This window comes from Shewanella sp. GJ50-10 (assembly GCF_055808815.1).
This window is the reverse complement of sequence record NZ_JBVVSS010000001.1, coordinates 1-57,671: the sequence shown is the minus strand read 5'-3', so window position 1 is coordinate 57,671 and position 57,671 is coordinate 1. Positions and strand designations below refer to the sequence as shown.

Here is a 57,671-nt window from a genome sequence, read left to right as displayed (position 1 = left end):
CGACTTCTCGACGTCATGCTGCACTCAAAAAACCTGTATGACGTTATTGTTGGATGATTAATCCAAACTATGGTGTTTCGTACCAAGCGATTTATTGGAGTAAATATAATGCGCCAGCACTTGGCCAATGCCCTAAAAATGATGCTGTTATTTTTAGGTGTCATGACCTCATTTTCAATTTATGCCCACGGAGTGGATGAAACCACTCAACAGTTTTTAACCCAAAACCAAGGCATATCGATACTGCCTTTTATGTATATCGGTGCCAAACACATGGTCACGGGATACGACCATTTACTGTTTCTTGTTGGGGTGATTTTTTTCCTGTTCAGAACCAAAGACGTTCTGCTTTATGTCAGCTTATTTACCCTAGGGCACAGTGTTACTTTGCTGTGGGGAGTATTTAACGACATTAATATCAATGCGTACTTAATCGATGCCATTATTGGTTTTTCTATTATTTATAAAGGCTTTGATAACTTAGGCGGCTTTAAGCGGATATTTGGATTTCAGCCTAATACTAAGCTTGCCGTTCTGGTTTTTGGCTTGTTTCATGGCTTTGGATTAGCCACAAAGATTCAAGAATTCAATCTTCCTCAAGATGGGCTAATGGCCAATATCATCGCCTTTAATATCGGTGTTGAGATCGGTCAGTTTATGGCGCTTGCAGTTGTACTAATCGCCTTTAGCTTTTGGCGCCGAAGTCCGAGTTTTATGCAGTTTTCAGTCGCAACTAACACTCTATTAATGAGTGGCGGCGTGATGTTAGTAGGATTTCAATTAACAGGCTACTTCATTAGCTAACCATTAATATTCGCAAACAGCCCATTAATGAAGTGCTGTTAGTAAGCCAAATAAAAGTAAATGAATACAGGATCTTACCATGTCACAATATCAAACTAATGACGCACCTGTGCAGTCAACAAGCACACTTATCAAAGCCAGTGTTATAGCAACCTTAGTTGGCGCCGTCGTGCTAGTTATCGCCATATTACCTGCCGAATACAATATCGATCCTACCGGATTAGGTAGCGCAATGGGGCTAACTAAAATAGCTCAAGCAGCCAACAATAAAGACGGTAATGCATCCGCGATGACTCAAAGTAGAAGCATTGAAAAATTAGTGATTATTGATGCGCCAACCGTAAACGAGATTAAACAAGCTCGCATCGAAGCTGGCACTCGTGCTGATGTCATCGACATTATCATTCCAGCGAATAGAGGCTTGGAATATAAACTGTTATTAAATCAACATGGTCACTTTGAATATGAGTGGAAAACCGATGGCACCGCATTATTTTTTGACTTCCATGGTGAGCCACAAGGTGACACCACAGGCTATTACGAAAGCTATGCGATTACGACGTCGAACCAAATGAATGGCTCATTAGTCACCCCATTTGCGGGGAACCATGGTTGGTACTGGAAAAATAACACCAGCAGCCCAGTAACCGTGACCTTAACCACTAAAGGCACCTATAAAATTAAGGGTTAATTTGAAAACATTTCACCTATAAATAAGGTCGATTTAGTGACAATAAAAAGCCCTGCTTATTACTAAGCAGGGCTTTATTTATCGCTTCAGTTAAATGTTTCTAAGAACCATTTAACGTCAGTTGATAATTTTCTTTAAGCTAAATATTATTTAGCAGCACAGTTGAATTCACCGCTGTAATCGAAGTTAAAGTTGAAGATAGTGAAACCTTCAGTACCCTCTTTAGTACCTAATTCATCGTCAGTAGATAAACCAGTAATTTCCTCAGATGCACAACGTGAAGCTTCATCTAATGTCGCTGATGCGAACCAAACGCTATTAGTATTTGGTGCTTCAAGTTGGAACACTTTAGCATTTGGGAAAGCAAGTTCAGTGCCTTCTTGTTCAGCTAAGCGATCTTCTAAGTAGTACTGCACTAGCTCACGGTTATTGAATGCAAATTCTTCTTTAACCATTTCAGCTTTATCAACACCAGGCATACGAGAGTTAGATGCGCGGTAGTTGTTAGTAATTACATAGATTTCTGCATCGTCAGCAATCACTTCGCCGTTGTAAGTCAGGCTAGTTAACTGCTCATTTTGAGTTTCTTCGTACTCGAAACCGTTAATGTTGATGTACTTAGAGTCATTTTCAACGTTAACTGTGTACTTCAGTAAACCTTCACCAGCTTCACTGAAACCGCCAAAGAAAGCGTCAAAGTTGTAACCAGGGAATGATTCAACTAGGAATCTTTCACCTTCAGCTAGAGGCAGGCTGTTATAGGCATTTGAATTAACCCATTCAATCCAGTTTTTCATATCTTGACCAGTCATTTTTAAAACGGCTGGGGTGTTGTTATCAAAAACATAGATATCAGCAACAGATGCGTTTGTTAACTCACCTTCTTGAATGTTGGTGTAGTCTTGAGCACCGTTACGGCCTGATTTAAATGGAGCAGATACAGATAAGAAGATGGCATTTTCAGATGCATCGGCAAATTCACCTTCAGCTTTCCACTTGTTTAACTGGTGAAGCTGGGCTTCGTTAACCACTTGAATAGATAAGTCAGGTACAACTTGAGGGAAGAAGCTGTTCATGTTGACGTCGATATCTGCTATCGAATCAGCCATATATGCAACTGTGCCTTCATGCTCAACAACCACTAAATCTTCAACGATAGCATCAGACTCATTAGGTATTAATGAACGAAGTTCAGATGCTGAGTGAGAGTGGTCAACCACCCAAGTTTCACCACCATCTTCAGAGTTAAGCTTCAGATCAATAACACCTAACTTAGAGCCCCAAACACCAGGCATAGTCGCAGGGATATTGTTGATTAAACCCAGTTCCGGATTAACACCTGGGATATCGCCGTATTCGTCATTTTGATTCGGAAACTCGCGATGATCATGTCCGAACATGATGGCATCAACACCGTCAACATAGGCCAGATGTAACGTCGCATTTTCAGCAAACTCATCATTGTTATCATTTAGACCAGAGTGAGGGATTGCAACAATCACGTCTGCGCCTTCTGCTTTCATGATCGGAACATAATGCTCAGCAGTTTTCTTGATGTCAGAAACAACAACGTTACACAGTAAGTGTGCAGCATCCCAGCCCATGATGTCTGGTGGAGTGAAACCAATCACACCCACTTTAACATTATGAGACTTGCCATCATCAGCGATGAACTCACGATCTAAGATGACATATGGGTTATATCTATGTTCAGCAGTTTCATAGAAATCTTCAGTGATGCGAACTTCACATTCGTCAACGGCATCACTGACTTTTTCAAGTGAACTGTCAGCTTTCCAAACGTTAGCACTAACATAAGGGAAGTCTGAACCTTCTAGAGCTTCATCTAAATACTCAAGACCATAGTTAAACTCATGGTTACCCAAGTTAGCCGCATCATACTCTAAGTGGTTCATTGCTTTGTAAACTGGATGAGCTTCACCCTTAAGATGTTCAGTACCTAGTGCGGCCATGTAGTCACCCATTGGACTGCCTTGAACCAAATCACCATTATCGAACAACATGCTGTTAGCCACTTCTTTGCGCGTTTCTGCAATCACTAAAGAAGTACGTGCTAAGCCCCATTCAGGTAAATTAACTTCGTTATGTTCTGCGCTTTCAAAGTAGTTGTATGGCATTACGTTGCTGTGAATATCTGTCGTTTCCATTAAACGAAGATCGATACTAATAGTATCTTTTTTATCGTCAGATGAATTACTACAACCAACTAGTGCTGCTGCAACGCTTGAAACAAGAAGAAGCTTCTTAGCATTAAATTTCATGTTTACTCCAAAGGATTATTTGATTTCTTTCACTCAAATCATTACCGCCTATTTAAGAAATAACTAATTTCCAAATAAAGCAGTAACTATTAACTAATATTTTTGACACTCTTAAAGACGGCGATAAATTAAATAAAATTAATAAACAAGTAAAGAGAACAATAAACCTAAAAAAGGAAGAAATTAACAATGAAATATCCAACAAATGGCGGGATAACTTTTAACGAAGAAATAAAACTAAAATATAAAACTACATAAAAAGCACAAATTACAATCAATAAGTTCAACTAAGAAAGTTACAAAAATATTAAACCAAGTAATAATTATTTATTTAAATTGGCATAAAGATGTTTTGAAAGTTAAAAATAACTAAGTTAGCCATGAGTTCTTATGTATTCATAAACGGATAAATATCGACCAAAAGACAGCTCAATGTCCTCCTGTATGAACATGATTAAGAAGCGCCAAGCAAAATACATAAAAAACATATAGATAACGAGAAACGTAGGTTTGTAAAATTACAATGAATTTAGTTTGTAGTAATTTTATTTTTCTCAAAATAAGAAAAAAACATCATTTGTAGATATTGTAGGCAATAAAGATTAGTGAGAAAGATATAAATGATCGCTAACTTTCAGTTCTGAATGATTCATTAACACTCGAAAAATTAAATTAGACCTAATGTAACAATAGAAAAATTAGAATCTAGATTAATTATTTTTTATAAAATACGTAATTTTAATGTTTACACAAAGCAAATACCACACATACCCAACCAACAAAACACCTTTAAATAACATTTAATTATAAAAATTAAAATGTTAAGTGTCATTTTTATTACAAGCTTAATAGGCAACTATGAACATTAAAAATCAATCGCTATTATATTATTTTTATTTCATGCTTATCTTTACAATAAATAAAATAAAAACTGACAATCCATCATAAAGAACAGTGATGTAGTGAGATTTAGAAAAGAGTAAATATAAATTGAATTACACAAAAAATAAAACCACTATCAAATGAATTAATAGTGGTTTGAATATTGAGTTAACGTCAGGTTTAATGCGTTGACTAGACCTGTAATCTAACCTTACTTTTGCGTTTTGCGGTACTGGTCGAAATTAGCAATATAGTCGTCCATATTGCCTTCTAGCATCTTGGTATACTCATCAACATAATACTTCATCATTTCTGCTTTCTTTAGCTGCATTTGTTCTGCAGTTTTAAAACCTGTAGAACCAAACCAAGCGTTATAACGTGTTAATGCATACATGAATGAAGCACTGATTTCGCCAGTTTTAATTTCAGGGTCTTGATTATGATCATTGGCCACTTGAATAATCGCATTAGCGCGATCGAAAAAAGCTTTGTTTGGCATTGGATTTGATTCTGACATGCTTAGGTCCCTAATAATGAGATAGTAATAAGACAATAATGAGCCGACATATTTCCGGCGAGCCATATCTTTAGTGAGATTAACCTACGTGCTTTTACGCCTTCAAACCGTAATATTGTTCACACTCTGTAGTTGTGACTGTTGATAACTGTGACCCGCATCATTTTGCTAGCAATCAATCCTAGTTTTACTCAGTTTCCAGCCCTGAATTTCAACTGTCTACTTCAAGCTCGATTGGTGATCATATCAGGCAATTCAGGATTAACTGAGCTTTCATACACCAGCGACTAAAATTAATAACTAAAGTGAGTCGCCTAGACTATCCGCTCTTTTAGAAGGTTTTGCCTAATGTTAAATAGACTGTTTTATGATGCTGGTCGTTATAGCCTATTCCGAGCACTGCTGGTCCGAATTCAGTTTCGGTGCCAACAAAAATACTCGACGCATATATCAAATCGTCTAAGTCGCGTTCACTTTTAAATTGCCAAACATTACCCGCTTCAGCCGATGCACCTAAGTATATCGGTATCGCTCTACCGCCGATCCCATGCCAGTCAATGCGATATTGGTAAACCAATGAACCATAGGCAAGCTGTGAGCCCACTAGTGCATCTTTATGGAAGCCTGATAAATTGAGAAAACCACCAAGCTTTTGGGTATGTATAAGGCTAACTTGATTACTATCGGTTCCGCTAAGATTGACCTTACCGATGACAGTATGTCGATTAAAACTTTGAGCATGTTTTAGGACAAAGTCATAATTGAACAACTCAGTATCATCTAACACCTCGCCGAATAAAGGGATGATGACAGGATCTAACTGATCTTTGTTAAAGGCACCTTTCAAGTAAAGTAAGGTACCTTCACTGGGGAAACTATAGCTATCTAAAGAATCATAACTTATCAGCGCAAAGCTTGAGTAAGTGTCATAGTCGATATCCAATTTAAGCGCCGAAGCTCCCTCAATACTGCCGGTTTCAGCCGAAAATCCGAGTTCAAAAATCATGTTGTTAGCCACATTAAACCCAAGCGCCATACTCAGGTTATGGGCAGTATTATCGGTGCTTAAACTGCGTTCGTTATCCCAGTAATAGAGTTGCTCTTCTTGGGTAAGCTGGTAGCGGGTTTTCCAATAATATGTATCTAAGTCATCTAATGGTAAACGGTATTCTGCAGCCAACAGTTTTTCACGACCTGAAGTGAGCTCCAAACGTAACTGGCCATCAGTGCCTGCGACGTTATTCATCGAATACATCAAATCAAGTTTGAGATCCGACACTTCAGCAAAGTCTTCTTCCCACGAAAAGCCAATATCAAAGAAATTAGGTCCCCAGCTTTTTCGCTGTGTTTTTAGTATCAACTCTTTGTCATCAGTAGCATGATCTATCGTTTCTACTTCTACTCGCTCAAACTCATTTAGCGCATACACTCGGTCCACTGCCGCTACAAGATCTGCAGTATCAGGATTATCACCAGCTGAAATAGCTAAAGCTGACTCGATTTGTTTGCTGTTAACTTTACTGTTATTCACTAATGTTACTTGGTTAATCGGTTGCTGCTGAAAATCAAGTAATGCATGCTTATAGGCTAAACGGTGTAACTGATACTCTTGATAATATTCAGGGCTTGATTGAAGTGACAATAATTGCTGTTTTAAAGAGGTAGCTGCTTGCTCGCCTTTAATAAATCCAAGGGGCATAGTGCTGAAATCCGTAGTGTCTAACTCTCTTATGTCAGGGCGAATAAGAATATCTTGGGGTTGAAGGTTGTCGATTTGCTCTACTGCATTCGCACGAGTCATAATTGTCGATAACTGACCGAGTATGGCAAAGCTGTTCTTTAGCTGCTCCTTTGGCGCAAGTTCAGCGCCGATATCAATAGCAATCACTACATCAGCGCCCATTTCTCTGACCGTATCTGCAGGCATGTTACTTACCATTCCTCCATCGGCAAGGTACTTACCGTCGATTTCAACGGGCTGCAAAATGCCAGGCACAGAAGCCGATGCATGCATTGCAGCGAGTAAATTACCCGACTCAAGCACCACCGCATTACCTGTACTGACATCTGTCGCAATTGCTTTAAATGGAATAGCTAACTCATCAAACGACTTCTGCTGCGGCACTACCCCTGCAGAGCGAATATACAGATTACCCATTGTTTGCCCACGCAGTACACCTTGAGGCATGAGGATTTCCCCATCTAACGAGCCAAAATCGAAGGGTAAATTAAAGCGGTCAAAATCTTGTTTATCATGATAATTTAACGCCTTACGAGGTACGTTGTCGTCAAAGCCACTGGTCCAATCTAGGGCTAACATAATGTGTTCAATGTCATCGGCGCTATAACCCAATGCGTATAACCCGCCAACATATGCACCAATGCTGGTTCCAGCTATGTAATCTATTGCTATGTTATTGGCTTCTAAATAACGCAGAACACCAACATGTGCAGCGCCTTTAGCACCCCCGCCGCTGAGCGCCAACCCGACTTTTAAGCGAGGTGTAGCGGTTGAAACCAATAAAGGGCTATCAACTTGAGTTATAGAGTGATTCGTAACCACTTCAAGCTCTTGGCCAAATAGTTGTGGTAAATAACAACTAAATACCAAAACCATAGATTTTGAAAAAAGGGCTAAAGCTTTTTGCCACCAAGAAATCTGTTTCAATTGAACAACACCTTAAAAATTTGAAGGCGCTATTTTACGAGAGAACATGATGAGGAAATAAGGAGTGATTACGAGTTTTATTGTCTCGATATTGAATACAATAGAGACAATCTAGTGCTACCCAGAGCTCAAACATGAACTACTATATTAAGTAGCTGTTCGTGGTTTTAGTGGATTGGTGATCAATTCAAAAATCTGTGACATGAGTAAAAAGCGCAATCACCTGCAAAATAGTTTTAATACAAATCACAATTCAGACAAACAAAATTAACAAGCGTACCGTTTAAGCGCGAATTCAATTTTTAATTTCAGGCTATTGATTACACTCTAACTTACTGCAATTTCAATACTTCACTTTGAAACCCACCAGCGTACAAATGAAGAAAAAAGCCAATACTTACAAAATTATAGAGTAAAGCTTTAATTTATATTTAGCGGTCAATAGCATTTATATTTATCTATTTAAGTAATTCATCATCACTAAGCTATTTTTTATTTTAATAGTGAGATCTAGAACACTAGAACTGAGCGCACACATGTACTCATAATGCTTCATTAGCAATATTGACCATTGGAGTTTGTAATGCCTCAGATAGCCTGTTCACAATGCAGCCAAAAAATCGATTCTAACCACATTACCTGCCCTCAATGTCAGGCAGTTCAGGGATTAGAAGCGCTTTCAGGCATTGACCCAAACATTCGTATTAAGAATCAAAAATTCGCAATATGGTTTGGCTTTTTATTCGGTGGCTTAGGTTTGCATAAATTCTATTTAGGCCAACACCTAAAAGGCAGCCTTTACTTAGTATTCAGTTGGACTTTAGTACCGATGGTCATGGGCTGGGTTGATTCAATTCGCACCATGAAGATGAGCTCATTTAATTTTGAACAGCGATATAGCAAACGAGCTATTTAGCTCATTCTTTTAAGCTGTTAATTAACACTCGTGTGCAACAACTGTCATCAACGCCTTATTAAAAACTAATGAGGCGTTTTTTAATCTTCACTCTGCTAAAGCGTCCTTCTTTACCCGTATGTTTTTTGCTACCTAGATCGCTAAACCGTTCAAACATATCCCTTTGTAAAACTTCATAGTGCTATAGTGACTTTAGCTTTAAAGCAAAGAGTTTCAATTAACCATTCCAAGGATTGCTTATGTTAAATGAGAATCACGCACTTATTTTCGACTTTCCAGAGTTTAAAAAAGACATTGTTTACTTAAACCACAAAGACAAAGAGTTTGAAGCCTTATCAAAGCAGTATCATTTATTGGACTATGAAATACGTGAGTTAGAAGTTGAAGGAAGCCCAACTGATGACGAACATATGCACCAACTAAAAGTACAGCGCGCAAATTTAAAGGATGTGTTGTTTCAAAAATTAAAACAACATCACGACCAAGAAGCGAGTTAACCACTTTCAGTTACATCTATTGAGGGGATAATTTCCCCTCATTGTTAAGCCTTTTAATCAACTACCTATTCATTCTAGCTGTTCACTCTATCGCTAATCTATTGAAGTGAGGATAGCTCTTCCACTATAACTAGCTTCAATTGCCCTTAAATACAAAATATTGTTACCATGATGTTAGTGACTAATAATGATAATAAATGAGTCGTTTTACTGCTCTTATAAAGAGACCCTTAGCATGCATGAGAAATATTCAACCGATCTAACATTGCCAGAAGTGCCATTTAACTCCCCTACACTTCCCTATGAAAAACCTGAAGAGAACGTCAACTATTGGGTCGCTGATAACTTTTTTACAGATAAACAAGCGACTGATATTGCTAACCGATGCTACACCAAGACCAAGTGGAAGCTAGGCAAACCTTATACTGATGAACTTTGGCCAGGGATGCGATCTAAAAATGCACTAAAGAAAAAAGAATTAGAGTTAGTGGAACAATGGATAAAACAAAAAATTGGTAAGGAAAAAATTTGGGTTGCCGACTCAAAGGAAGTGGTGGTTGACACAAATACTGCCATTTTAGTTGGAGAAAAGGAAGGTGATGCCCGACCTCATGTAGATAACAGAAAACTATGCCGTTTCGGTGCGGTATTGTACCTCAACAAGCAGCCTGCCCCCCATTCTGGCACTTCTTTTTACCGCTTAAAATATGCTAATGGCGCTGCAGGAGGTAACACTGTAAATAAACCATATTTAAATTTGGTAGATGCATTGAATACTCAAAGTTTACCGCCAAGCGCTTGGTATGAAGACGTTAGTATCGAAAATAGATTTAATCGATTAATACTTTTTAAGGGAAATATAGCCCATAGTGCCAGTGGATATTTTGGAAAAGATAAACGAGAAAAACGCTTAGCAATAACATTTTTCTATATGACTGATGATTAACAGTCTTCCTTAAATTTAGAAGATTAAACTCCTATATTATCCAATCTATAATTTAGGGGTTTAGTGCTTTCTATAAACTAAAAAATTAAAAAGTTTTTAGTTTATCAGCCCACATTATTTATTAACTTCTGCTCGATAAGGAATTCCTCGCTGCGCACCTTGGCGAGTAACTGCAATCGCCGATGCTTTATTGGCGAAAATCACAGCCTCTCGAATAGATAATCCCTCATCTAACGCAACCATTAAACCACCATTAAATGTGTCTCCTGCCGCGACTGTATCTACTACGGTAACAGCAAATGCAGGGATTAGCTCACTCACTATTTCTGTGGCTGTTTGCACACTCAAGTATGCACCTTGGCTACCCAAAGTAATCACAACAGTATTAATCCCAAATGAATGTAATTGCTCAGCGGCTTTTGCCGCCGATGCAGTATCAATTACCTTAATGCCTGTTAAGGCTAGAGCTTCTGTTTCATTCGGCGTGATGATATCCACAAGTGATAATAAAGCTTTAGGTAAATTTGCAGCAGGTGCGGGGTTTAAAATGGTGGTGCAGTCATGCTCCTTAGCCAATTTTAAGGCTATTAAAACAGTATCAAGCGGCGTTTCAAGTTGAATCAACATGTAATTTGCTTGAGCAAACTTGTCTTGCTGCTCTGTTATATGTTCAGGCAATAAGTAGGCATTAGCTCCCGCGACGACACCGATACTGTTTTCTCCTGAGCTACTGACAAAAATCATCGCTGTACCAGTGCTTTGCTTGGCAATGCTATAGCAACCTGATAGCCCAAGTTCATCTTTTTGCCAAGCTTGACGCATCAATTCGCCATTGCCATCATCACCCAGTGCACAAATAAAATCGACCTGTTGAGTAGATGATTTAAGTCTAGCTGCCGCAACCGCTTGATTGGCCCCTTTGCCGCCCAGTTCAAGGCGATAATCTTGACTCAATAAGGTTTCACCGGCTTGGGGCAAGCAATCAAATGCCAATACATGATCTGCATTTGCGCTACCGATCACTAATAATTTATTCATAGCTACCTTTATCCGATTACACACTGCTGTATGCAACCGGAGTTAATCTGATTCGACTAATAATCATCTGCTTAATACTTCTCTAAACAGTCTACGATAAAGTCGACAAATCCAGGGCGATCAATGTTAAACATGACTTTAGCGTTATGCGGGTTGTCAGTAAGTTGATACCTATCTACCACCGTCATGCCTTGGGTATATTCACCTTTCGTTTCAACTCCTACCCAACAGTCTGTCGTCGTAAAGAGTTCAGGTTTAAGTAACCATGCAATCGTACAAGGATCGTGTAGCGGCGCCCCTGTAAAACCCCATTTAGGATCGCGATGATAAATCATGAAGAAATCAAGTAACTCAGCGACGCATTGAGCTACTGGGTTATCGATTCTACGAATACGCTCAATATCTTCATCCATAATTTGCGCTTCATGAGTCACATCTAAGCCACACATTACAATAGGAAGTTTTGATTTAAATACGATTTCAGCAGCTTCTGGGTCAACGAAAATATTGAACTCAGCAGCAGGAGTCCAATTGCCTGCGCCAGCCGCGCCACCCATTAATACTATGCTGTGAATATTGGCATGCAGCTCTGGATAAGCCGTTAAGAAAATAGCAATGTTAGTTAATGGCCCCGTAGGAATTAAGGTCACAGGGGTGTCACTTTGACGCACTTTTTCAGCAATCAGTTCAATTGCGGTTTGCGCCACTGGTTCAAATGCTGGATCAGGTAATTTAGGTCCATCTAGGCCTGATTCACCGTGAACATTATCAGCAATAATTAATTCTCTCGCCAATGGCTTAGGCGCACCTGAAGCAACGGGAATATCATGCCTACCCAAAAGCGTTAACACTCGCAAAGCATTATTCAGTGTTTTGGCTTGAGTTTGATTACCCGCACTCGTGGTAACGGCAAGTACGTCGAGTTCGGTTGAGCTTAATGCGAGAATTAGCGAAATTGCATCATCATGTCCGGGATCGCAATCAAGAATTACTGGACGCTTCATGGCTTACTCCTTATTTAGATGAGCTCAAAATTATCATGAAAGAAAAGTAAGGGAGGTGATATTCATCTAAGAATGATGAAGATGTCCAAGTCGGATAGTTGAGAAAACAAAAACGATGGCTATGACTAAGCTAAAGACAATGACAACGACTAAAGCCTGCCATGTTTTCAGCATTGTGTTTGCTACACCTCGCTTTATGCCATAAGCGTGATCTATATCACCTAGTGACATAGGTTAATAGTCGCACCTTAACGCAAACATCCTATTAGCAAAACCCTAAAAATGATAACATACACCCCACATCCCTTAACTCCCCTCCATAGGAAATATGATGACTCGTTATACACTTGCCGCTTCTTGTATTGCTTTAGCGTTATCAGCTAGTGCCAATGCAACCACCGTTGAAGAAGAACTAAAAGCCCTCAAACAGCGTATTGAACAATTAGAAGCGCAACAAAAAGAGGCACAACAACCACCAGCATCCGAACAGATAGAAGTTGAAGTCGTTAACGAAATCGTCAATGAAGTTGAGGTGGTTGAACAAACCGAAGCCAAAGTTAACTTTGGTGGCGCTGTGCGTGTCAATTATTCCTATGAAGACTTCAATGATGCCAATGCCGATCGCGGTGGCGATTTTGACTTTGATCTATTCCGTATTGATGTATCTGGCAGTTATGGCGACTTAATTTATTCAGCCCAATACCGCTGGTTTGAATACATGAACGTAGTTCAGCACGCTTGGATTGGTTATAACTTTGATGAAAATCAACAAGGCAAAATTGGTGTCACTCAAGTGCCATTCGGCATGCTGACTTATGCATCAAACAACTACTTTTTTAGTTCTAATTTTTATCTTGGTCTTGAAGATGACCACGATATGGGCCTGAACTACACCTATAAAAGTGATGTAAACCAGTTTGACTTAGCTTTCTATAAAAATGACGAACAAGGTGGTATCGATGGGTATGTATCAGATCGCACAGACCGCTACGCCTACGATGTTGTTGGTATTCGCTTAGATGGCGAAGATGCTTATGATGCGCCAACAGCAGGCTATGAAGCGGGTGAAGTGAATACCTTCAATTTACGTTACGCCCACAACTTTACCTTCGATAAGCTAGGTCTTGAACTCGGTGGCTCTGTGCAAGCAGGCCAACTGGAAATTGCCAACGGCACAGATGGCGATAACTTTGCTGCTGCAGTCCACGGTATTATTGATTACGATCGCTGGAATGTGAAATTACAGGTCACCGATTATGCCTATGACGTTGACGGCATGGATGTTGACCGTATTGTCGTTGCAGCCTACCACTTCTATGACTCAATCCCAGCAGAAGCGACGACTTACATCGCTAACGTAGCATACAGCCTACCTGTTGATTTTGGCCCAGTATCGAACCTAACCTTTTATAACGATTATTCTCTCGTAACAGGTAAGTCGGCGTCACTTGAAGACACCTTCATGAATGTCACTGGTATGGCCGTTTCTGCCGGAGGTTTATATACTTACTTCGATTATGTTGTTGCGGAAAATCAACCCTTTATTGGTGGCACCATGGTCGGTGATGGTGATACTAATAAGCGCTTCAATATTAACTTCGGTTACTATTTTTAAGTTATTCGTCAGTTAAAGTTAGTTTCTGAGTTAAATCAGTTGTAAACAAAAAGCCCGCTTATCTTTCGATAAACGGGCTTTTTGATTTATTAGGTGAGCTGGCCGATAAGCCGGGTCCTGTCGTGGACAGTTATTCATCTAGGCCTGCAATCGCTCACAGGCTCAAGCGACCTACCCGGTCCCAACGCGAGCAGCGCCATACGGGACCCTATTTGGTCTTGCTTCGGATAGAGTTTACCTTGCAACCAACTGTTACCAGTGGCCCGGTGCGCTCTTACCGCACCCTTTCACCCTTACCAACCGAAGTTGGCGGTCTTCTCTCTGCTGCACTTGTCGTCGGTTTACACCGCCCAGGCGTTACCTGGTATCCTGCTCTTTGAAGCCCGGACTTTCCTCCCCGTTCTTGCGAACGCAGCAACTGTCTGGCCAACTCGGCGCGGATTATAGCCTAACCACCAGCAACACACCAACATAAAGATAGTTAATTGAGCGTAAATGCTGGCAAACGCCCGAATTAAAGTCCGATCTCTAATCCATGCTTATATAAGGCATTCTTTTTCAAACCATAAATTTGCCCAGCAACAGCTGCCGCTTTTTTTAAGGGTAATTCTTCACACAGAATTTTTAAGGTATTAATCACAGTGGTTGAAAATTCTGATTCAACTTCAGTGCGATGACCATGACACATTAAGACAATCTCGCCACGCTGCTGGTTAGGATCATCTTTCACTTTCTGCAGCACTTCGCCTGCAGGGCCTGATAAAAAGGTCTCGAATGTTTTGGTCACTTCACGCGCCATGACGATTTCGCGATCGTCACCTAATGCGGCAACAATAGATTCAAGGCTGTGCACAATACGATGTGGTGATTCGTAAAAAATCAGTGTACGTGGATCTTCTTTAACAGCCGCTAATTTATCTAAACGACCTTTCTCTTTTGACGGTAAAAAACCTTCAAAAGAGAATCGGTCAGACGGCAGTCCTGATGCGCTTAACGCGGTAATAGCAGCACATGGGCCAGGTAAAGGAATAACATCAAATCCTGCTTCACGCACTTGTTTGACTAGGTGATAGCCAGGGTCTGAAATCAATGGTGTGCCGGCATCCGAAATTAATGCGACTGCTTCACCAAAGCCTAATTTTTGAATAATCCACTGCGCTCTGTCGCGTTCATTGTGATCATGCAATGCTGTTTTACGGGTTTCTATTCCGAAATGGCTAAGCAGTTTTCCACTATGACGCGTGTCCTCACAAGCAATCAATGAGACATTATTTAATACCTCGATCGCGCGGTTGCTGATATCCCCTAAATTGCCAATAGGAGTGGGAACGATATAAAGTGCGACCGATAGGTCCATAACTACCTCTGTATTGAATATCATCAAGACTTTCGCCAAGTGAAAGAGCAGGTTAAACTAGAGACAGCATCTTACCAGAGTGAAGCCCTGTGTTAAAAAGACTGATTACAACAAAATTCGTTTTCGCAGCCATTTTGTCTACTGTACTATTTGGTTGTGCAACCCAAACTACTGATAACAAACAAGCTATTGATAGTTCGTTAGCGACTGTAACTCAAACTGCTAATATTTATTTATCTGCAGCGAGTAACAGTGAGCAGCCACAAGAGCGCGATAGATATTTGCTATTAGCCGCTCATGCCTACGTGAATGAAGGTAATCTTACTGCTGCTGACAAATTACTGAGCTCAATGAAGCCAAATTTACAGCCAGAACCGAGCTTACAAGCCGAATGGTTGTATCTGTCTGCAAGAGTGGCTGAGCAAACGCGTTCAGATGCTGACGCACTGGCTATATTGAACTATCCGAGCCAATGGGATTTACCTAACTGGCAACGTGTGACTTATCATCAATATAAAGCACGGTTATTTAATCAAACTAAGCAACCTATTGATGAGTTACGCCAGCTAAGCTCGCTGAGTTTGTATTTACCGAAAGAGCAAGCCTTTGAGGTTAATGACACGATTTGGCGTACCTTGCAGCCTCTGCATGAAGAAACAATTAAAAGCTTTATGCATGATACCAGTAATCCAACCTTCTCAGGTTGGTTACAGTTAGCCTATATTGCTAAGCATTATGCCGTGGATCCATCACAGCTAGTGCGTTACCTAGGTGAGTGGCAACAGGCTAACCCAAATCATCCTGGGGCAGTAAAACTTCCTTCTGATTTAGAAAAAGCCCTTAATGCTAAACCCTATAAACCTCAAAGCATTGCCGTAATGCTACCGCTTACAGGGCGACGTGCTGCAGTTGCCGAGCCAATCAGGCAAGGCATTTTATCCAGTTACATGGCTGCATATGATGATCAAATCGAACTTAACTTTTTTGATACCAATTTAGGTGTAGAACAAGCTTATCAAGATGCCATTAAAGCGGGCGCTGAGTTTGTTATTGGCCCATTGCTCCCTAATGCTGTTGAAGAAATGCAAAGCTTGAATGATCAAGGCGTAATGACCATTCCACAGCTTTATTTAAATCAAACTGAAACCTTCACCGCTAATAACGACCAGTTCTATTTTTCACTGTCTCCAGCACAAGAGGCCAGTGATGCAGCCCTGCGTTTATTTAATGATGGCATTAGTTTGCCACTGTTATTAGTTAGCAATGATTCTACCGGTAAACGCATGGCGGAAAGCTTTAACAAGAAATGGTTTGAGCTGACTGAAGAAAATGCTGAGATTCATTATTACGATGGTGGCGATCAAATGAAGCTCACTGTGCAAGAAGCCCTTGGCGTCAAAGACAGTCAAGCGCGTATTGCCCGTATGAAACAACTGATTGGTAACAATATTGAAGCGGATTTTCGTTCACGCCGTGATATCGACGCTATCTACATGATTTCAGCCTCTAAAGATTTAGTCCTGCTGAAGCCTTTTTTAGATGTTAACTTCAGTGTATTTGCCGATCCTGTTGCGCTTTACACCACCAGCCGCAGTCGATTAAATGGTAACTCTACCCAATCAGCTCAAGAGCTTAATAACCTGATGATCAGTGATATTCCTTGGCTAATGGGCACCAACTCTGAAACCACCATGGTAAGTCAACTATGGAGTAACTGGAATAACGGCCAAAAGCGCTTATATATCATGGGTTATGATTCACTTGAGCTTGTGAGCCGCTTAGCACAGATGCGTGCTTTCCCGGGTTACCAATTTAACGGCCGCAGTGGCGCACTATCTGTAGATAATAACGGTGTCATTGAACGTACGTTGAGCTGGGGAAAATACCAGCGAGGACAGCTTCGTCCTTTATGATGCATTTTTATGAGCCATCTTTTATGAAGCATCTTTTATGAACCAAAGTAGCCAAGGACAACACGCTGAGACTTTAGCTCGAACTTACCTTGAACAACAAGGTCTACAGTTTGTGACTCAAAATCAGCGTTATCGTTTTGGTGAAATAGATTTAATCATGCGGGATAAACAATATTGGGTCTTTGTTGAGGTAAAGTTTCGCTCTTCAACCCAATTTGGTGGCGCATTAAATGCGTTATCGGCAGCACAAATATCGCGTATCAGAAAAGCTGCAGAGCAATATTTACAAACAAACAAAATCAATGCCCCGTGCCGCTTTGATGTGATTGCCATCAATGGCCAAGACATACAATGGCTGCAAGGGTGTTTTTAAATAGACAATTTTAGCTATAATGCTGCCAAGATAGTGATTTAAGCATGATAGCAACACTTTACCGAGTAAGGATTTAACCATGTTAGAACGTATTAAAGACAGCTTCACTGAATCAATTCAAACTAAAATTGATGCAGCAGAAGCATTACCAGAGTCGATTGAGAAAGCGGCTGAAATGATGGTTCAATGCCTATTAAGCGGTAATAAGATTCTTGCATGTGGTAATGGCGGTAGTGCGGGTGATGCGCAGCATTTCTCAGCTGAATTACTTAACCGTTACGAAATTGAGCGCCCACCATTACCAGCAATCGCCTTAAGCTGTGATACTTCAACAATTACTGCTATTGCAAATGATTACAGCTACGACGAGATTTACTCAAAGCAAATCATGGCACTAGGTCAACCTGGTGATATTTTATTAGCGATTTCAACCAGTGGTAACTCTGGTAACGTGATTAAAGCGATGGAAGCTGCGCTAGGTCGTGACATGACTATTGTTGCATTAACTGGTAAAGACGGCGGCGCGATGGCTGGCTTTATGAGTGAAGGTGATGTTGAAGTTCGCGTACCTTCGAATGTGACGGCACGTATTCAAGAGGTTCACTTATTAGTGATTCACTGCCTATGTGACAACATTGACCGTACTCTGTTCCCTCAGGACGAGCAAGCATGATAAAAGCGGTTCTTGTCATAGCAATACTGTTTCTGCTTCAAGGCTGTGCGGGTGTTGTTATGGTTGGTGCTGTTGGCGGTGCTAAAATGGCTAATGATGAGCGTAGTATGTCTACGCAAATCAGCGATACTAATGCCGATTTTGAAATCACCAGTGCATTGTCTAAACACAAAGATATTCATAGCCAAACCAATATTACTGGTGTGGTGCTGAACAGTAATGTGTTGATGATTGGTCAATCGCCAAACTCTATGCTGCGCGATAAAGCCATTAAAGTGGTACAAGAGCTAGAGATTGGCGGTAAGCTGCATAATCAAATTCGTATCGGTAACCCGACCTCTTTTACCACACGAAGCAATGATACGTGGATCACCACTAAAGTGAAAACCCGTATGTTGAACGATTCTGATTTAGATGTCACTCGGGTAAAAGTAGTGACTGAAAATGGTGAAGTCTTTCTGCTTGGATTAATTGCTCGCGATCAAGCCGATCTCGCTGTCGAAGTGACTCGAAATACTTCTGGGGTGAGAAAAGTCATTAAAGTGTTTGAATATTTAGACTCTGATTAAGGTTTACAAACACAACTAACTTGATGTTATCCGCAGAAAAAATCTAAAATCATCGCACTCTTGAAGTCCGATGATTTTTTCGTTTTTAGCCTTTATTAACTTAATGAAATCTTAGTAGAGCGCGTCGCCAAGTAGCGGATCATAAACGGAGCGACTAAGGTTGGCAGAACAATCAAGCTAGCCCCTACCCAACTTAATGCATCTAACCACTCCCCAAACAGCAGCCAGCCAAAGAAAATACAGAATAAAAGTCCCGAGTATTCAGCCACAGCAATATCACTGGCTTTGGCACTACGATAGGCCAAGATACAACAGAAATGATAAGCCAATATAAAACAATTACTCAGCAAGGATAATCCCACTAACGACCAAGAGATTTCGGCAAAACCAATACATACTCCTATGGCTGCTAAAGCAGGAATGCTTAATAAGTTATAAAGCATTAATGTCACAATAGGCGATTCAGTTTGAGGGAGTTTTCGCAATGTAATTTGGTTTATCGAGAAGGTTATCGCAGCAACTAACACTACGAGCCCAGACCAACTCATTTCTGATGGCCTAAGCAAAATAAGGATTCCAGCAAACCCTAAAAAAGTAATTGTCCACTGGCTAATAGTCACTTGCTCTTTTAGCCAAAAATAGCCTAAAACAATGATGATAATCGGTGCCGAGAAAAACACTGAACTCACCGTTGCTAGCGGGAGCGACAATAAACCGATGATTAAAGCGATTGAAGTGACCACACCGATGTTTGCGCGCAGTAATTGCAGTTTAAAGTTGGCAGTATTGGGTTTGCTCGCCAAAAACCAAAACGGTAATAGCATTAGCACACAACCCATCTGACGGATGAGCAAAAATGTAACAACATCAGCATCTTGGGGTAGCCACTTAATCGATACATCGTATAAGGCGCTAAACACATTACCGAGTACTAAAATCAGTAATGCGATAACAACATGCGGTTTCATGGCTTTCTCTACTTAAAGGCTTAAAAATCAGAAAAAGCATGATATCTAGCAAGTTTGAGCAGCAGAAATGATGTTTTTTATACATTCATGAGTTAAATTCATTAATGAATATTTTTTGTGTGCAAAATTCATACCCTAACTTTTAATGGCTGCATTGATATGAGAAAACTTCCACCATTACGCTCTTTACAAGTATTTGAATCAGCAGCTCGTTTACAGCATTTCTCCCGCGCTGCTGATGAACTTTGCATAACCCAAAGTGCTGTCTCCCATCAAGTAAAACAGCTTGAAGAGTATTATGGTGAATCATTATTTATGCGTAATACGCGGCAATTGCAGTTAACAGCTAAAGGCGCACTGCTATTTGAGCAAGCCGAGGCATCACTCAACTTGCTTGCTGACGTGAGTAAACAAATCACAGGTAATGACAGTCAGCAATTACGTTTGGCTGTTTACAGTTCATTTGCGATTAAGTGGCTTATTCCTAGATTAAGTGAGTTCCGTAAACTTCATCCTCAAATTGATATTCGTTTAGATATGATTGCCAGTAATCCACAATTAAGTGATAGCGTCGCTGACATGTTTATCTCTGACCAATCAGATCATAAAGGTTACAGTCACTTAACTTTACATAAAGAACGCTTGATACCTGTGGCCAGTCCCGAATACATCAAACAATGGTTGGTTAAGCCCACAAACGATACTCAACAGCTAAAAGATCGCTTAACTGACGCTGTATTGCTAACCGTCGATGAAGGCCAGTTAGGGATTGACTGGCAGCGCTGGTTCAAGGCAAACAAACTGACACCTTCAGCCTTGCAACAACAGCATATTTTTAGCCACGTGTTATTTGCCATTGAAGCAGCATTAGTCCATCAAGGCATTGCGCTAGCATCCGACTTTATGGTCAAAGATGATATTGACTCAGGGAGGTTAGTGGCGCTGAACCTACCTGATATTTTAACTGGTTTTGATTTTAACTTTAGCTGTAAACAACGCAGGCAAAGAGAACCTGCAATAGCTAGCTTTATTGAATGGTTGAAGCTGCAATCTCAATCGACATGAAATAGCTAAACATCATCAACAAAAAAGCCAGCATTCATGCTGGCTTTTATTTATCAATATAGATTTAGTCAGTAGCTATTTAGCGACTCAACTTTTAGTGCTTAACTTTTAATGATTACCTAAACAATCATGCCGATTTTTTCGTACACTTTTTTAATCGTTTCTTCAGCACGAGCTTGAGCTTTTTCAGCACCCGCTTTAAATACTGAATTTAAATACTCTTCGTCAGCTCTGATCTTATGGAAACGCTCTTGTATTGGTTCAAGCATAGCAACAACGGCTTCACCTGTAGCCACTTTTAAATGACCATACATTTTATCTTCAAAGTCTTTTTCAATCGACTCGATTGATTGACCATTACAACCTGACATAAGGCTTAATAAGTTAGACACACCTGGCTTTTCTTCAACATCAAAACGGACAACTGGTGGCTCTTCACTGTCTGTCATCGCCTTTTTAACTTTCTTCATAATCGCTTTTGGATCATCAAGTAGGCCAATAACATTATTACGGTTTTCATCCGACTTAGACATCTTCTTGGTCGGTTCTTGCAATGACATCACGCGGGCGCCAGTTTCTGGAATAAATGGTTCAGGCACAACAAAGGTATCGCCATATGCATTATTAAAGCGCGTCGCAATATCACGAGTTAGTTCTAAATGTTGCTTCTGATCTTGGCCAACAGGCACTTCATTCGCTTGATAAAGTAAAATATCAGCAGCCATCAATACAGGATAATCAAACAAACCAACGTTGATATTGTTGGCATGTTTTTGAGACTTATCTTTAAACTGAGTCATACGATTAAGTTCACCCATTTGGGTGTAACAGTTTAATGCCCAGCTTAATTGAGTATGTTGTGGAACTTGCGACTGTAAGAACACAGTACTTTTGTCAGGATCGATACCACAAGCCAGATAAATGGCGAGTGTATCTAAGCAAGCAGCGCGAAGTTTTTCAGGATCTTGTCGAACTGTAATTGCATGTAAATCAACGACACAATAAATACAATCGTGGCTGTCTTGCATACCAACCCACTGACGAAGCGCGCCCATGTAGTTTCCGATACTTAGCTCACCTGATGGTTGAGCACCACTAAACACGATAGGTTTTGCAGTCATTTGTTTTATTGCTCCATTGATTTAGCAGTTAGTTTTAGCCGTTAGTTTTAACAGAAGGTAATAAGGCTAAAATCTGATTAAATTGTTCGCATACCGCAGTTGGGCCGCTCAGCCCGATATCTTCACCGTAGTTGTACCCATAGGTCAAGCCTATTGAGCTTACTCCAGCAGCTTTTGCCGCAAATATGTCATTTTTTGAATCCCCAACCATTAATAACTGTTCGGATTCAAGTTGCCATTCATTCAAAATATGAGTGAGTGGCATAGGATCGGGTTTCATTTTAGCTAACGAGTCGCCGCCTAGTACCAAATCAAACAAGGCATCTATTTCGAATGCCTTTAATAATGGCACAGTAAAATGATGTGGCTTATTGGTAACTATCGCTAAAGGATAGCCTGATATTTTAAGCGTATTTAACGTTTCTACTACGCCAGCATATAGCAGACTGTGTTTTTGAAGGTGTTGCTGATAATGCACCATAAAGACAGGCATTGCGGCATCAAGCTCAGCTTCAGAAACTTCGTTAGTCGATGCACTTTCAGTTGACGTACTTTCAGTTAAAGCATTAGCTGAGCTATTCGCATTCTGCAGAGCGCGCTGCATCAAGACTTTTGCGCCATTACCAACCCAGTTCCTGACCTGTGCTTCTGAGCAGGTTGCCAGTCCAAGCTCTGCTAAGGTTGCTTGAGTAGCTGCAGCTAAGTCCGGCACACTATCGATAAGCGTGCCGTCTAAGTCAAAAGCAATGGCTTTAACCTTAGTAAAGTCAGCCATGATTAAGCATCAACTTTGGCTAGTTCTGCACGCATTTCATCAACCACTGTTTTATAGTCTGGCTGATTAAAAATCGCTGAGCCCGCAACAAACATATCAGCACCGGCAGCGGCAATTTCAGCAATGTTATCCACTTTAACGCCACCATCAACTTCAAGACGAATATCAAAACCGCTTGCATCGATTTTTTCACGCACTAGTCTTAGCTTATCAAGCGTCGATGGAATGAATGATTGTCCGCCAAAGCCTGGGTTTACAGACATCAATAGAATCACATCTAACTTATCCATCACATGATCAAGGTAATGCAGTGGTGTACCCGGATTAAATACTAAACCTGCTTTACAACCTGACTCTTTAATCAGCTGCAGGCTACGGTCTAAATGCTCTGAGGCTTCAGGGTGGAATGTAATAATTGAAGCGCCTGCTTTCGCAAAATCAGGAATGATGCGATCAACAGGTTTCACCATTAAGTGCACATCGATATCCGCAGTAATACCAAAATCACGTAAAGCCTGACAAACCATAGGACCGATTGTCAGGTTCGGTACGTAGTGATTATCCATAACATCAAAGTGAACAACGTCAGCACCAGCATCTAGTACGGCTTGAACATCATCACCTAAACGGGCGAAATCGGCAGATAAAATAGATGGGGCAATCAGAAATGGACGCATAGTCTTCTCGAAGCTATTAAAAGTGGCCTTATTTTACCCTTTGCAGAGAAAACGCTCTAGTCACAAACAGTAATAAAACTTTGTTAGCGTCAATAAATGTAAATTTTAATAACCTGTAAGTATTAAATTGATCTAGATCACAGTATATAGATGTTCATTAACTAGACAAATTTGCTATAATGCGACCTACGTCACTGTGTCTTTTTTCAATATATAGTTCTTGGTCCTTACATCTTCATGGATCGTAAAACAATTATTGAGGACACGTTTATTTATTCAATCTGAAAGTATGAGACAAGGACAGCCCTTATGATGTGCAATCAGCGAAAAATGAACACCTACCAAACAGGCAAGGTGACGTTAAAGCCTGTATTAAGTATTTTTTCAGCTAGTGCATTAATGTTTGTTGCTTACTTTGCGACATCTGATAATCGCGAGCAGTTATTCGCTGAAAATTGCGCTTGCTCTGACAATGCCACTTACAATTCTAGCTTACCAAGCAGCCACCCTAATAACCGCTGTGCAACTCAATCTGACGATGTTAGCTGGGGCAGCTGGGTTACGGGCAATAGCCGTTCAAGTCAGTTTCATTTCTTAGATTTACTAGAGCTGTTACATGGTAGCGAAAAAAGCAAACCTATCAGTGACATGCCAACAAACAATCCAAACGCTATTTAATGTCAATTTGGCGGGTATTTACCAGCACTGTAGCCGCATTTTTTGGGGTGCAAACGGAAGATAATCGCCAGCGAGATTTCAAACAAAACAACTCTCCACTGCCTTTCATTTTTATGGGAATAGCTTTAGCTGTACTAATGATTTTTTCTTTGATTTTTATTGTTAACCAAGTCTTAAGCTAAATAAATCAAAAAACCTTTCTGATTTATCTCACTCAAAGCCCAAACTTATTAATCGATCACTTCTTGATAATGATGATCATACAGAGCCATTATTTCATCCACTTTTTTACGTGAACTTCCTTTTTGACTGATATTACGCTGAACGGCAATAGAGGCGAGTTTTGCACCTCGGTATAGTTCACGAGTCAGTGGAATATCATGATTACTGATCAATACAGGAATATCACGCTCTAGCGCGGTATGGCGTGATTGTCTCGCCAAAAGAGCTTGGTCATCTAAGCTAAAACCTGGACCAACATAAGTAGTAAAGCTCGCTGTTGTTGATAAAGGGGCATACGGCGGATCGCAATAAATCACATCACCAGATAAGGACATTTCGAATGCTTGCTGATAGCTCACGCATTTGAATGTCGCTTTTTGGGCTTTTACTGAAAAATAACGAAGCTCTTCTTCTGGGAAGTAAGGCTTTTTATATGAACCAAAAGGAACATTAAAGCCGCCTTTTCGATTATAACGACATAAGCCATTAAAACCATGACGATTCATATACAGAAAATATACAGAGCGCTTGAAAGGATCTTTGGTTTGATTGAACTCGGTGCGAATGCGGTAGTATTGTTCCTTGTCATTCATTTCAGGAACAAACATCGCTTTTGCTGCTGCAATATACGCATCAGGTTCATTTTTAACGATATTATAGAGGTTAATCAGATCATGATTAATATCACATAGCAGGTACTCTTCATAATCAGTATTTAAAAAGACTGATCCTGCTCCCACAAAGGGCTCTATTAACCTTTTACCTTGAGGTAAGTGTTTTGCTAGCTCGTCAACGAGTTTAAATTTTCCACCCGCCCACTTAAGAAAGGCTCTATGCTTTTTAGTCATGAATACCAGTTACTAGCAAAATTAAAGCAGATGATTGTACTCTTTTTAATAAGAATAATCATTGTTTGAATCATCTAAACCAATGGCTTTTTAAGCGTTTAATTCGATTTGATTTCATATCCCTTGAGATCGCTCCATTTCCTAACCCACGGGGCAGTTAAAGCCAGCTCTTGTTGCAGTAAATCAGATGCCTGCTGCGCTTCGATTACACTGTCAAATTGACCAAACAAGACGATATGCCGGTTTTTGAAATTAGCTTGTACTAATTCAGATTCACTTTGCTGGAAGCTTTCAAGCTGTTGCAGGATATTATTAAGTGACTTTGGTTCCCGTACACTGGCTATCTGCAAGGTGTACCCGACTCGGTCAGTTAATTGCACGATATGGCTGTCAGACTCGTTAGTTACGCTGACTTCAAGTTTGTCTCGTTCTACTATGGTGCCTTCTTCAGCAACATCTGCTACCTGCACATCTGGATTTTCAAATTCTACTTGATGATTTTCGCTAACATCATTGGTATCAGCAGTGTCATTTTCATCTTTTTGCTGATTAATTACTTCATTATTTGATTCAGACATCACAGTAAAGGTTGATTCAATATTGTTCTGGTGAACAAGCGCCTCATCAGTAAAAATTTGATTATCTAGCTTAATGTCTTGTTTTGACTCTGATACGGTAATATTCATATTAAGAGCTGGTGTTACCGTTGAACGGCCATAATGATAAACAAACCACTGCGCGTCTGACTCTGGCATTGTATAAGCCGTAAATAATAAAACCGGCTCCTTTTCAATTTGCTGATCACTTTGAAATAAATACATTCCTGCTGCTAAAGCAGTTGTCAGAACAAATACAGAAAATACTGCTAACCAAGGCAAATACTTAGGCCATTTTTTAACTTCTTCGGGCTTATCTTCCAGTGCTTTTTTAAGTAAAGCTAAAACTTCAGTTGGCGTACCAGATTGTTTTCCTATTTGCGCTTGAATAATTTCACGAGGAATAAAAGGGGTTTTATTACTTCTAATGAGTAATGTGCGGTACAAACCTTCACGCTCAGCCAATGATAATGGTTCGATTTCTACATGAAGTAGTAACGCATGCATGGCTTCAGTTAATTCGAGGTTTAATTCTGCTAAAGAATCCGGTTCTATCGTGAATGTAATTGAAATGGGTTTTCCGGCACATCTTATTTGGGTCAAAACCAAACATTCAGCCCATAACTCACGAGGCATATGTTGTGCGTCGTCAATAATGATATGCAAGGGTTTAGTTAAGTTTGTCTGGATCCTTAGAAGAGTATCAGCCAGAGGTAACGCATCATCAAAAATGGGGGAAGAGATTAATTGAACCAGAATCTTACGGCGAATTTCTGCACTTTCAGCATGCATAGGACAGATAACTAAAGCTGAATTATAGTTATCTAACTCACTCGCAAGCGCAGTGACTAATGTGGTTTTACCTGAGCCCTTTGCGCCAGAAACAAGCACCAGTTGCTCACTATAACTCGCAATATGTTCTAGGCGCTGAACTAAAGCTTCTTGCGAAGGTAACAATAGCGTTTGTTGGATATCCAAAAGCCCACCATTAGACGTAAACTTTAGCTTAAACTTGGCTAATGACTTCTGCGAGTAACGACTCTTTTACATCAGAGAATACATCAGCAGTACCTATAGAAGTCGGTAATACCAAACGAATTTGGCCGGCCAATACTTTTTTGTCTCGTTGCATATGTTTGATAAAACTATCAAACGTCATTGTATCTGGAGAGGTGATAGGTAAGTCAAACGCTTGCATTATGCGAGTGATCCTATCGAAGTCTTGCTGCTGAATTAAATTAAGCTTTAACGATGTTAGCGCCGCCATAATGGTACCTGTTGCGACCGCTTCACCATGAAGCCAAACTCCATAGCCCATTTCAGCTTCAATTGCATGACCAAAAGTATGGCCGAGATTCAATAAAGCTCTAACACCACGCTCAGTTTCATCTTCTGCAACGACATCAGCTTTAATTTGGCAACATCTAGCAATAGCATAAGTTAAAGCATTATTATCAAGCGCCTTAAGCGGCTCAACATTTTGCTCTAACCAACCAAAGAACTCAGCATCCCAAATAATACCGTACTTAATCACTTCCGCCATCCCTGCTGCAAACTCGTTAGCAGGTAATGTAGATAAGCAATTAGTGTCAATAAGTACTGATTGAGGCTGATAAAATGCCCCGATCATATTTTTACCTAATGGATGATTAACCGCAGTTTTACCACCGACAGAGGAATCAACTTGGGATAACAGTGTGGTAGGAATTTGAATAAACTCTACACCTCGCTGATAGCAAGATGCAGCAAAGCCGGCCATGTCACCAACGACACCACCACCTAATGCAACTATCACACAGTCACGTGCAAAGTTATTTTCTAATAGAGCAGAAAATATCAAATCCAAATGGGTGAGATCTTTATATTTCTCACCATCAGGCAGCACAACAGCACCCACTTCAGCACACCTGACCATAGCTTGTTGGACTTGTTCTAAGTACAACGGAGCTATAGTGTCATTGGTGACTACGAGTGCTTTTTTACCAGAAAGGTAATCGGAGAGGTAAGCGTTTTGCTGCAATAAATTCTGGCCAATAAAAATGGGATAACTTCTTATACCTAATTCAACCTGAACTTGTTGCATAAACCTACCTAGAAACCGAGTTGCTCAATGATTTGATTTGCGACTATTTTAGCGCTTTGCTCATCTGTCTTAACGATAACATCAGCAATCTCTTCGTATAAAGGATTACGGACATCTGCAAGATTCTCAAGCACTTCACGAGGATCATCAACCTGTAAAAGAGGTCGACGCTTATCACGCTGAGTACGAGCCACTTGCTTATCGATTGTTGTCTCTAGGTATACAACGATACCGCGAGCAGACAAATGATTACGAATGTCTTTACTTTGTACAGATCCGCCGCCAGTAGCTAGGACAATGCCCTGCTTTTCCGACAGGTCGGCGATGACTTGAGCTTCACGTACACGAAAGCCTTCTTCGCCTTCAACGTCAAACACCCAGGCAATATCTGCACCTGTGCGTTTCTCAATCTCGTGATCTGAATCGTGGAAATCTAAATGCAGCAGTTGGGCCAAATGGCGACCAATTGTGCTTTTGCCTGCGCCCATAGGGCCTACCAGAAAAATATTGCGTTTTTCAGCCATTATATATACGTCTGAATCTTATATGAAATGTATGCCTTATCGACTTAAACTCAAGCCGACCTATAATTTAACCTTGCTCTAATGAGACTTGACGACGGATTATCTCAGTTATATGGCTGTTGTTGCAAGTCATGTTGATGAATTAACCTAAGATTCTTAAAAATAAATCTCTGTTGAAAATAAAAACCAGATTAACGACTCAACAAAATGATTAACTTGTTACTAATAGAATCAACCAACTACCAAACGACAATCAAAAAAATACCAGCAAATTGCTGGTATTTTTTGCTACTAATTTTTAATAAAAGTTAAAGCTGTTCTGTCACAATTTTGGGAGTAACAAAAATAAGTAACTCTTGACGCTCATTACTATCAGAAGTATTTCTAAACAAGAAACCAACTAACGGAATGTCACCTAAAACTGGAACTTTACTTACACGACTAATTAAGCTTTGTTGATAGATACCACCAAGTACAATCGTTTCACCGTTATCAACTAGCACCTGTGTACCAATTCTTTGGGTATCAATTGATACCGCTTCACCTGTACCAGTTTGAACTGTTTCACCTCGTGTATCTTGAGTAATTTCTAAATCAAGAATCACGCGATCATCAGGTGTAATTTGTGGGGTCACTTTCAGTGATAATACTGCTTTTTTAAACGTTACTGTTGTTGCACCGCTAGAAGCAGATTCAACATAAGGAATTTCAACACCTTGTTCAATATAAGCTGATTTCTGGTTAGAGGTCGTAATACGTGGGCTAGCAATAATTTCACCCTTATTCTCTTGCTCTAAAGCGCTCAATTCTAAGTCAAGTACCGTACCATCAGCCATTTTTGCAACACTAAAAGCAATACTTGCAGCATTAGTTGCTGATGAAGGCAAGTTAACGTTTAAACGATCACTTAATGCTGGCACAACTCCAGATACAATATCATTTGCCCCTTCAAGTGAACCTGAAGTCCCTTTGTCACCTTGTTGGTCTGTAATACCCCAGCGGATACCAAGGTCTTCTGACACATTATCTTTCACGGTTACCATACGTGCTTCAATCAATACTTGCTTAATCGGAATATCAAGTACTTCAACTAAACGATGTATGGTTTCTAATGATTCTGCAGTGTCTTTGACCAAAAGTGTATTGGTACGTTCATCAACTGCCACGCTACCACGATTTGATAAAAGGCTTGAATCTGCACTTTTCATTAATTCTGCTAGGTCTGTTGCTTTAGCATAGTTAACTTGGATATATTCAGAATAAAGCGGCGCTAACTCTTTTACTTCTTGCTGGTTAGCTAAATCTTGCCTTTCGCGTGTTGCAAGCTCTTCACTTGGCGCAACCATCAAGATATTACCTTCAATGCGCTTATCTAATCCTTTTGTTTGAAGAATTAAATCTAATGCTTGATCCCACGGTACATCGTCTAACCGAAGAGTAATATTACCTTCAACTGTATCACTGGTTACCAAGTTGAAATCATTATAATCAGCAATAATTTGTAGAACGGTTCTCACTGAAATATTTTGGAAGTTTAGAGATAAAGATCGTCCATTGTATTTCTTATCTTCTTTAGCTACCGCTGCACGTTCAACTTTATTAATACTGACTTTAAAAACATTCCCTTCTTGCTTGTAGTTGTAATCATAATTGCCATCTACATCAACCATGATCCGAGAAGTTAAATCGTCTTTAAACGTTTCAAAGCTAGACACTGGGGTATTGAAATCTTGTACATCCATTACATACAAGTGATCATTTTTTATCTCAGTGTTATAGAACTTCACCTCAAGTTTCGAGCCAACTTGAGCCACATTTGCAGCTACAGAGCGATTATTCAAATGTACGAGTAAATCTCCACCACCGGTTTTATTACGACGAAAATCAATAGTTTCGATACCATTAACAAAAGGATTATCAGCATCATCTGGACTAGAAACAGTATCATTGACTGTCAGGCGGTACGTATTACCTACCACTTTACCTTGGTATGGTTTGACTTCAGTTAGATCGACAACAACATTTAACGAGTTATCGACTTGAGTTGTTTTAAGCCCTTCAACTCCCACCCTATCAATGGCTATGTCGTTTTTTTCTAGATTTGAAATACTGTCCTCAAAACTTAGAATAATTTGAGCAGGCGATCCTGACAAATCAACTTCAGGGGTCATAAGGTCAGATTCAAAAACGAGCTCTAATTCTAATTGGTGATCGACAACAGAATGGTATTTAACATCCATTAACTTATTGGCGGCTATTGCACTTGGTAGTGCGCCCATCATTAAAACAACACCAAGTATTGTTTTAAATAGTGAGACTTTTTTTGTCGATGTTTGCATCGCGGCAGAAGATTTCATTATTCCCTCATCCTTCGCATTATTTGCCTGTTAGTTCTAAGTTGCTTGCTCTTTCAGCCCAGCAACCAGAACCATCAGGAATTAATTCTATAATTTCAATATATTGCGGTGTAACTTTACCTATTTGTCCATGGTAAAGACCGAGATACTCACCGACCCCTAAGCGATATACATTCGAATCCGATGACTCAACTAAAGCCCAAGTAGTGCCATCTTCACTTAACGTTCCACGCATTCTCAAATTATCTATCGCATACGTTTCTAAACGTCCTTTACGACGTTTCAAATCAGGCTGTAGACAATTTCTACTGGTATCCACCACTTCCTCTGTTAACTCACGAGAAGGTGGTACAAAAGGACTGCGCATCAACTCTGCTTGATAGGCAAAGTGTTCAAACTTAGGTGTTTCTTTTAACGGAGGAATACGAGCAATATGCTGTGCTTTAGTCGTCGTAACAAATAACTCTAAATCACTGCGATCACCAATACAGCCAGTTAATAGCAGTAGTAATAATAAAGGTAGGAATTTCATCATTTCTTCCCCTTATTTTGCTCTGCTGGTAGCTTAGCACCTTCTTTAAATCGATAGGTTTTTGCAAGAATATCCATCGATAAACTGCCACTATCGTCTCGCTTAATAACAAAATCATGCAAACTAACAATACGTGGTAATTTTGCTACGCCGCTGACCATATTACCGAGTTGATGATAATCACCCACGACAGCCATTTTAATTGGAAACTCTAAATAGAAATCACGTTCAATTTCGGTATCCCAATCTAAGCTATTAATTCGAAGACCTGCATCTGTAGCGACAAAAGTTGTATCGTCTAGCAGACCTGGCATCTCATTTTCAGAAGGTAACATTTTCAGTAATTCAGCAAATTGTGCCTCCATTACGACCAGTTGCTCTCGGTACAACTTCAAATTTGCAGCTAAACGATATTTATTCTGAAAATCATCTCTTAAAGTGATCTCTTTCTTTTTCTCTGTATCCAGTACATCTAACGCATCTGACACAAATAAGTAGTAACTTGCTCCCATGACTGTCAGCGAAAGAAAAACAGCAAATACCACTTTAACTAAAGTAGGCCACCCACCAATGTTTTCAAAATCAATATCATTAAACTGCTCTAAGTCGAGATTCATTTTCGACCTCCTTCAGTTGCATCCATTGGTAGAGTGTCATCAAAGATACTCACTCGAAGTCTGAATTTTTGTAATTGTCTTAAGTTTTCATTTTGGCTAATAATTGATTGCATACTTGGATCATTCAAATATTGCGAGGTTTTGACTTTCCTCATCATGTTTGCAACGTTATTATTTGATTCACTTCGACCTTCAATCCAAAGTAAGCTGCCTTTCTTCTCTATGCTCGAGAGGTATATTCCAGGTGGAACAATTCTCACTAATTCATCTAAAACATGTGTCGGCAAATTACGAGATTGCTGAAGGTTTAAAATAATCTTAGTTCGTCTTTCAATATCTTTCTTTCTTGCCGTAATTTTTCTTATTTCTGCAATTTGAGCATCTAATAAAGATATTTCAGTTTGCAAATATGAATTACGCTGACGCTGGTCGTCAGTGACAACTTCAATAAAACTTAATGTAAGAAACACAACTAAACAGGTAACTAAAAAAACTAATGCTAATATACCAATGTAATCTCTTTTTTGTTTTTCCCTAGCTTCTTCACGCCACGGAAGTAAATTTATGTTCGCCATTGAGCGTAACTCCTAAGCGCTAAACCACATGCAACCATATATTTACTAATACTAGGTTCTAGCTGGTTTTTAATATCATCATCGGCATGTAAACAACCTTGAAATGGGTCAGCAACAATTGAATGTACGCCCAATTCATTCGTTAATAATGCCGTCATGCCTTCAAGTTTTGCAGTCCCACCACAAAGCACAATATAATCAACTTTATCTTTACCACTAGCGGTACAATAAATTTGAAGAGTACGTTTAATCTGCTGCAATAATTGTGTTTGAAAAGGCGATAACACTTCAAACATATAATTGCGTGGTAGTTCACCCGTTATTTTGGCACTTTCAGCTTCATCATATTGCATGCCATAAAACGACAAAATGGACTGAGTAAATAACTCACCACCAAATGCCTGTTCACGAATGAATGTTGTTTCACCGTTTTCAACCACGGCAAATGTGGTCATATTGGCTCCGATATCCACCAATACCACTGACTTTTCATTAGCGCCTTCAGGCAATTGCGCAAGAATTAATTCTGACGAACGACCCAAGGCGTAAGCTTCAACATCAACAACCTTGGTATCAAGCTCAATTGCATCTAGTGAATCCATTCGAGTATCAATATTATCGGTACGACAAGCACTTAATAACACGTCAACTTTGGTGGGATCAGTTGTGTTGGCATTCAGAGTTTCAAAGTCGATACTCACTTCGTCGAGTGAATATGGGATAAGATTATCTGCTTCAATCTCAATCTGTGCTTCCATTTCTTCTTCATTTAACGAAGCATCCATGTAAATCACTTTGGTCATTACAGCAGAACCTGAGACTGCAACAGCAGCAGACTTAATTCCTTTTGGGAGTCCACGTCTAATATGTCTTAATGATTCAATCACAGCTTCTGAATCACGGATCTCATGATCGACAACCGCACCTTTTCGTATAGGTGCAGATATATAGTTTTGAATTTTATATCCATCAGCGGTCTTGCTAAGCAAAATGGCTTTAATCTCATGAGAACCAATATCGATTCCAACCATTTGCGGAGCTTGACGCTTCCAAAATTTAGAAAGCATATTCCGTCATCGCATTTATTTTTTATATTTTAAAATAGATTAGCACAAAATCAACTCGTTATAAGTATTTGTATAAAATGTTTCTAAATTTTACAACTTGTTTTTTTATGTTTTCATGTTTTTACTTCACCAAAAACCTTCCCCCTTATATACTAGCGGGCATATTTATGATTTTTGGAATAATTCGGTGAAGTGGATAAAACGAATACTTATAGCTATATTTAGCTTAACTTTATTAGGCGTCGGCACTATTGTCGCAGCTTATTATTATCTTTTGCCTGAATTACCGGATGTAAATACTCTAAAAACGGTAAAATTACAGACGCCATTAAGAATTTATAGTAGCGATGGGCTACTTATTTCTCAGTTTGGTGAAAAAAGAAGAATACCAATTGAATATCAGGAAGTACCTGAACAATTAATTAATGCTGTTTTAGATACCGAAGATGCCCGTTTTTTTGAACATAAAGGTATTGATCCTATCGGGATTGTTCGTGCCGCTGTTATTTTGGTAACGACAGGTAAGAAAAGCCAAGGCGCGAGTACCATTACTCAGCAGGTCGCTCGTGGCTTTTTCCTTTCTCGTGAAAAAACCTATATTCGTAAAACCAAAGAAATTTTCTTAGCCTTAAAAATTGAAAAAGCGCTTTCTAAAGAAGAAATTCTGACACTCTACTTAAATCGCTCTTTTTTGGGCAACAGAGCATATGGCGTAGGAGCTGCTGCTCAAGTCTATTATGGGAAAGAGTTAGAGCAACTTTCATTACCTGAAATGGCAATGATTGCTGGATTACCTCAAGCACCTTCTGCAGCTAACCCAATTCGCAATCCAGAACGTGCTAAAACCCGTCGTAATTGGGTGCTAAGCCGTATGCTAGAAAAGCGCAATATTACCGAAGCGCAATATCAAGAAGCCATCAACGCCCCTATTACTGCCAAATATCATGGTGCTGAAATCGATTTATATGCCCCATATATTTCTGAAATGGCACGTGAGTACATGGTAAACCAATATGGCGAAGAAGACGCTTACACCAATGGTTATAACGTCTACACCACTATTTCATCAGATTTACAATTAAAGGCACAAAGCGCATTACGAGATAACGTATTCTCTTATGACCAGCGCCACGGCTACCGTGGGCCTATCTCAGAGTTATGGTCTGTAGAACCAGATTCAGCTGTCAATACAGAGCCAATGGCCACCAGCGAAATTATCAGTAACCTCAAAAGCACTTCACCAATGCAAGGCATCATGCCTGCTGCTGTTATTGCAATAGAAGAACAGCAAGCAACTGTGTTGAACGCTAAAGGCGAAGAAATCTTACTTGAGTGGAATGGCCTAAAATGGGCGCGTAAATTTATTACCGACCGACGCCAAGGCACTCCACCAAAGAAGTCTGCAGATATTTTAGCTGTGGGTCAAAAGGTGTGGATTAGAAATAATGGCGAATATTGGCAATTATCTCAAATCCCTCAAGTATCAAGTGCGACAGTATCTTTAGAACCAAGTGATGGAGCAATTAAAACCTTGGTTGGCGGCTTTAGTTTTACCCAAAGCCAATATAACCGTGTAACTCAAGCTAAACGTCAGTTAGGTTCGAATATTAAACCTTTCATATATTCAGCTGCGCTTGAAAAAGATTACAACCTCGCGACATTAATCAATAATGCACCGATTAATAAACCAGATACCCGACAGGGCACAGCATGGCGTCCAAAGAATTCACCTGATATCTATGGTGGTCCAACCCGTTTACGTGTTGGTTTAGCGCAATCAGTCAATGTTATGTCTGTTCGAGCCATGAGACATATCGGTTTAGATAACACGATAGCCAAATTAGTTGAGTTTGGTTTTGATCCTAAAGACTTACCTCGCAATGAATCTGTAGCACTTGGCTCACCTTCGGTTACGCCACTACAGGTAGTCACAGCATTTAATGTATTTACAAATGGCGGCTACTTAGTCGAACCGTATTTCATTAAACAGGTCACCGATTCATTTGATAATGTCATTGAAGAAGCCAACCCGATGCTTGCTTGTACTCCTGAAGAGTCTACAGAAGTAACCAGTGGAGCTACAACTGAAGAAATTGACCCATTTGCCGCCATGGCAGCTGAGTTTGCTCGCTCTCAACAAGCTGAAGATGTAGCGAACCTCGATATGGCAAATACAGAAAATGCACTAGCGAAATGCGGTGATGAAAATAGTCGCTATGCACCTAGAATCATTACTGAGCAAACTGCATTTTTAATCACTGAAGCACTTAAAAGCGTAATTTGGGGTGGTGGAGACTGGAGTAAAGGTACAGGTTGGAATGGTACCGCTTGGCGCGCTTCAAGATTAATTAAGCGCCGTGATATTGCAGGCAAAACCGGTACAACCAATGAATCTCGCGATACTTGGTTTAGTGGATTTAATCCAACTTTAACATCAACCTTTTGGGTAGGTTTTGACGACCATAGCCGCAGGCTTGGACGGACAAGTTGGGTAGCCGATGGACCTGAGAATCAAATATCAGGTGCCGAAGCAGGTGCAAAAACAGCAGGGCCAGGCTGGAATGATTTTATGAATCAAGCACTAAAAGGCACTGAGGAAAAAACGACTATTCCACCTAAAGGGATTATCTCGGCTCGTATTGATTTAGCAACCGGGTTGTTAACCCGTAAAACCGATCATACGACTTCTTTTGAGTATTTTGTCGAAGGTACAGAACCAAAAGAATACGCAACAGAAGAAGAGATTGATGACGACATTTTCATCGAGAACCCGACGGACGATCTGTTTCAGTAAAGTTTAATCTACCTTGTATTATTAAAGTTACAGAAATTAAAAAAGCCCTGAGTTAGAAAACTCGGGGCTTTTTAGTTCGTAAAGCTAAATTTGTTTCAGCAGCTGAGTAAGTAACTACTTACCTTGTTTTAACGCTAATGCCTGTTTCACTTGCATTAGTGATGTGCCACCTAAAGCTTCACGTTTCTCTAAGCATGATTCAATGGTTAAGCATGCGTAAACATCGTCTTCAATAATGTCACTGAATTGCTTGAGCTCAGCAAGCGGAAGCTCTTCTAACGGTGTTTGTTTACCAATAGCAACCACAACAACCTCACCCACTACATGATGCGCTTCTCTAAAAGGCATTCCTTTTGCTACAAGGTAATCTGCTAACTCAGTTGAGTTTGCATAACCTTGCTGAGCTGCCGCTAAAGTTCTTTCACGATTAACTTGTAAACCACTTAGCACTAGAGCAGCCATTTCAAGACAAATAGCCCAGCTATCCATGACATCGAATAAGCCTTCTTTATCTTCTTGCATGTCTTTGTTATACGCTAAAGGCAGTGCTTTCATGGTGGTTAAAATCCCCATTAAGCTGCCATATACGCGGCCAGTTTTACCACGAATTAACTCTAGCGCGTCAGGGTTTTTCTTTTGTGGCATGAGTGAAGAACCCGAAGTTACTTCATCATCTAAATCAATAAAGCCTGCCTCACCGCTGTTAAAGAAGATTAAATCTTCTGCCATACGGCTTAAGTGCATCATACTAATAGAGGCATCACTACATAATTCAATCACATGATCACGGTCTGATACGGTATCCAAACTGTTTAATGTCGGTGCTGCAAAACCTAATGATTTAGCGATTTCATGTCTGTCCATCGGATAAGCTGTTCCAGCTAATGCGCCAGAACCTAAAGGACAAGTATCTGCACGTTTAAGTGCATCTTCTAAACGGCTAATATCACGCTCGAACATTTCTACATACGCTAAACACCAATGACCAAATAATACTGGCTGCGCTCTTTGTAAATGAGTGTAACCTGGCATAACAGCATCAATTTCACGTGCAGCGAGATCGATTAAAGCGCCTCTGAGTTTTTTAAGCAGCGCAAGTGATTGCTCACCTTCTTTTCTGCACCACAATTTTAAATCTGTTGCCACTTGGTCATTACGCGAACGTCCAGTATGTAGCTTCTTACCCAAGTCACCAACTTTAGCGATTAATGACTGCTCCACAAAGCTGTGAATATCTTCCGCGCCTGAAGCGATAATGGCTTCTGGTTTATCAGCCACTTCAGCTAATAATTCGTTTAATGCGCCATGTAATTGTTCACACTCTTGTTGGGTCAAAATACCCACTGAAGTAATTGCGGTTGCCCAAGCAATTGAACCTACAATATCTTCTTCAATTAACCGGTAATCTACTGGCAATGAGTCATTAAATAATTTGAATAATGCGCTACTTTCTTGACTGAATCTTCCGCCCCATAAAGCCATGTCGATACCCTCTTGTTCAATTCTTAAATCAATGTTGCTAAAGCAATAATATTAAAATGATGTCTAAATATGAAAAACGGGGCTTATATCTGAATCTAGATGTAAGCCCCCGTTTAAATATTTTATTAACAGCTGAGCTTATTTGCTGTTAAGTGCTCTGATACGGCTTGATAAAGAATAAAGACGGATAAAGCCTTCTGCATCTTTTTGGTCGTAAACATCATCATCACCAAAGGTGGCAAATTCTTCTGAATATAAGCTGTTTGGTGAACGCTTCTTAACCACACTTGCTTGGCCTTTATACAGCTTAACAACCACTTCACCATTCACTAATTCTGCCAGTGCTTCTGAAGCGGCAATTAATGAATTACAAAGAGGTGTAAACCAACGACCGTCATAAACTAAGTGAGCCATTTGAGCGCCAACTTGCTCACGCCATTCACGGCTTGTTTTATCCAATACTAATTCTTCAATTGCACGAAGACCTGCAAACATTACTGTGCCGCCTGGGGTTTCATAACAACCACGAGACTTCATACCCACTAAACGGTTTTCAGTAATATCGATACGACCTACGCCATGAGCAGCAGCTAAATCATTTAATTGCATCAAAGCTTGATAAGGTGATAAAGCCACACCATCAACATGTGTCACACGACCATTCGCAATATTTAACGCAACGTATTCTGGCGTATTCGGCGCATCTTCAGGTGCCACCGTCATGGTCCACACTTCTTTGCTAGGCTCGTTCCAAGGGTCTTCTAACTCACCACCTTCATGAGAGATATGCCATGCATTCGCATCACGGCTATAAATCTTAGTCGCTGATGCTGTTGTCTCAATGTTTCTTTCAGCAAGGTAATCTAATAGGTCTTCACGGCTAACCATTGACCACTCACGCCAAGGCGCAATCACTTTTAAGTCTGGTGCCAGTGCAGCAAAACAGCCTTCAAAACGAACTTGGTCGTTACCTTTACCAGTACAACCGTGACATACAGCGTCAGCACCAACTTTACGTGCAACTTCAACCTGCGCTTTAGCAATAATCGGACGCGCCATTGAAGTACCTAATAGGTAAGTTCCTTCGTAAATTGCACCCGTTGCAATCGTTGGATAGATGTAATCAGCCACCAACTCTTCTTTTAAATCAACGATGTAACATTCTGAAGCACCAGATTCGATTGCTTTTTCATGCAAGCCTTCAAGCTCTGCATCACCTTGGCCCACATCGGCACAAAAAGCGATAATTTCACAGTTATCATAGGTTTCTTTCAACCAAGGGATAATAGCTGAAGTATCCAAACCACCTGAATAAGCTAAAACGACTTTCTTAATGCTTGCTTGTTTTTCAATAGACATCTTTAATTCTTCCTAACGTAAACTGTGTAATGCTGACTCGCTCAAATGATATAAGCCAGTCAACGAAATATGTTTTGTGATTAACCTAATAAAGTCACTAATACTGCATTTTGAGCATGCATTCTATTTTCTGCTTGTTGCAGAATGAGTGAGCCCTCACCATCAACAACTTCTGCAGTTGCTTCTACTTCTCTATAAGCAGGTAAGCAATGCATAAAGAAGTTAGCACCCACTTTAGTCATCAACTCAATGTTGACTTGGTATGGCTTAAACTTGGCTTCAATCTCTTCCATTGAAGTGTTATCACCCATTGAGATCCAAGTGTCGGTATAAACCGCATCTTGCGGGCCCATTTCATTAACGTCTGAAGTTAAAATAAGCTCGCCGCCATGTTTAGCCGCTAATGCTTGAACTTCACAAACCACTTGTCCATCAGGGAAATGTCCCGGAGGGCAAACTACTGTCATGGTTGCGCCAAGAATTGCAGCACCATACATCAGTGAGTGAGTCACATTATTACCATCACCGAGGTAAGCCAGTTTTACTTTGCTTACATCATCAAACTTTTCAGATAAGGTCAAAAAGTCAGCTAGCCCTTGGCACGGATGATATAAATTACATAAGGCATTAATAACCGGAACAGAAGCATGCTCCGCTAAACCTGCAATAGTGGTGTGCGAGAATGTTCTTGCAACAATGGCATCAGCCCAACAAGAAATATTCGTCGCAAAATCTGAAACCGGCTCACGTTTACCTAATGCACCATTTTGTTGATCTAAATAAACCGCATGACCGCCCAATTTATTAATACCAATATCAAAGCTAACGCGGGTTCGCAGCGAAGGCTTTTCAAATAACATCACGACACTTTTGCCTGCTAATGTTTGGTTATACTCTGCTGGATTGGCTTTAATCTTTTTCGCTAACGCCAGTAAATCCAATAGCTCAGTTTGCGATAAATCTTTAATTGATAATAAATGTTCCATTAGTATTTAACTCCTATGGCTGAATTTGAGTGCCAACGGATTGTCCGTTCGTTAAGGCAATTAATTGTTGAGGTTGTTTCCAAGATGCAACTTGCACTGGTTTACCCATCCATTGAGCAACTTCTAATGCCGCTTCTACTTTAACTTTCATACCTTTTTCTATCACGCCTTGCTGAACTAAATCTGAAATTTGTTGTTGATTTAATTGCGCAATTAATTCGCCGTTGCCATCTAATACACCTGGCACATCAGATAATAAAACCAACTGGCCGTTAACTAATTTTGCTAACGCCGTCGCAGCTTGATCTGCATTAACGTTCAACATATCGCCTTGAAGCGACACAGCAATTGAACTGCAAATAGGCAACCAACCCTGCGATAATAAATAATTCAAATAACTTGGATCTTTCGGGGTGACTTCACCTACTAGACCCAAGTTTTCATTTTTAATCGATGCGTCCACCGTATTACCATCGGCTAAACTCATTCCAACCGTGACAATACCAGCTTCAATAGCTGCAGCTTGCAATAATTTGTTAGAGGTTCCCGCTAACGCACCTACAACAATGGGGATTTGATCTGCAGGCGTAACCCGTAAACCGTCCAGCTTGATGGTTTCTTTACCATTGGCAGCAAGTTGCTCGTCAACCAAACATCCACCACCATGAACAAAAATGACTTTCTGCCCTTGAGACATCATCTTAGCAACCACTGACATTAGCTCAGCCATTCCAGAAGTTGACTGAAGTAATGCGCCACCCACTTTAAGCACAATAACAGGCTTATTATCTGACATAGTATATTTTCCTGTTAAAGACCAAAGTGAATTTTAATGCACTGTAAGCCTTGGCTTGCAGCACCTTTCATTAAATTATCAATCGCGCTGGCAACCACTAAATAGTTACTTTGAGGGTCGTATTTCCAACCTAATATGCAGTTTGGCGTATTAACCACATCGTCCACTTTAGGGAATTGGTTATGCTTAACGCTAACTAATGGGCAATCGTCATACACTTGATATGCGGCTGCCACATCAGCTTCAGTAGTGCCTTTAGCTAATTGCACTGTAATAGTGGCTAAAATTCCACGCTTAAAGTTACCTAAATGCGGCGTAAAAATAACTTCTTGCCCTAAGTGAGTGGCAATTTCAGGTTGATGTCTATGACCTAAAACACCGTATGGTGTTAGGCTCACTTCACAAAAACTAGTATGCAGCTGCGCCTTTCTGCCAGCACCTGTCACGCCACTTACCGCATTAATTACTGGATAAGCGTCAGTTAGCATTGATTTTAAAGGTTTAAGCGCCGTTAAAGATGCGGTTGGGTAACAACCTGGCACAGCAATCATTTTACTTTGGGCAATTTGCTGGTGATTCCACTCAGCTAGACCATATACGGCATTGGCAAGCACTTCTGCTTGAGTATGCTCGAAACCGTACCATTTAGGGTACTGCTCAACATCAGCAAAACGATACGCACCACTTAAATCAAAAACAGCTAAGCCCTGTTGATAAAAGAATGCTGCAAGTTCTAAGCTGACAGAATGTTCTGTGGCAAGTACCACGGCATCAGCTTGCTCGACGATAGCTTGTTTAGCCTCTGCAGATAGAGGCGATAAAGGAATTTGGATATGTTGATATGTTGGGTACAAATCAGCCAGTAAACGACCTTTATCAAGACTGTTCTCAGAAACATACAAGCCTTGAATAGACAGTGATGCTTCAGCATCAATAAGAGCGGTGATTTGTGCGCCGGTATAACCACTAGCACCAATTATTGCGATATTTTTCATTATTTTGTCGTCTTTAATTAAGTAAACTGTTGAAGATAAATCGATACGTGAGCTGGGTGCTCGAGAATAAAACTATCGTCGAAGATAGTTTACCTTGGGATCTGTTACAGTGAGTTGAATCGCAATTAAATACATATCTATATTCTTAAATCATTATCAAGTTATGGTGATTACCTTAGCTGTTTGCTAGACTAACACAAATTATTACTTATGCAATAATAATGAATACATATTTATTGCAATAGATAAAAAAGGTTCCTATGAATTCATTACCAAAACTAAAAGATGCTTTTAAACAGCTGATTGCATTGCCATCTATCAGTGCATTAGAAGAAGAACAGGATATGAGTAACCATGCAGTTATTGAACTTCTGCAATCTTGGTTTTCGGAGATGGGTTTTGAATGCACAGTTCATACAGTGGCCGACAGCCGTGGTAAACAAAATTTAGTCGCAACAATTGGCTCAGGTAAAGGTGGACTTTTACTTGCTGGACATACTGATACCGTTCCTTTTGATGAAGGTCGCTGGAGCCAAAGCCCTTTTGAGCTAACCGAAAAAGATAACCGTTGGTATGGCTTAGGCACCTGTGACATGAAAGGTTTTTTTGCGTTAATCATGGAAGCGCTTAAAACAATACCTTTGCATGAGTTAAAGCGTCCGCTGCATATCTTTGCTAGCGCCGATGAAGAAACCACCATGAACGGTGCAAAAGCATTTGCCGATGCTAAAAGCATTGCACCGGACTACGCCATTATTGGTGAGCCCACCAGCTTAAAACCGGTATATATGCATAAAGGCCATTTAGCTCAAGGCATAAGAGTCATTGGCCGCAGCGGTCATTCATCTGATCCTGCTCGCGGGCTCAATGCCATCGAAATCATGCACCAAGTAGTCGGTCAGTTAATGAAACTTAAACAAGATTTAAGTGAAAACTACCGTGAAGATGCCTTTAGTGTCCCTCATCCGACGATGAACTTTGGTCATATACATGGTGGTGATGCAGCAAATCGCATCTGCGGATGTTGCGATTTACACTTGGATATTCGACCTTTACCTGGAATGGAACTAGCAGATTTAGAATTGATGGTAATTAACTACCTAGCAGAAATTAACAAGCAATACCCTGGCAGTATTGAAATATCGACTTTATATCCAGGCTCCGAGTCTTTTGCTGGTAAAGTCGATAGCTATTGGACTGAGTTGGTTGCAGAAATCTCAAACACTCAACCTGAGGTGGTTAACTATGCCACCGAAGCGCCTTATATCAAAAAATTAGGATGCCAAACTCTCGTCATGGGACCTGGTAGTATTAATCAAGCTCATCAACCGGATGAATATATTGGCTTAGAGTATTTAACTCCTACAGTAGAGTTAATGAAAAAGCTTATTTATCAAGCTTGTATTAAATAGTTGTGATAAATATCATTGATAAAAGCGTTAATTGATTATGTACTTAAATTAATAAAATAAGCCATTGACCAATACCCTTACAGCTAGCTATTGTGCTAGCACTAGTCAAAAATAATAACGGCTACTTAAGTTAAAATTATGGAGTAATTATGGCAGAGCAAACCGCCGACATGTACGCTTCTTTGCGTTCTAATGTGAGTAGCTTAGGACAAGTTTTAGGTGACACCATGCGTGATCATCTTGGCGAAGCCTTTCTTGAAAAAGTAGAACAAATTCGTATTCTTGCTAAGGAGTCCCGTAAAGGTGATGCTGACTCACGACAGCAAATGCTCACTTTACTAAATTCATTACCTGACGAAGAATTAGTCCCTTTTGCAAAAGCTTTTAACCAATTCTTGAATTTAGCCAATATTGCAGAGCAGTTTCATACCATCAGTCGTAACTGCGATGAGCTTGTTTGCGTACCCGATCCCGTCGAACAGTTATTGGGACGAATGCTGAATAGCAACGCCAATGAACAAGACGTGATTAATTGCTTAAAAACACTCGATATTGATTTAGTACTTACAGCGCACCCAACAGAAATTTCACGCCGTACCTTAATTCAAAAGTATTCAGCAGTAGTCGACTGTTTAACTGAGCAAGAAAATCAGCAATTAACTGAACGCGAACGTAATCAATCTCACCTTAGACTGCGCCAGCTTATTGCTCAGATATGGCATACCAACGAAATCCGTAACGAACGCCCGACTCCAGTTGATGAAGCGCGTTGGGGCTTAAGTACGATTGAAGCCTCTTTATGGCAAGCTGTGCCAGATTTCTTAAGACAATTAAACGACCATGTAGAAGCGAAAACAGGCCAGCAAATTCCTGCTGACGTTTGCCCAGTAAGATTTTCAAGCTGGATGGGCGGCGACAGAGACGGTAATCCATTTGTGACCTCAGTAGTCACCGAGGAAGTATTACTCCGTAATCGTCATGCAGCAGCACGTCTGTACCTTAAAGATGTGGTATCGCTAGTAAATGAATTGTCGATGGAAGATGCCAATGCTGAATTAATAGCACTTGTGCCAAACAGCAAAGAGCCTTACCGCGATATCTTAAGACACTTACGCCACAAACTTCGTAACACTATTGATTATCTCAATGCCCGCATTGAAGGTCATCAAGTCGATGTCAATCACAGCGATTTAGTATGGGAACTAGATGACTTAAAACAGCCACTTGAGTTGCTGTACCGCAGTTTATCTGAATCAGGTATGCGTTTAATTGCCAATGGCCTGTTATTAGATATGTTACGCCGTTTAGCCTGTTTCGGCATTCATATGCTGCGTTTAGATATACGCCAAGATGCAGAGCGTCATAGCGATGTCATTGCTGAGCTCACACGCTATTTAGGTATGGGTGATTACGACCACTGGGACGAAAATGAAAAACAAGCCTTCTTATTAAGAGAGCTAACCAGCCGTCGACCATTAATCCCTACTGATTGGCAGCCATCAGCTGACGTGCTTGAAGTCATCAAGACTTGCCAGCTTGTAGCAACACAACCTGCTACAGCGCTTGGGTCTTACGTAATTTCAATGGCAAGTAAACCATCTGATGTACTAGCCGTTTTACTGTTATTAAAAGAAACAGGCTGTCAGCATCCAATGCGCGTGGTGCCGTTATTTGAAACATTAAGCGATTTAAATACTGCAGCAGATTGCATGACCCAACTGCTCGACATTGATTGGTACCGTGGTTACACCAAAGGTATGCAAGAAGTGATGATTGGTTATTCTGACTCAGCTAAAGATGCAGGTGTAATGGCAGCGGCTTGGGCTCAATACCATGCCCAAGAACAACTGGTTGCCGTGTGTAAGAAAGCCGACGTTAAACTAATGCTATTCCATGGCCGTGGTGGTTCTATTGGCCGTGGCGGCGGACCTGCGCATAAAGCGATTTTGTCTCAACCTCCGGGTTCAGTAGACGGCCGTATTAGGGTGACAGAACAAGGTGAGATGATCCGCTTCAAGTTCGGTTTACCAAAAGTAGCCGTACAAAGTTTAGCGCTATACACCTCAGCTGTAATGGAAGCGACCTTATTACCACCTCCAGAGCCGAAACAAGAGTGGCGTGAATGCATGCAGCGAATTGCAGATGACTCAGTTAAAGCTTATCGCGGTATTGTCCGTGAAGAGCCTGACTTTGTTGCTTACTTTAGAGCCGCGACGCCAGAAGTAGAGCTGGGCAAATTACCACTAGGTAGTCGACCAGCCAAAAGGCGCGTTGATGGCGGTATCGAAAGCTTACGTGCGATTCCATGGATCTTTGCATGGTCGCAAAACCGTTTAATGCTGCCTGCTTGGTTAGGTTCTGGCGAAGCCTTAAAAGCTGCCAATGAGCGTGGTGAAGCTAGTCTATTGAAGGAAATGGAGCAACAATGGCCTTTCTTTGAAACTCGTATCTCGATGCTTGAAATGGTTTATATGAAGGCAGAGCCTAATCTTGCTCGATACTATGAAAGCACTCTGGTGCCAGAAAACTTGCACCATTTAGGTAAAAAGCTCCGTGCAAGTCTACAATTAGGCACTGAAGCGGTTTTATCTTTAACGGAGTCAGAAGAGTTAATGTCTCATACTCCTTGGAATAGAGAGTCAGTTAAGCTTCGTAATCCATATATAGACCCATTAAACTTCTTACAAGCAGAGCTATTAGCACGTACCCGTAATGAAGAACAAGCTTCTAAACAGGTTGAGTTAGCATTAATGCTAACCATTGCTGGTGTTGCTGCAGGAATGAGAAACACAGGATAATGACATTATTTAAAACGAGTTTACTTTGCTTAATGCTGTTTCTGACTGGTTGCGCCAGTCAGTACAGCATCACTGAATCAGAAGTAGAAGATTACCTTAATAATGAGATGCACTATGAAGTGTCTCAAGGAAATCAAATATTCGGTCTACAACTGAAGCTCAATGATATGCAAGTGGAGTTAGGCAACAAGCCTAATACCATTTCAGTCACTGCATTGACAAAAATGGCGGTTAAAAATCCATTTAAGTCGATTGCTGCTGACATGGAAACCACTTTTGAAGCAGAGCCTTGGTATGACGTTGAAACCAAGAGTATCTTTTTAAAGAAATTAGACTTGGTTAGCGTTAAATCAGAACCCGCAGATATTGAACAAATGCTTAAACCCATCACCCCGCAGTTGATGATGTTTTTGCGAACGTTTTTAGAGTCGCAACCTGTCTATGTGCTCGATACAAACGACTCGAACCAAGCATTAATGGCCTCGATGACAAAAGCGATTGAAGTTCAAAAAGGTAAGATTGTGATTAAGTTTTAATATCGCCTAAAACGAAATAAGCGCCTTAAGGCGCTTCTTTTTTATCAGTTATATCTAAAATCAAAGGTCAAAGGCTCACATTAAAAGTTTTTTACCGGCTCAACCACCAAGGTGCTGCTGTGCACTGGGTTTTCTGACTGCATATACAAATCTCGCACTAGCTTAAAGTCTAGCTCCAATTCGGTGACATAAAAGCCATCTATTGGGTAAGTCTTAACGACTTTGGCCCCTTTGATCACACCAGAAACTTTAATCTTCGTGGCTATATTATTCAAAGAGTGCCCTTGTATCGCTGTTTGCGAATTAAGCTGTAAGCCATAGACTTGTTCAGCTAACTCTCTATAGGCCAAAATTTTTGACGCTTCCATTGCCATTAAAATTTGCTCTGAGCGTAACTCTGCGGGTTGCTTTTCAATAGGCGCATAACCCACAGCATTCAGTACTGGAAAATCACTGGGTTGGTATTTTTTGGATTCACTGCCTAAAGTGGCGCAACCACTTATTAACAGGCCAAAAATAAACATTAATTTTTTCATTTAAGTAACCAGACTGAATATTTCATTTCAATATAAAAATAATCGTTAAAACATTTACTATAATAATTTATGGTAAAACATTAATTAAAAGATTAGCAGATTAACTATTTCCATTTGTCTCAGCTATATCACTTTCGGAATTAGTATCATCAGACAAAAAGGAACTAACGCCAGCAGCAATTCCGTCTGAATTATTTTTAGTAAAGTAATCCATAATTAATTTAATAGCAGTAGAACCAGTACCAACATAATCAGAGTAAAGAACACTTCCGGCTAAAGTTGCAGCAGGACTTATTTCAGTATTTGTTGTTTCTTGGTAAATATAAGATAAAATTGGCGTGTGATTTAAAATATTAACTGAATCTATAATATCCTGTTTATTAAAACCATCCTCACCGAAAGAGTACGAATAAATATCATCTACAAGACTAGAATCCTCAATATTATCAGAGCTTGTTAGAGAGCTAACTGTTCCTGAAGTAACCTCACCTGAAACCTGAATACCGTCAGCGGCGATATTACCGACTGTGTTGAGTGAACTTTTTATCATGCTTGTCTGTAGCGATGATAACAAGCCTTGTTGCATCTCAGAAATCATACTGGTATTCATACTAAGTGAAAGGATGTCAGGGTTATCTAAACCCACTTCTGCAAGTATCTTCTCTTGCATGTCATCAACCGAAAAGACATCACCGATAGAGCTTGCATTCAGCGCAAGATTGGCAACATCACCTGCAGCAGAAACCCCTGTGAGTATATCGGCAAAGTTTTCTGACTCTCCACTTATCTGGGACTGAACCGATGAACTCGTATTGATGAGCTCTGCTGCACTTGTTAGTACAGATATTGATTCTTGTTGACTCATATTATAATTAAACCAAATCCCAATTAAATATATTATATTTTAATTATTTCCACTGTATAAAATAACTAAAATATAAACAATGACTTTATCACTATAATATATAAACCCATAAAACAGACAAACATTAAGATTTATCTCTCATTCAAAAAACAAAACAAAATTGATATAAAAACAAGAATGATATATTAATAATTTATTATCATTATCAAGCAAACCGTAAAACACTGCTCACACCTTACCAAAACAATATATAGTAATAGTTAGTAACAAATAACCGTTAGAAACGTAAAAATCGGTAAAGATAATGAAGATACTGTGCAGAGTATAGATTTAAGTATTAAGTTGAAGTTAGAATTTGCAAAACCACCAACACAGTTAAGAAATGAAATTAACAACCCCGTTAGCAGTATTCATTTTATTCAGTATGTCAGCCTGTACAACAACTGAAGTAGCTGAAATAAAAGTTCCAACTAAAGAAAATACTACAGTTAATGTGACAGAGCCGTCTGACGAAGTGATGAAGGGAGATCCACAGTATCGTCCTGTTAGAAACAATAATATTCAGCAAGCGCAGTTGGTAACGGGTTCAATCTTTAACCCCGATAACGTTTACAATATTTATCAAAATAATAATCGATACGATATTGGAGATATGATTTTAATTAGACTAAATGAAGAAATGACGTCTAAAAAATCAGTTAGCTACAAGCGCGACAGCTCGAACAACTTTGAATTATCCCCAAACATCACTGCTGGTAACATCCAAATTGACGACAGCAATCTGAGCGCTGATTACTCTCAAGACAAAAACTTTGATAGCTCCTCTGCAAGTAATCATAACAATTCTCTTTCCGGCACGATCACAGTTGCAGTAAGAGAAAAACTACCTAACGGAAACTTAATTGTTGCTGGCGAAAAATGGTTAAAATTAAATAAAGGCGACGAATATGTCCGCTTTTCTGGAGAAATTAGGGTCACAGATATCGCATCTGATCATTCGATAGATTCCAGTATGGTTGGTAATACAGTCATCGAAGTCAGTGGCAAAGGTGAACAACAAGACAACCAAGATCCTTCGTTAATTTCGAAACTACTAAACGTATTTGGTTAATAAATGATGATAATCTTTTTTGCTATCATCATGCTCTGTATACCTTCTGCATCAGTCGCGCAATGGTATGTTGGACAAGCATCAATTCCATATAATGGCGATGACTACAATAAAATACGTAAACAAGCCGTAGAACTAGCAATAGAAAATGCGTCACTTCAAGCCAGCAGTTATATCAGTATCGAAAACACGGTAAGAGACGGAATTCTTACAAGTAGTAAGAGCAATGTTATTTCAAAACAGCAAATTAGTGAAATTATCATTCTCAATGAAACTATTACAGCAGGTAAATTAACGGTCAACCTCAAAGTAAACCTACATTCAACATCAAACTGCATTAAAGATGCATATTCAAAGCAGCTCATTATTGCTCAGTTCCCATTACTCAATCCTGAGCAAGCCACACCAGGTGATATTTCATCATTACCTTTTCATGTAGCTTCAAGGTTCAAAAATGAACTCATCAATCAACCCAGTGTTTTTGTTGAAGAGTTAATACCACAGATGGTATTTAAGCCTGTTTCTAGCTTTGACAGTATTAATTTGAAGTCGGTCCAAGGCATTTCTCATGGGTTAAACAGCCAATTTCAAAGCCAGTATCTAGTCTTCGGTTATATACGCGATATCGGCCTGTACAATGAAATAACATCCAGCCTGCTAAAAAATACTACCTACCCAAAGCGAAACTTCACCATTAAAGTGTTTATGTACGACAGGATCAGCGACAGTATTTTACTTGAAGATGAATATCACGGAGAAGGCGGTTGGAGTTTTGACTCTTTTACCAAAGTTGATATGTCCAATAGCCTATTTTGGCGCAGTGAATATGGTCAAGCTATTGTCGATACATTATTTAAAGTATCACAAGACATCAACCAAACATTAAGTTGTGAAGCCACTAAAGCGACAGTTATAAATCGTGATGATCAATTTATTACTATCAATATCGGAACAATACATGGCGTTAAAAAAGGCGATATTTTTCAACACATCAAATTGAAAAATATCCCAGCAAGAAACACGGTTATGTCGACTTTGATGCCACCAGAAGAGCCGACTCTACTCGAAGTAGTGCAAGTGAGTAACAAAATTAGTTTACTAAAAGCACCAGAAAATGAAGACATTAATGGGATGAATCAACATCAAATAGATTTGTATGATGTCGTAACCACGGTTACCTTTTAAAGATTAAGAAATAGTCTAACTAGCTTAATTACATCAAGCTAGTTAGATGACAATCTACTTAGCAAATCGTGATATCGAAGGGTAATCCACTATCACCGCTTCACCGAGCAAAGCACGACGTAACATATCGTAGGCAATTGCAGCACTGATAGTACGAACAAGTTGCCGTGACCTACTCGGTAATTTTACCATTTGACTATAAACTGCGTGCTTCGTTGCCAGTGCAATGGCAACGGTTCCTACTGGCTTTTCGTCGCTTCCGCCATCAGGCCCAGCTATTCCGCTTGTCGAAAGTGCAAAGTCACTGTCTAAAATCTCCCTTGCCCCTCTAGCCATGGCTTCAACAGTCGCTATAGAAACTGCGCCATAGTCATCAAGGATCTGTGGATTAACGCCTAAAACCCTTACCTTTGATTCATTACTGTAAGTCACTAAGCCGTGGTGCAAATAAGACGAACTTCCAGAAAAATCGATTAACTGACTGGTAATTAAGCCACCAGTACAGGATTCTGCAACACTCAAGCTAAAACCAGATTGATATAATCGATGATGAATTTCAGATGCTAGAGTCGGTCTATCTTCAGCAACCACAGCTATGCCTAGTATCGATTTTACTTTTTTAGTGACGTTAGCAAGTTTACTAATCGCTTTATCACCACGGGCAAAGATTTTTATTTCAATATGTGGCATCGATGAACGATACCCTAGGGTAATACCCTCTGGTAGCGTTAGCTCAGACAGACTATCAGCAAGTGAAGACTCACCATGACCAATAGTGAGCAACTTCTTCAATGAGGTATTTTCACTAATACCGAATTCATTTTTAATAAACGGAATGAACTGTTCTTTAATCATATGCTTTAATTCAAATGGCACGCCAGGTGTAAAGAACAACCAAGCATTATTAAGCTTTACTCTGAAGCCGCAAGCCGTTCCTACAGGGTTGTCTACCATTACTGCTGACTCAGGTAACCATGCTTGCTTTAAATTACTCTTAGCCATCTGTCTGTTGTTGCGAGCAAACCACTCAACTAGTTTTTCACGCCACTCAATGTTTTCAACTAACTGTTCGCCCTTAGCCATAGCCATAGCTTCAGCAGACATATCATCACTTGTAGGGCCTAAGCCTCCATTCACGATAATAACGTCAGCGTGATGACTTCGTTCGATGAAAGCGTTCTTTAAGTCTTCTAAACGATCACCAACTGTAATGCGGTGTTGAGTTTCAATACCCAGCTCCATCATAGTGTTAGCAACCCAAGCTGCGTTAGTATCAGTAATCTGGCCAGATAAAACTTCTTCACCAGTGCAAATCATTTCTAATTTCATTTTTGTCCCTAAAATACCGACTTAAAATGTAGCTCAATAAATAAAAGCTTATGAATTGCCTAACAAGATAGCTGACCTATGTTAAACATCAACGAGAAAATAATATTTAATCTAGTGACTAAAGGATTAAGTCACTTTGTGGATACTTTAAAAGTAGAAAATCTAAATTGAAGAAAGGGTCGGATTAGTACTCAATGACAGCTGAATAAACACTTTTAGGCATTAAGCATGATCTTCTTGTTTATCCCTGTAAAGACACATTGGCTTATCGACCAAACTTTTAGCTGTTAATGCCTCTAATCTTATTAATTTCCAGACACAAAAAAGCCCTAACACATCGTGTTAGGGCTTTATCAGTATTAGGCGCTTGGCAATGACCTGCTTACACATGGGCATATCGGCCACACTATCAGCTGTTGATGTGTCTAAGCCTGCAATTTACTTTTCATCAGGCAAAGAAAAACCCCGCTACATCGTAGCGGGGTTCGTCGTATTAGGCGCTTGGCAATGACCTACTTTCACATGGGGAGACCCCACACTATCATCGGCGCTATTGCGTTTCACTACTGAGTTCGGGATGGGATCAGGTGGGACCACAATGCTATTGTCACCAAGCAAATTCGGTTGTTAATCGCTGTCGCAATTAACTAAATTCGGAAAGCTGTTTGTTTCTTTGAGTTATCGACTTCATTAAGTGCTTAATATTCTTCACTAAGTCTTACGTAATAAATCTAGTTACCATCAACTCAGATACACCTACATGGATGTAGGCAGTGCCAAGAAATGATTGGACTCATTTCTGGTAAAACTTATCTGGGTTGTATGGTTAAGCCTCACGAGTCATTAGTACAGGTTAGCTCAACGCCTCACAACGCTTACACACCCTGCCTATCAACGTCCTAGTCTCGAACGGCTCTTTAGAGGAATTAAATTCCTAGGGATGACTCATCTTAGGACTCGCTTCCCGCTTAGATGCTTTCAGCGGTTATCGATTCCGAACGTAGCTACCGGGCAATGCTATTGGCATAACAACCCGAACACCAGCGGTTCGTCCACTCCGGTCCTCTCGTACTAGGAGCAGCTTCCTTCAATCATCCAACGCCCACGGCAGATAGGGACCGAACTGTCTCACGACGTTCTGAACCCAGCTCGCGTACCACTTTAAATGGCGAACAGCCATACCCTTGGGACCGACTTCAGCCCCAGGATGTGATGAGCCGACATCGAGGTGCCAAACACCGCCGTCGATATGAACTCTTGGGCGGTATCAGCCTGTTATCCCCGGAGTACCTTTTATCCGTTGAGCGATGGCCCTTCCATACAGAACCACCGGATCACTATGACCTACTTTCGTACCTGCTCGACGTGTATGTCTCGCAGTTAAGCTGGCTTATGCCATTGCACTAACCGTACGATGTCCGACCGTACTTAGCCAACCTTCGTGCTCCTCCGTTACTCTTTGGGAGGAGACCGCCCCAGTCAAACTACCCACCAGGCACTGTCCCGAACCCCGATAAGGGGCCGCGGTTAGAACATCAAAACTACAAGGGTGGTATTTCAAGATTGACTCCACTCCATCTAGCGACGAAGTTTCAAAGTCTCCCACCTATCCTACACATGTAGGTTCAATGTTCAGTGCCAAGCTATAGTAAAGGTTCACGGGGTCTTTCCGTCTAGCCGCGGGTATACGGCATCTTCACCGCAATTTCAACTTCACTGAGTCTCGGCTGGAGACAGCGTGGCCATCATTACGCCATTCGTGCAGGTCGGAACTTACCCGACAAGGAATTTCGCTACCTTAGGACCGTTATAGTTACGGCCGCCGTTTACTTGGGCTTCGATCATGAGCTTCTCCGAAGATAACCCAATCAATTAACCTTCAAGCACCGGGCAGGCGTCATACCGTATACGTCATCTTGCGATTTTGCACAGTACTGTGTTTTTGATAAACAGTTGCAGCCACCTGGTATCTGCGACTGCCAGCAGCTTAGAGAGCAAGTCTCATCACCGCCAGCAGCGTACCTTCTCCCGAAGTTACGGTACCATTTTGCCTAGTTCCTTCAGCCGAGTTCTCTCAAGCGCCTTGGTATTCTCTACCCGACCACCTGTGTCGGTTTGGGGTACGATTCCTACTAACCTGAAGCTTAGAAGATTTTCCTGGAAGCATGGCATCAACTACTTCATCCCCTTGGGGACTCGTCATCAACTCTCAGCCTAGTGTTCACCCGGATTTGCCTAAGTGAACAGCCTACAGTCTTAAACGCGGACAACCAACGCCGCGCTAGCCTAGCCTTCTCCGTCTCTCCATCGCAGTTAGCAGAAGTACGGGAATATTGACCCGTTTCCCATCGACTACGCCTTTCGGCCTCGCCTTAGGGGTCGACTCACCCTGCCCCGATTAACGTTGGACAGGAACCCTTGGTCTTTCGGCGTGGGGGTTTTTCACCCCCATTATCGTTACTCATGTCAGCATTCGCACTTCTGATACGTCCAGTGTGGGTTACCCCTTCACCTTCAACCGCTTACAGAACGCTCCTCTACCGCTTGCTCCTAAGAGCAAACCCATAGCTTCGGTGTATTGCTTAGCCCCGTTAAATCTTCCGCGCAGGCCGACTCGACTAGTGAGCTATTACGCTTTCTTTAAATGATGGCTGCTTCTAAGCCAACATCCTAGCTGTCTAAGCCTTCCCACATCGTTTCCCACTTAGCAATAACTTTGGGACCTTAGCTGATGGTCTGGGTTGTTTCCCTTTTGACGACGGACGTTAGCACCCGCCGTCTGTCTCCCGAGTAGTACTCACTGGTATTCGGAGTTTGCAAAGGGTTGGTAAGTCGGGATGACCCCCTAGCCTTAACAGTGCTCTACCCCCAGTGGTATTCGCTCGAGGCGCTACCTAAATAGCTTTCGAGGAGAACCAGATATCTCCGAGTTTGATTGGCCTTTCACCCCCAGCCACAAGTCATCCGCTAATTTTTCAACATTAGTCGGTTCGGTCCTCCAGTTGATGTTACTCAACCTTCAACCTGCCCATGGCTAGATCACTCGGTTTCGGGTCTACACCTTGCAACTAAACGCGCAGTTAACACTCGGTTTCCCTACGGCTCCGCTATTCGCTTAACCTCGCTACAAAATGTAAGTCGCTGACCCATTATACAAAAGGTACGCAGTCACGGTCTCAAGAACCGCTCCCACTGCTTGTACGTACACGGTTTCAGGTTCTATTTCACTCCCCTCACAGGGGTTCTTTTCGCCTTTCCCTCACGGTACTGGTTCACTATCGGTCAGTCAGGAGTATTTAGCCTTGGAGGATGGTCCCCCCATATTCAAACAGGATGTCACGTGTCCCGCCTTACTCGATTTCATCTATGGTTAGTTTTCATGTACGGGGCTATCACCCTGTGCCGCTGTGCTTTCCAACACATTCCACTAACACCCCATAGACTTAAGGGCTAATCCCCGTTCGCTCGCCGCTACTAGGGGAATCTCGGTTGATTTCTTTTCCTCTGGGTACTTAGATGTTTCAGTTCCCCAGGTTCGCCTCATAACGCTATGTATTCACGTTATGATGACCACTTATGTGGCCGGGTTTCCCCATTCGGACATCGTTAGCTCAAATGCTTGTTACTAGCTCGCCAACGCTTTTCGCAAGTTACTACGTCCTTCATCGCCTCTGACTGCCAAGGCATCCACCGTATACGCTTAGTCACTTAACCATACAACCCAAATAAGTTTCTATAAGAAACAAACTGTTGTTAAAGCGGGTAGCCTTAACAGTCGTATCGCAACTAGCTGGTTTATTACTAATTTGCATCTCTTACGAGTACACAAATTCGCCTTAGTTTTTAGAATATTCAAGACACTTAATAAAGTGTTTTGAGAACTCAATGTATTACTGAAAAGGGATTAACTTCCCAATAATACGATTTGTAATTAATTAACATGACAGACTCATGTAATTAAATACTATCAGCTTTCCAAATTGTTAAAGAACAATGCTAACCGGCTGGCGGCGCATTTCGCTCAACTCCATCAAGGAGTAACAAGCAATCTGTGTGAACACTCAACAAACATTAAGTTAGTCGTATAGGTAAGGAGGTGATCCAGCCCCAGGTTCCCCTAGGGCTACCTTGTTACGACTTCACCCCAGTCATGAACCACACCGTGGTAAACGTCCCCCCGAAGGTTAGACTATCTACTTCTGGTGCAGCCCACTCCCATGGTGTGACGGGCGGTGTGTACAAGGCCCGGGAACGTATTCACCGTAGCATTCTGATCTACGATTACTAGCGATTCCGACTTCATGGAGTCGAGTTGCAGACTCCAATCCGGACTACGACGTACTTTGTGAGATTAGCTAGACCTTGCGGCTTTGCAACCCTCTGTATACGCCATTGTAGCACGTGTGTAGCCCTACTCGTAAGGGCCATGATGACTTGACGTCGTCCCCACCTTCCTCCGGTTTATCACCGGCAGTCTCCCTAGAGTTCCCACCATTACGTGCTGGCAAATAAGGATAGGGGTTGCGCTCGTTGCGGGACTTAACCCAACATTTCACAACACGAGCTGACGACAGCCATGCAGCACCTGTCTCAGAGTTCCCGAAGGCACTAAGCTATCTCTAGCGAATTCTCTGGATGTCAAGAGTAGGTAAGGTTCTTCGCGTTGCATCGAATTAAACCACATGCTCCACCGCTTGTGCGGGCCCCCGTCAATTCATTTGAGTTTTAACCTTGCGGCCGTACTCCCCAGGCGGTCTACTTAATGCGTTAGCTTGGGAGCCCAGTGCTCAAGGCACCAAACTCCGAGTAGACATCGTTTACGGCGTGGACTACCAGGGTATCTAATCCTGTTTGCTCCCCACGCTTTCGTACATGAGCGTCAGTCTTTGTCCAGGGGGCCGCCTTCGCCACCGGTATTCCTTCAGATCTCTACGCATTTCACCGCTACACCTGAAATTCTACCCCCCTCTACAAGACTCTAGTTCACCAGTTCCAAATGCAATTCCCAGGTTGAGCCCGGGGATTTCACATCTGGCTTAATGAACCGCCTGCGTACGCTTTACGCCCAGTAATTCCGATTAACGCTTGGACCCCTCGTATTACCGCGGCTGCTGGCACGAAGTTAGCCGGTCCTTCTTCTGTAGGTAACGTCACAGTAATGGCGTATTAAACCACTACCTTTCCTCCCTACTGAAAGTGCTTTACAACCCTAGGGCCTTCTTCACACACGCGGCATGGCTGCATCAGGGTTTCCCCCATTGTGCAATATTCCCCACTGCTGCCTCCCGTAGGAGTCTGGGCCGTGTCTCAGTCCCAGTGTGGCTGATCATCCTCTCAGAACAGCTAGGGATCGTCGCCTTGGTAAGCCATTACCTTACCAACTAGCTAATCCCACCTAGGTTCATCCAATCGCGAAAGGCCCGAAGGTCCCCTCCTTTCCCCCGTAGGGCGTATGCGGTATTAGCAGTCGTTTCCAACTGTTATCCCCCTCGACTGGGCAGATCCCTAGGCATTACTCACCCGTCCGCCGCTCGTCAGCAAAGAAAGCAAGCTTTCTTCCTGTTACCGCTCGACTTGCATGTGTTAGGCCTGCCGCCAGCGTTCAATCTGAGCCATGATCAAACTCTTCAATTAAAGTTTTTTGAGACTAAGTCTCGGCTCAATGAATTCTGATTACATTATGCAGACTCGGAAGAATCTACATCCTGTTTGTTACATATTGCTATGAACACTCATCGTTACATTGATAATAATTTTGATTGCTGCATTCTTTACAAGAAAGAAGTCAGCAATTTCGATTAACTCAACACCTGTGAGTGTCCACACAGATTTACTTGTTTGATTGTTAAAGAGCGTTGACCGTGTTGGTCAGGGATGCGTATTCTACGCTTTCCCTCGTTGGCGTCAAGTGTTTTTTCAAACTTCTTTTCGCCGTTAATTTGAAGTGGTTAAAACCGTCTTAAATCAACCTGACTCAGTGTTTCGCTGTTGCGCTCTGCCGTGTCAGTGGATGCGCATTATAGGGAGATTATGAAAC

At 40.9% G+C, this 57,671-nt stretch carries 47 protein-coding genes, 3 rRNA genes and 1 other RNA gene; 20 read left to right on the top strand and 31 right to left on the bottom strand.

Annotated features, from left to right (window positions below; genetic code table 11):
* Positions 1 to 108: 108 nt before the first annotated feature.
* Positions 109 to 804, top strand: coding sequence for a HupE/UreJ family protein (locus AC0L4E_RS00255; protein WP_473677499.1), 696 nt, complete (start codon positions 109 to 111; stop codon positions 802 to 804).
* A gap of 79 nt (positions 805 to 883) precedes the next feature.
* A complete protein-coding gene (locus tag AC0L4E_RS00250; protein ID WP_473677498.1) occupies positions 884 to 1,495 on the top strand; it encodes a hypothetical protein in 612 nt (203 codons plus the stop codon).
* A 146-nt stretch (positions 1,496 to 1,641) separates the two neighbouring features.
* Here the strand turns inward: AC0L4E_RS00250 and AC0L4E_RS00245 are convergent, their stop codons facing one another.
* The 3 genes from AC0L4E_RS00245 to AC0L4E_RS00235 form a co-directional block, all read right to left on the bottom strand.
* Positions 1,642 to 3,777: a bifunctional 2',3'-cyclic-nucleotide 2'-phosphodiesterase/3'-nucleotidase gene (locus AC0L4E_RS00245; protein WP_473677497.1), complete on the bottom strand. Its 2,136-nt coding sequence runs from the start codon at positions 3,775 to 3,777 to the stop codon at positions 1,642 to 1,644.
* Positions 3,778 to 4,870: 1,093 nt separating this feature from the next.
* Positions 4,871 to 5,176 (bottom strand): DUF3144 domain-containing protein, encoded by a 306-nt coding sequence (locus AC0L4E_RS00240; RefSeq protein ID WP_473677496.1) that lies wholly within the window; start codon positions 5,174 to 5,176, stop codon positions 4,871 to 4,873.
* Between the two features lie 331 nt (positions 5,177 to 5,507).
* On the bottom strand, positions 5,508 to 7,844 hold the full coding sequence (locus AC0L4E_RS00235) for a patatin-like phospholipase family protein (protein WP_473677495.1): 2,337 nt from the start codon (positions 7,842 to 7,844) through the stop codon (positions 5,508 to 5,510).
* Between the two features lie 583 nt (positions 7,845 to 8,427).
* On the opposite strand from AC0L4E_RS00235, the gene AC0L4E_RS00230 reads away from it, so the two are divergent.
* The 3 genes from AC0L4E_RS00230 (at position 8,428) to AC0L4E_RS00220 (ending at position 10,203) form a co-directional block, all read left to right on the top strand.
* A complete protein-coding gene (locus AC0L4E_RS00230) occupies positions 8,428 to 8,760 on the top strand; it encodes a TM2 domain-containing protein (protein ID WP_473677494.1) in 333 nt (110 codons plus the stop codon).
* Between the two features lie 239 nt (positions 8,761 to 8,999).
* The gene (locus tag AC0L4E_RS00225) at positions 9,000 to 9,257 is read left to right on the top strand and encodes a YdcH family protein (RefSeq protein ID WP_473677493.1); all 258 of its coding nucleotides are present in this window, start codon (positions 9,000 to 9,002) and stop codon (positions 9,255 to 9,257) included.
* Between the two features lie 235 nt (positions 9,258 to 9,492).
* Positions 9,493 to 10,203: a DUF6445 family protein gene (locus AC0L4E_RS00220; protein ID WP_473677492.1), complete on the top strand. Its 711-nt coding sequence runs from the start codon at positions 9,493 to 9,495 to the stop codon at positions 10,201 to 10,203.
* A gap of 114 nt (positions 10,204 to 10,317) precedes the next feature.
* Here the strand turns inward: AC0L4E_RS00220 and rbsK are convergent, their stop codons facing one another.
* Both rbsK and rihA read right to left on the bottom strand, forming a co-directional pair.
* Positions 10,318 to 11,241 (bottom strand): ribokinase, encoded by a 924-nt coding sequence (gene rbsK, locus AC0L4E_RS00215; protein ID WP_473677491.1) that lies wholly within the window; start codon positions 11,239 to 11,241, stop codon positions 10,318 to 10,320.
* Between the two features lie 71 nt (positions 11,242 to 11,312).
* Positions 11,313 to 12,245: a pyrimidine-specific ribonucleoside hydrolase RihA gene (rihA, locus tag AC0L4E_RS00210; protein ID WP_473677490.1), complete on the bottom strand. Its 933-nt coding sequence runs from the start codon at positions 12,243 to 12,245 to the stop codon at positions 11,313 to 11,315.
* Between the two features lie 331 nt (positions 12,246 to 12,576).
* Between rihA and AC0L4E_RS00205 the strand changes: the two genes are divergently transcribed.
* The gene (locus AC0L4E_RS00205; protein WP_473677489.1) at positions 12,577 to 13,860 is read left to right on the top strand and encodes a carbohydrate porin; all 1,284 of its coding nucleotides are present in this window, start codon (positions 12,577 to 12,579) and stop codon (positions 13,858 to 13,860) included.
* A 90-nt stretch (positions 13,861 to 13,950) separates the two neighbouring features.
* On the opposite strand, the gene rnpB is transcribed toward AC0L4E_RS00205, so the two are convergent.
* An RNA gene (gene rnpB, locus AC0L4E_RS00200) (RNase P RNA component class A) lies at positions 13,951 to 14,294 on the bottom strand.
* Positions 14,295 to 14,374: 80 nt separating this feature from the next.
* A complete protein-coding gene (rsmI, locus tag AC0L4E_RS00195) occupies positions 14,375 to 15,217 on the bottom strand; it encodes a 16S rRNA (cytidine(1402)-2'-O)-methyltransferase (protein WP_473677488.1) in 843 nt (280 codons plus the stop codon).
* A gap of 89 nt (positions 15,218 to 15,306) precedes the next feature.
* On the opposite strand from rsmI, the gene AC0L4E_RS00190 reads away from it, so the two are divergent.
* The 4 genes from AC0L4E_RS00190 (at position 15,307) to AC0L4E_RS00175 (ending at position 18,745) form a co-directional block, all read left to right on the top strand.
* On the top strand, positions 15,307 to 17,130 hold the full coding sequence (locus AC0L4E_RS00190) for a penicillin-binding protein activator (protein ID WP_473677487.1): 1,824 nt from the start codon (positions 15,307 to 15,309) through the stop codon (positions 17,128 to 17,130).
* Positions 17,131 to 17,167: 37 nt separating this feature from the next.
* Positions 17,168 to 17,503, top strand: coding sequence for a YraN family protein (locus AC0L4E_RS00185; protein ID WP_473677486.1), 336 nt, complete (start codon positions 17,168 to 17,170; stop codon positions 17,501 to 17,503).
* A 79-nt stretch (positions 17,504 to 17,582) separates the two neighbouring features.
* On the top strand, positions 17,583 to 18,176 hold the full coding sequence (locus AC0L4E_RS00180; RefSeq protein ID WP_102527688.1) for a phosphoheptose isomerase: 594 nt from the start codon (positions 17,583 to 17,585) through the stop codon (positions 18,174 to 18,176).
* Positions 18,173 to 18,745 carry a BON domain-containing protein gene (locus tag AC0L4E_RS00175; protein ID WP_473677485.1) on the top strand — a complete coding sequence of 191 codons (573 nt, stop codon included), beginning with the start codon at positions 18,173 to 18,175 and terminating at the stop codon, positions 18,743 to 18,745. Before AC0L4E_RS00180 ends, AC0L4E_RS00175 begins: the two co-directional genes overlap by 4 nt.
* Positions 18,746 to 18,840: 95 nt before the next feature.
* Here the strand turns inward: AC0L4E_RS00175 and AC0L4E_RS00170 are convergent, their stop codons facing one another.
* Positions 18,841 to 19,713: a DMT family transporter gene (locus tag AC0L4E_RS00170; RefSeq protein ID WP_473677484.1), complete on the bottom strand. Its 873-nt coding sequence runs from the start codon at positions 19,711 to 19,713 to the stop codon at positions 18,841 to 18,843.
* 159 nt (positions 19,714 to 19,872) lie between these two features.
* Here AC0L4E_RS00170 and AC0L4E_RS00165 point away from each other — a divergent pair, with 159 nt between their 5' ends.
* On the top strand, positions 19,873 to 20,778 hold the full coding sequence (locus AC0L4E_RS00165) for a LysR substrate-binding domain-containing protein (RefSeq protein ID WP_473677483.1): 906 nt from the start codon (positions 19,873 to 19,875) through the stop codon (positions 20,776 to 20,778).
* A 119-nt stretch (positions 20,779 to 20,897) separates the two neighbouring features.
* Here the strand turns inward: AC0L4E_RS00165 and trpS are convergent, their stop codons facing one another.
* Genes trpS through rpe form a run of 3 tightly spaced genes read right to left on the bottom strand, consistent with a single transcriptional unit; the run spans position 20,898 to position 23,351 of the window.
* The gene (gene trpS, locus AC0L4E_RS00160) at positions 20,898 to 21,899 is read right to left on the bottom strand and encodes a tryptophan--tRNA ligase (protein WP_220752458.1); all 1,002 of its coding nucleotides are present in this window, start codon (positions 21,897 to 21,899) and stop codon (positions 20,898 to 20,900) included.
* Between the two features lie 34 nt (positions 21,900 to 21,933).
* Positions 21,934 to 22,674 (bottom strand): phosphoglycolate phosphatase, encoded by a 741-nt coding sequence (locus AC0L4E_RS00155; RefSeq protein ID WP_473677482.1) that lies wholly within the window; start codon positions 22,672 to 22,674, stop codon positions 21,934 to 21,936.
* Positions 22,675 to 22,676: 2 nt separating this feature from the next.
* Positions 22,677 to 23,351 carry a ribulose-phosphate 3-epimerase gene (gene rpe / locus AC0L4E_RS00150; RefSeq protein ID WP_473677481.1) on the bottom strand — a complete coding sequence of 225 codons (675 nt, stop codon included), beginning with the start codon at positions 23,349 to 23,351 and terminating at the stop codon, positions 22,677 to 22,679.
* Positions 23,352 to 23,660: 309 nt separating this feature from the next.
* Between rpe and AC0L4E_RS00145 the strand changes: the two genes are divergently transcribed.
* Both AC0L4E_RS00145 and AC0L4E_RS00140 read left to right on the top strand, forming a co-directional pair.
* Positions 23,661 to 24,029 (top strand): hypothetical protein, encoded by a 369-nt coding sequence (locus AC0L4E_RS00145; protein WP_473677480.1) that lies wholly within the window; start codon positions 23,661 to 23,663, stop codon positions 24,027 to 24,029.
* Positions 24,029 to 24,211 (top strand): DUF2970 domain-containing protein, encoded by a 183-nt coding sequence (locus AC0L4E_RS00140; protein WP_473677479.1) that lies wholly within the window; start codon positions 24,029 to 24,031, stop codon positions 24,209 to 24,211. The genes AC0L4E_RS00145 and AC0L4E_RS00140 overlap by 1 nt, the downstream gene beginning before the upstream one ends.
* A 48-nt stretch (positions 24,212 to 24,259) precedes the next feature.
* Here AC0L4E_RS00140 and AC0L4E_RS00135 read toward each other — a convergent pair whose 3' ends face one another.
* From AC0L4E_RS00135 to AC0L4E_RS00095, 9 genes are all read right to left on the bottom strand, one after another.
* On the bottom strand, positions 24,260 to 25,099 hold the full coding sequence (locus AC0L4E_RS00135; RefSeq protein WP_473677478.1) for a Dam family site-specific DNA-(adenine-N6)-methyltransferase: 840 nt from the start codon (positions 25,097 to 25,099) through the stop codon (positions 24,260 to 24,262).
* A gap of 98 nt (positions 25,100 to 25,197) precedes the next feature.
* Positions 25,198 to 26,673: an ATP-binding protein gene (locus tag AC0L4E_RS00130; protein ID WP_473677477.1), complete on the bottom strand. Its 1,476-nt coding sequence runs from the start codon at positions 26,671 to 26,673 to the stop codon at positions 25,198 to 25,200.
* Between the two features lie 28 nt (positions 26,674 to 26,701).
* Positions 26,702 to 27,778, bottom strand: coding sequence for a 3-dehydroquinate synthase (aroB, locus tag AC0L4E_RS00125; RefSeq protein WP_473677476.1), 1,077 nt, complete (start codon positions 27,776 to 27,778; stop codon positions 26,702 to 26,704).
* A gap of 8 nt (positions 27,779 to 27,786) precedes the next feature.
* Positions 27,787 to 28,302: a shikimate kinase AroK gene (aroK, locus tag AC0L4E_RS00120; RefSeq protein ID WP_220752465.1), complete on the bottom strand. Its 516-nt coding sequence runs from the start codon at positions 28,300 to 28,302 to the stop codon at positions 27,787 to 27,789.
* Between the two features lie 308 nt (positions 28,303 to 28,610).
* Positions 28,611 to 30,659, bottom strand: coding sequence for a type IV pilus secretin PilQ (locus tag AC0L4E_RS00115; protein ID WP_473677475.1), 2,049 nt, complete (start codon positions 30,657 to 30,659; stop codon positions 28,611 to 28,613).
* A 19-nt stretch (positions 30,660 to 30,678) separates the two neighbouring features.
* Positions 30,679 to 31,191, bottom strand: coding sequence for a pilus assembly protein PilP (locus AC0L4E_RS00110; protein WP_473681428.1), 513 nt, complete (start codon positions 31,189 to 31,191; stop codon positions 30,679 to 30,681).
* Positions 31,191 to 31,808 carry a type IV pilus inner membrane component PilO gene (locus AC0L4E_RS00105; RefSeq protein ID WP_473677474.1) on the bottom strand — a complete coding sequence of 206 codons (618 nt, stop codon included), beginning with the start codon at positions 31,806 to 31,808 and terminating at the stop codon, positions 31,191 to 31,193. Before AC0L4E_RS00105 ends, AC0L4E_RS00110 begins: the two co-directional genes overlap by 1 nt.
* Positions 31,805 to 32,383, bottom strand: a complete 579-nt coding sequence (locus tag AC0L4E_RS00100; protein WP_473677473.1) for a PilN domain-containing protein — start codon at positions 32,381 to 32,383, stop codon at positions 31,805 to 31,807. The genes AC0L4E_RS00105 and AC0L4E_RS00100 overlap by 4 nt, the downstream gene beginning before the upstream one ends.
* Positions 32,371 to 33,450, bottom strand: a complete 1,080-nt coding sequence (locus AC0L4E_RS00095) for a pilus assembly protein PilM (protein ID WP_473677472.1) — start codon at positions 33,448 to 33,450, stop codon at positions 32,371 to 32,373. Before AC0L4E_RS00095 ends, AC0L4E_RS00100 begins: the two co-directional genes overlap by 13 nt.
* A 187-nt stretch (positions 33,451 to 33,637) precedes the next feature.
* Here AC0L4E_RS00095 and AC0L4E_RS00090 point away from each other — a divergent pair, with 187 nt between their 5' ends.
* Positions 33,638 to 36,244 carry a penicillin-binding protein 1A gene (locus tag AC0L4E_RS00090; RefSeq protein WP_473677471.1) on the top strand — a complete coding sequence of 869 codons (2,607 nt, stop codon included), beginning with the start codon at positions 33,638 to 33,640 and terminating at the stop codon, positions 36,242 to 36,244.
* A 114-nt stretch (positions 36,245 to 36,358) separates the two neighbouring features.
* On the opposite strand, the gene argH is transcribed toward AC0L4E_RS00090, so the two are convergent.
* The 5 genes from argH to argC form a co-directional block, all read right to left on the bottom strand.
* On the bottom strand, positions 36,359 to 37,726 hold the full coding sequence (argH, locus tag AC0L4E_RS00085; protein WP_473677470.1) for an argininosuccinate lyase: 1,368 nt from the start codon (positions 37,724 to 37,726) through the stop codon (positions 36,359 to 36,361).
* Positions 37,727 to 37,864: 138 nt separating this feature from the next.
* The gene (locus AC0L4E_RS00080) at positions 37,865 to 39,085 is read right to left on the bottom strand and encodes an argininosuccinate synthase (RefSeq protein ID WP_299572908.1); all 1,221 of its coding nucleotides are present in this window, start codon (positions 39,083 to 39,085) and stop codon (positions 37,865 to 37,867) included.
* Between the two features lie 80 nt (positions 39,086 to 39,165).
* Positions 39,166 to 40,071 (bottom strand): ornithine carbamoyltransferase, encoded by a 906-nt coding sequence (locus AC0L4E_RS00075; protein ID WP_473677468.1) that lies wholly within the window; start codon positions 40,069 to 40,071, stop codon positions 39,166 to 39,168.
* A gap of 13 nt (positions 40,072 to 40,084) precedes the next feature.
* Positions 40,085 to 40,867: an acetylglutamate kinase gene (gene argB / locus AC0L4E_RS00070; protein WP_473677467.1), complete on the bottom strand. Its 783-nt coding sequence runs from the start codon at positions 40,865 to 40,867 to the stop codon at positions 40,085 to 40,087.
* A 14-nt stretch (positions 40,868 to 40,881) separates the two neighbouring features.
* A complete protein-coding gene (gene argC, locus AC0L4E_RS00065) occupies positions 40,882 to 41,862 on the bottom strand; it encodes an N-acetyl-gamma-glutamyl-phosphate reductase (RefSeq protein WP_473677466.1) in 981 nt (326 codons plus the stop codon).
* Between the two features lie 260 nt (positions 41,863 to 42,122).
* Between argC and argE the strand changes: the two genes are divergently transcribed.
* The 3 genes from argE (at position 42,123) to AC0L4E_RS00050 (ending at position 46,608) form a co-directional block, all read left to right on the top strand.
* Positions 42,123 to 43,274 carry an acetylornithine deacetylase gene (gene argE, locus AC0L4E_RS00060; protein WP_473677465.1) on the top strand — a complete coding sequence of 384 codons (1,152 nt, stop codon included), beginning with the start codon at positions 42,123 to 42,125 and terminating at the stop codon, positions 43,272 to 43,274.
* 149 nt (positions 43,275 to 43,423) lie between these two features.
* On the top strand, positions 43,424 to 46,072 hold the full coding sequence (gene ppc, locus AC0L4E_RS00055) for a phosphoenolpyruvate carboxylase (protein ID WP_473677464.1): 2,649 nt from the start codon (positions 43,424 to 43,426) through the stop codon (positions 46,070 to 46,072).
* Entirely contained in the window at positions 46,072 to 46,608 is a 537-nt protein-coding gene (locus AC0L4E_RS00050; RefSeq protein ID WP_473677463.1) for a YceB family lipoprotein, read from the top strand. The genes ppc and AC0L4E_RS00050 overlap by 1 nt, the downstream gene beginning before the upstream one ends.
* Positions 46,609 to 46,688: 80 nt before the next feature.
* On the opposite strand, the gene AC0L4E_RS00045 is transcribed toward AC0L4E_RS00050, so the two are convergent.
* Both AC0L4E_RS00045 and AC0L4E_RS00040 read right to left on the bottom strand, forming a co-directional pair.
* The gene (locus tag AC0L4E_RS00045; protein WP_473677462.1) at positions 46,689 to 47,144 is read right to left on the bottom strand and encodes an LPP20 family lipoprotein; all 456 of its coding nucleotides are present in this window, start codon (positions 47,142 to 47,144) and stop codon (positions 46,689 to 46,691) included.
* Positions 47,145 to 47,244: 100 nt separating this feature from the next.
* Entirely contained in the window at positions 47,245 to 48,009 is a 765-nt protein-coding gene (locus AC0L4E_RS00040; RefSeq protein ID WP_473677461.1) for a hypothetical protein, read from the bottom strand.
* A gap of 382 nt (positions 48,010 to 48,391) precedes the next feature.
* Here AC0L4E_RS00040 and AC0L4E_RS00035 point away from each other — a divergent pair, with 382 nt between their 5' ends.
* Positions 48,392 to 49,120, top strand: coding sequence for a flagellar basal body L-ring protein FlgH (locus AC0L4E_RS00035; protein WP_473677460.1), 729 nt, complete (start codon positions 48,392 to 48,394; stop codon positions 49,118 to 49,120).
* A 3-nt stretch (positions 49,121 to 49,123) separates the two neighbouring features.
* Positions 49,124 to 50,305 carry a flagellar assembly protein T N-terminal domain-containing protein gene (locus AC0L4E_RS00030; RefSeq protein ID WP_473677459.1) on the top strand — a complete coding sequence of 394 codons (1,182 nt, stop codon included), beginning with the start codon at positions 49,124 to 49,126 and terminating at the stop codon, positions 50,303 to 50,305.
* Positions 50,306 to 50,359: 54 nt separating this feature from the next.
* On the opposite strand, the gene AC0L4E_RS00025 is transcribed toward AC0L4E_RS00030, so the two are convergent.
* The gene (locus AC0L4E_RS00025) at positions 50,360 to 51,634 is read right to left on the bottom strand and encodes a CinA family nicotinamide mononucleotide deamidase-related protein (protein ID WP_473677458.1); all 1,275 of its coding nucleotides are present in this window, start codon (positions 51,632 to 51,634) and stop codon (positions 50,360 to 50,362) included.
* Positions 51,635 to 52,007: 373 nt separating this feature from the next.
* Here AC0L4E_RS00025 and AC0L4E_RS00020 point away from each other — a divergent pair, with 373 nt between their 5' ends.
* The gene (locus AC0L4E_RS00020) at positions 52,008 to 52,145 is read left to right on the top strand and encodes a hypothetical protein (RefSeq protein ID WP_473677457.1); all 138 of its coding nucleotides are present in this window, start codon (positions 52,008 to 52,010) and stop codon (positions 52,143 to 52,145) included.
* Here the strand turns inward: AC0L4E_RS00020 and rrf are convergent.
* From rrf to AC0L4E_RS00005, 3 genes are all read right to left on the bottom strand, one after another.
* Positions 52,134 to 52,249, bottom strand: a 5S ribosomal RNA gene (rrf, locus tag AC0L4E_RS00015). The genes AC0L4E_RS00020 and rrf overlap by 12 nt on opposite strands.
* 207 nt (positions 52,250 to 52,456) lie before the next feature.
* A 23S ribosomal RNA gene (locus AC0L4E_RS00010) occupies positions 52,457 to 55,348 on the bottom strand.
* Between the two features lie 375 nt (positions 55,349 to 55,723).
* A 16S ribosomal RNA gene (locus tag AC0L4E_RS00005) occupies positions 55,724 to 57,268 on the bottom strand.
* The 16S, 23S and 5S rRNA genes sit together here, the layout of an rRNA operon.
* Positions 57,269 to 57,671 lie beyond the last annotated feature (403 nt).

Bases quoted from the DNA above. Each gene is read 5' to 3' on its own strand.
- trpS (WP_220752458.1), bottom strand. From the start codon at position 21,899: ATGACTGCAAAACCTATCGTGTTTAGTGGTGCTCAACCATCAGGTGAG.
- AC0L4E_RS00040 (WP_473677461.1), bottom strand. From the start codon at position 48,009: ATGAGTCAACAAGAATCAATATCTGTACTAACAAGTGCAGCAGAGCTC.
- argB (WP_473677467.1), bottom strand. From the start codon at position 40,867: ATGTCAGATAATAAGCCTGTTATTGTGCTTAAAGTGGGTGGCGCATTA.
- AC0L4E_RS00205 (WP_473677489.1), top strand. From the start codon at position 12,577: ATGACTCGTTATACACTTGCCGCTTCTTGTATTGCTTTAGCGTTATCA.
- AC0L4E_RS00255 (WP_473677499.1), top strand. From the start codon at position 109: ATGCGCCAGCACTTGGCCAATGCCCTAAAAATGATGCTGTTATTTTTA.
- AC0L4E_RS00095 (WP_473677472.1), bottom strand. From the start codon at position 33,450: ATGCTTTCTAAATTTTGGAAGCGTCAAGCTCCGCAAATGGTTGGAATC.
- AC0L4E_RS00225 (WP_473677493.1), top strand. From the start codon at position 9,000: ATGTTAAATGAGAATCACGCACTTATTTTCGACTTTCCAGAGTTTAAA.
- AC0L4E_RS00100 (WP_473677473.1), bottom strand. From the start codon at position 32,383: ATGGCGAACATAAATTTACTTCCGTGGCGTGAAGAAGCTAGGGAAAAA.
- ppc (WP_473677464.1), top strand. From the start codon at position 43,424: ATGGCAGAGCAAACCGCCGACATGTACGCTTCTTTGCGTTCTAATGTG.
- AC0L4E_RS00020 (WP_473677457.1), top strand. From the start codon at position 52,008: ATGACCTGCTTACACATGGGCATATCGGCCACACTATCAGCTGTTGAT.
- rbsK (WP_473677491.1), bottom strand. From the start codon at position 11,241: ATGAATAAATTATTAGTGATCGGTAGCGCAAATGCAGATCATGTATTG.
- AC0L4E_RS00145 (WP_473677480.1), top strand. From the start codon at position 23,661: ATGATGTGCAATCAGCGAAAAATGAACACCTACCAAACAGGCAAGGTG.
- aroB (WP_473677476.1), bottom strand. From the start codon at position 27,778: ATGCAACAAGTTCAGGTTGAATTAGGTATAAGAAGTTATCCCATTTTT.
- AC0L4E_RS00155 (WP_473677482.1), bottom strand. From the start codon at position 22,674: ATGGCTGACTTTACTAAGGTTAAAGCCATTGCTTTTGACTTAGACGGC.
- AC0L4E_RS00245 (WP_473677497.1), bottom strand. From the start codon at position 3,777: ATGAAATTTAATGCTAAGAAGCTTCTTCTTGTTTCAAGCGTTGCAGCA.
- AC0L4E_RS00080 (WP_299572908.1), bottom strand. From the start codon at position 39,085: ATGTCTATTGAAAAACAAGCAAGCATTAAGAAAGTCGTTTTAGCTTAT.
- AC0L4E_RS00135 (WP_473677478.1), bottom strand. From the start codon at position 25,099: ATGACTAAAAAGCATAGAGCCTTTCTTAAGTGGGCGGGTGGAAAATTT.
- AC0L4E_RS00165 (WP_473677483.1), top strand. From the start codon at position 19,873: ATGAGAAAACTTCCACCATTACGCTCTTTACAAGTATTTGAATCAGCA.
- rsmI (WP_473677488.1), bottom strand. From the start codon at position 15,217: ATGGACCTATCGGTCGCACTTTATATCGTTCCCACTCCTATTGGCAAT.
- AC0L4E_RS00050 (WP_473677463.1), top strand. From the start codon at position 46,072: ATGACATTATTTAAAACGAGTTTACTTTGCTTAATGCTGTTTCTGACT.
- AC0L4E_RS00240 (WP_473677496.1), bottom strand. From the start codon at position 5,176: ATGTCAGAATCAAATCCAATGCCAAACAAAGCTTTTTTCGATCGCGCT.
- AC0L4E_RS00220 (WP_473677492.1), top strand. From the start codon at position 9,493: ATGCATGAGAAATATTCAACCGATCTAACATTGCCAGAAGTGCCATTT.
- AC0L4E_RS00115 (WP_473677475.1), bottom strand. From the start codon at position 30,659: ATGAAATCTTCTGCCGCGATGCAAACATCGACAAAAAAAGTCTCACTA.
- argH (WP_473677470.1), bottom strand. From the start codon at position 37,726: ATGGCTTTATGGGGCGGAAGATTCAGTCAAGAAAGTAGCGCATTATTC.
- rpe (WP_473677481.1), bottom strand. From the start codon at position 23,351: ATGCGTCCATTTCTGATTGCCCCATCTATTTTATCTGCCGATTTCGCC.
- argE (WP_473677465.1), top strand. From the start codon at position 42,123: ATGAATTCATTACCAAAACTAAAAGATGCTTTTAAACAGCTGATTGCA.
- AC0L4E_RS00110 (WP_473681428.1), bottom strand. From the start codon at position 31,191: ATGAAATTCCTACCTTTATTATTACTACTGCTATTAACTGGCTGTATT.
- AC0L4E_RS00030 (WP_473677459.1), top strand. From the start codon at position 49,124: ATGATGATAATCTTTTTTGCTATCATCATGCTCTGTATACCTTCTGCA.
- AC0L4E_RS00105 (WP_473677474.1), bottom strand. From the start codon at position 31,808: ATGAATCTCGACTTAGAGCAGTTTAATGATATTGATTTTGAAAACATT.
- rihA (WP_473677490.1), bottom strand. From the start codon at position 12,245: ATGAAGCGTCCAGTAATTCTTGATTGCGATCCCGGACATGATGATGCA.
- AC0L4E_RS00170 (WP_473677484.1), bottom strand. From the start codon at position 19,713: ATGAAACCGCATGTTGTTATCGCATTACTGATTTTAGTACTCGGTAAT.
- AC0L4E_RS00025 (WP_473677458.1), bottom strand. From the start codon at position 51,634: ATGAAATTAGAAATGATTTGCACTGGTGAAGAAGTTTTATCTGGCCAG.
- AC0L4E_RS00045 (WP_473677462.1), bottom strand. From the start codon at position 47,144: ATGAAAAAATTAATGTTTATTTTTGGCCTGTTAATAAGTGGTTGCGCC.
- AC0L4E_RS00035 (WP_473677460.1), top strand. From the start codon at position 48,392: ATGAAATTAACAACCCCGTTAGCAGTATTCATTTTATTCAGTATGTCA.
- argC (WP_473677466.1), bottom strand. From the start codon at position 41,862: ATGAAAAATATCGCAATAATTGGTGCTAGTGGTTATACCGGCGCACAA.
- AC0L4E_RS00230 (WP_473677494.1), top strand. From the start codon at position 8,428: ATGCCTCAGATAGCCTGTTCACAATGCAGCCAAAAAATCGATTCTAAC.
- AC0L4E_RS00140 (WP_473677479.1), top strand. From the start codon at position 24,029: ATGTCAATTTGGCGGGTATTTACCAGCACTGTAGCCGCATTTTTTGGG.
- AC0L4E_RS00180 (WP_102527688.1), top strand. From the start codon at position 17,583: ATGTTAGAACGTATTAAAGACAGCTTCACTGAATCAATTCAAACTAAA.
- AC0L4E_RS00175 (WP_473677485.1), top strand. From the start codon at position 18,173: ATGATAAAAGCGGTTCTTGTCATAGCAATACTGTTTCTGCTTCAAGGC.
- aroK (WP_220752465.1), bottom strand. From the start codon at position 28,302: ATGGCTGAAAAACGCAATATTTTTCTGGTAGGCCCTATGGGCGCAGGC.
- AC0L4E_RS00250 (WP_473677498.1), top strand. From the start codon at position 884: ATGTCACAATATCAAACTAATGACGCACCTGTGCAGTCAACAAGCACA.
- AC0L4E_RS00075 (WP_473677468.1), bottom strand. From the start codon at position 40,071: ATGGAACATTTATTATCAATTAAAGATTTATCGCAAACTGAGCTATTG.
- AC0L4E_RS00185 (WP_473677486.1), top strand. From the start codon at position 17,168: ATGAACCAAAGTAGCCAAGGACAACACGCTGAGACTTTAGCTCGAACT.